At 38.1% G+C, this 57,671-nt stretch carries 55 protein-coding genes and 3 tRNA genes (1 of these 58 running past the window's edge); 39 read left to right on the top strand and 19 right to left on the bottom strand.

Annotation, left to right across the window (positions count from 1 at the left end; genetic code table 11):
* Both MVE01_RS09405 and MVE01_RS09400 read left to right on the top strand, forming a co-directional pair.
* Nucleotides 1–564: the 3' portion of a diacylglycerol kinase family protein gene (locus tag MVE01_RS09405; RefSeq protein WP_472561929.1), read on the top strand. It extends 135 nt beyond the left edge of the window; 564 of the gene's 699 nt are visible here — the last part of the coding sequence; the start codon falls outside the window, past its left edge; it ends in the stop codon at nucleotides 562–564.
* 75 nt (nucleotides 565–639) lie between these two features.
* Nucleotides 640–2,646 carry a response regulator gene (locus MVE01_RS09400; RefSeq protein ID WP_472561928.1) on the top strand — a complete coding sequence of 669 codons (2,007 nt, stop codon included), beginning with the start codon at nucleotides 640–642 and terminating at the stop codon, nucleotides 2,644–2,646.
* Here MVE01_RS09400 and MVE01_RS09395 read toward each other — a convergent pair.
* The 3 genes from MVE01_RS09395 to MVE01_RS09385 all read right to left on the bottom strand — a co-directional run bounded on the left by MVE01_RS09395 (nucleotide 2,643) and on the right by MVE01_RS09385 (nucleotide 5,499).
* Entirely contained in the window at nucleotides 2,643–3,929 is a 1,287-nt protein-coding gene (locus tag MVE01_RS09395; RefSeq protein ID WP_472561927.1) for an ATP-dependent DNA helicase, read from the bottom strand. The genes MVE01_RS09400 and MVE01_RS09395 overlap by 4 nt on opposite strands.
* Entirely contained in the window at nucleotides 3,919–4,983 is a 1,065-nt protein-coding gene (locus MVE01_RS09390) for a ribonuclease T2 family protein (RefSeq protein WP_472561926.1), read from the bottom strand. The genes MVE01_RS09395 and MVE01_RS09390 overlap by 11 nt, the downstream gene beginning before the upstream one ends.
* 72 nt (nucleotides 4,984–5,055) lie before the next feature.
* A complete protein-coding gene (locus MVE01_RS09385; protein ID WP_472561925.1) occupies nucleotides 5,056–5,499 on the bottom strand; it encodes a host attachment protein in 444 nt (147 codons plus the stop codon).
* Nucleotides 5,500–5,597: 98 nt separating this feature from the next.
* On the opposite strand from MVE01_RS09385, the gene MVE01_RS09380 reads away from it, so the two are divergent.
* Nucleotides 5,598–6,500: an HpcH/HpaI aldolase/citrate lyase family protein gene (locus MVE01_RS09380; protein ID WP_472561924.1), complete on the top strand. Its 903-nt coding sequence runs from the start codon at nucleotides 5,598–5,600 to the stop codon at nucleotides 6,498–6,500.
* Nucleotides 6,501–6,503: 3 nt separating this feature from the next.
* Nucleotides 6,504–7,490 (top strand): lytic murein transglycosylase, encoded by a 987-nt coding sequence (locus tag MVE01_RS09375; RefSeq protein ID WP_472561923.1) that lies wholly within the window; start codon nucleotides 6,504–6,506, stop codon nucleotides 7,488–7,490.
* On the opposite strand, the gene pcm is transcribed toward MVE01_RS09375, so the two are convergent.
* From pcm to MVE01_RS09350, 5 genes are all read right to left on the bottom strand, one after another.
* On the bottom strand, nucleotides 7,483–8,109 hold the full coding sequence (gene pcm, locus MVE01_RS09370; RefSeq protein WP_472561922.1) for a protein-L-isoaspartate O-methyltransferase: 627 nt from the start codon (nucleotides 8,107–8,109) through the stop codon (nucleotides 7,483–7,485). The genes MVE01_RS09375 and pcm overlap by 8 nt on opposite strands.
* Before the next feature lie 3 nt (nucleotides 8,110–8,112).
* Nucleotides 8,113–8,916, bottom strand: coding sequence for an AmmeMemoRadiSam system protein B (gene amrB / locus MVE01_RS09365; protein WP_472561921.1), 804 nt, complete (start codon nucleotides 8,914–8,916; stop codon nucleotides 8,113–8,115).
* A complete protein-coding gene (gene amrS / locus MVE01_RS09360) occupies nucleotides 8,913–9,923 on the bottom strand; it encodes an AmmeMemoRadiSam system radical SAM enzyme (RefSeq protein WP_472561920.1) in 1,011 nt (336 codons plus the stop codon). Before amrS ends, amrB begins: the two co-directional genes overlap by 4 nt.
* Before the next feature lie 92 nt (nucleotides 9,924–10,015).
* Complete coding sequence (locus MVE01_RS09355) at nucleotides 10,016–10,600, bottom strand: hypothetical protein (protein ID WP_472561919.1); 585 nt, start codon at nucleotides 10,598–10,600, stop codon at nucleotides 10,016–10,018.
* 198 nt (nucleotides 10,601–10,798) lie between these two features.
* Entirely contained in the window at nucleotides 10,799–12,709 is a 1,911-nt protein-coding gene (locus MVE01_RS09350; RefSeq protein ID WP_472561918.1) for a putative bifunctional diguanylate cyclase/phosphodiesterase, read from the bottom strand.
* Nucleotides 12,710–12,805: 96 nt separating this feature from the next.
* On the opposite strand from MVE01_RS09350, the gene MVE01_RS09345 reads away from it, so the two are divergent.
* Nucleotides 12,806–13,177, top strand: coding sequence for a YbgC/FadM family acyl-CoA thioesterase (locus MVE01_RS09345; RefSeq protein WP_472561917.1), 372 nt, complete (start codon nucleotides 12,806–12,808; stop codon nucleotides 13,175–13,177).
* Nucleotides 13,178–13,221: 44 nt separating this feature from the next.
* Here MVE01_RS09345 and acnB read toward each other — a convergent pair whose 3' ends face one another.
* Nucleotides 13,222–15,792, bottom strand: coding sequence for a bifunctional aconitate hydratase 2/2-methylisocitrate dehydratase (gene acnB, locus MVE01_RS09340; protein ID WP_472561916.1), 2,571 nt, complete (start codon nucleotides 15,790–15,792; stop codon nucleotides 13,222–13,224).
* Between the two features lie 159 nt (nucleotides 15,793–15,951).
* Nucleotides 15,952–18,195 carry an FtsK/SpoIIIE family DNA translocase gene (locus tag MVE01_RS09335; protein WP_472561915.1) on the bottom strand — a complete coding sequence of 748 codons (2,244 nt, stop codon included), beginning with the start codon at nucleotides 18,193–18,195 and terminating at the stop codon, nucleotides 15,952–15,954.
* Between the two features lie 161 nt (nucleotides 18,196–18,356).
* On the opposite strand from MVE01_RS09335, the gene MVE01_RS09330 reads away from it, so the two are divergent.
* From MVE01_RS09330 to hisS, 7 genes are all read left to right on the top strand, one after another.
* Nucleotides 18,357–18,441 (top strand) — tRNA-Leu (locus MVE01_RS09330).
* Nucleotides 18,442–18,447: 6 nt separating this feature from the next.
* Nucleotides 18,448–18,523: transfer RNA gene (locus MVE01_RS09325), tRNA-Gly, on the top strand.
* Between the two features lie 156 nt (nucleotides 18,524–18,679).
* Nucleotides 18,680–19,237 (top strand): hypothetical protein, encoded by a 558-nt coding sequence (locus MVE01_RS09320; RefSeq protein ID WP_472561914.1) that lies wholly within the window; start codon nucleotides 18,680–18,682, stop codon nucleotides 19,235–19,237.
* 2 nt (nucleotides 19,238–19,239) lie between these two features.
* Nucleotides 19,240–19,761: a UbiX family flavin prenyltransferase gene (locus MVE01_RS09315; protein ID WP_472561913.1), complete on the top strand. Its 522-nt coding sequence runs from the start codon at nucleotides 19,240–19,242 to the stop codon at nucleotides 19,759–19,761.
* 175 nt (nucleotides 19,762–19,936) lie between these two features.
* The gene (gene coaD / locus MVE01_RS09310) at nucleotides 19,937–20,413 is read left to right on the top strand and encodes a pantetheine-phosphate adenylyltransferase (protein WP_472561912.1); all 477 of its coding nucleotides are present in this window, start codon (nucleotides 19,937–19,939) and stop codon (nucleotides 20,411–20,413) included.
* The gene (tmk, locus tag MVE01_RS09305) at nucleotides 20,413–20,988 is read left to right on the top strand and encodes a dTMP kinase (protein ID WP_472561911.1); all 576 of its coding nucleotides are present in this window, start codon (nucleotides 20,413–20,415) and stop codon (nucleotides 20,986–20,988) included. The genes coaD and tmk overlap by 1 nt, the downstream gene beginning before the upstream one ends.
* 96 nt (nucleotides 20,989–21,084) lie before the next feature.
* Nucleotides 21,085–22,317: a histidine--tRNA ligase gene (gene hisS / locus MVE01_RS09300; protein WP_472561910.1), complete on the top strand. Its 1,233-nt coding sequence runs from the start codon at nucleotides 21,085–21,087 to the stop codon at nucleotides 22,315–22,317.
* Here the strand turns inward: hisS and MVE01_RS09295 are convergent.
* Genes MVE01_RS09295 through MVE01_RS09280 form a run of 4 tightly spaced genes read right to left on the bottom strand, consistent with a single transcriptional unit; the run spans nucleotide 22,309 to nucleotide 25,721 of the window.
* Nucleotides 22,309–22,890, bottom strand: a complete 582-nt coding sequence (locus MVE01_RS09295) for an ABC-type transport auxiliary lipoprotein family protein (protein ID WP_472561909.1) — start codon at nucleotides 22,888–22,890, stop codon at nucleotides 22,309–22,311. The genes hisS and MVE01_RS09295 overlap by 9 nt on opposite strands.
* A complete protein-coding gene (locus tag MVE01_RS09290; protein WP_472561908.1) occupies nucleotides 22,887–23,840 on the bottom strand; it encodes an MlaD family protein in 954 nt (317 codons plus the stop codon). Before MVE01_RS09290 ends, MVE01_RS09295 begins: the two co-directional genes overlap by 4 nt.
* On the bottom strand, nucleotides 23,833–24,621 hold the full coding sequence (locus MVE01_RS09285) for an ABC transporter ATP-binding protein (protein ID WP_472561907.1): 789 nt from the start codon (nucleotides 24,619–24,621) through the stop codon (nucleotides 23,833–23,835). The genes MVE01_RS09290 and MVE01_RS09285 overlap by 8 nt, the downstream gene beginning before the upstream one ends.
* Nucleotides 24,618–25,721, bottom strand: a complete 1,104-nt coding sequence (locus MVE01_RS09280; protein ID WP_472561906.1) for an MlaE family lipid ABC transporter permease subunit — start codon at nucleotides 25,719–25,721, stop codon at nucleotides 24,618–24,620. The genes MVE01_RS09285 and MVE01_RS09280 overlap by 4 nt, the downstream gene beginning before the upstream one ends.
* 70 nt (nucleotides 25,722–25,791) lie before the next feature.
* Between MVE01_RS09280 and speA the strand changes: the two genes are divergently transcribed.
* From speA to MVE01_RS09260, 4 genes are read left to right on the top strand one after another with little or no spacing between them, the layout of a single operon-like run.
* Nucleotides 25,792–27,657 carry a biosynthetic arginine decarboxylase gene (gene speA / locus MVE01_RS09275; RefSeq protein ID WP_472561905.1) on the top strand — a complete coding sequence of 622 codons (1,866 nt, stop codon included), beginning with the start codon at nucleotides 25,792–25,794 and terminating at the stop codon, nucleotides 27,655–27,657.
* Nucleotides 27,658–27,672: 15 nt separating this feature from the next.
* A complete protein-coding gene (cysE, locus tag MVE01_RS09270) occupies nucleotides 27,673–28,374 on the top strand; it encodes a serine O-acetyltransferase (RefSeq protein WP_472561974.1) in 702 nt (233 codons plus the stop codon).
* Between the two features lie 55 nt (nucleotides 28,375–28,429).
* The gene (locus MVE01_RS09265; protein ID WP_472561904.1) at nucleotides 28,430–29,602 is read left to right on the top strand and encodes a pyridoxal phosphate-dependent aminotransferase; all 1,173 of its coding nucleotides are present in this window, start codon (nucleotides 28,430–28,432) and stop codon (nucleotides 29,600–29,602) included.
* Between the two features lie 55 nt (nucleotides 29,603–29,657).
* Nucleotides 29,658–31,739, top strand: a complete 2,082-nt coding sequence (locus MVE01_RS09260; RefSeq protein WP_472561903.1) for a patatin-like phospholipase family protein — start codon at nucleotides 29,658–29,660, stop codon at nucleotides 31,737–31,739.
* A gap of 2 nt (nucleotides 31,740–31,741) precedes the next feature.
* On the opposite strand, the gene MVE01_RS09255 is transcribed toward MVE01_RS09260, so the two are convergent.
* Complete coding sequence (locus MVE01_RS09255; protein ID WP_472561902.1) at nucleotides 31,742–32,296, bottom strand: DedA family protein; 555 nt, start codon at nucleotides 32,294–32,296, stop codon at nucleotides 31,742–31,744.
* Between the two features lie 368 nt (nucleotides 32,297–32,664).
* Here MVE01_RS09255 and MVE01_RS09250 point away from each other — a divergent pair, with 368 nt between their 5' ends.
* From MVE01_RS09250 to MVE01_RS09205, 10 genes are all read left to right on the top strand, one after another.
* Nucleotides 32,665–32,856 (top strand): hypothetical protein, encoded by a 192-nt coding sequence (locus MVE01_RS09250; protein ID WP_472561901.1) that lies wholly within the window; start codon nucleotides 32,665–32,667, stop codon nucleotides 32,854–32,856.
* A 92-nt stretch (nucleotides 32,857–32,948) separates the two neighbouring features.
* Nucleotides 32,949–33,986, top strand: coding sequence for a DUF2314 domain-containing protein (locus MVE01_RS09245; protein WP_472561900.1), 1,038 nt, complete (start codon nucleotides 32,949–32,951; stop codon nucleotides 33,984–33,986).
* A gap of 104 nt (nucleotides 33,987–34,090) precedes the next feature.
* Nucleotides 34,091–34,375, top strand: a complete 285-nt coding sequence (locus MVE01_RS09240; protein WP_472561899.1) for a BrnT family toxin — start codon at nucleotides 34,091–34,093, stop codon at nucleotides 34,373–34,375.
* Nucleotides 34,362–34,589, top strand: a complete 228-nt coding sequence (locus MVE01_RS09235) for a BrnA antitoxin family protein (RefSeq protein ID WP_472561898.1) — start codon at nucleotides 34,362–34,364, stop codon at nucleotides 34,587–34,589. The genes MVE01_RS09240 and MVE01_RS09235 overlap by 14 nt, the downstream gene beginning before the upstream one ends.
* A gap of 84 nt (nucleotides 34,590–34,673) precedes the next feature.
* Nucleotides 34,674–34,946, top strand: coding sequence for a type II toxin-antitoxin system Phd/YefM family antitoxin (locus MVE01_RS09230; RefSeq protein WP_472561897.1), 273 nt, complete (start codon nucleotides 34,674–34,676; stop codon nucleotides 34,944–34,946).
* A complete protein-coding gene (locus MVE01_RS09225; RefSeq protein ID WP_472561896.1) occupies nucleotides 34,943–35,272 on the top strand; it encodes a type II toxin-antitoxin system RelE/ParE family toxin in 330 nt (109 codons plus the stop codon). Before MVE01_RS09230 ends, MVE01_RS09225 begins: the two co-directional genes overlap by 4 nt.
* A gap of 33 nt (nucleotides 35,273–35,305) precedes the next feature.
* On the top strand, nucleotides 35,306–36,223 hold the full coding sequence (locus MVE01_RS09220; protein WP_472561895.1) for an AEC family transporter: 918 nt from the start codon (nucleotides 35,306–35,308) through the stop codon (nucleotides 36,221–36,223).
* Between the two features lie 28 nt (nucleotides 36,224–36,251).
* Nucleotides 36,252–37,472, top strand: a complete 1,221-nt coding sequence (locus MVE01_RS09215; protein WP_472561894.1) for a saccharopine dehydrogenase family protein — start codon at nucleotides 36,252–36,254, stop codon at nucleotides 37,470–37,472.
* A complete protein-coding gene (locus MVE01_RS09210; RefSeq protein ID WP_472561893.1) occupies nucleotides 37,465–38,169 on the top strand; it encodes a TIGR02453 family protein in 705 nt (234 codons plus the stop codon). Before MVE01_RS09215 ends, MVE01_RS09210 begins: the two co-directional genes overlap by 8 nt.
* 79 nt (nucleotides 38,170–38,248) lie before the next feature.
* Entirely contained in the window at nucleotides 38,249–39,448 is a 1,200-nt protein-coding gene (locus tag MVE01_RS09205) for an NAD(P)/FAD-dependent oxidoreductase (RefSeq protein WP_472561892.1), read from the top strand.
* Here MVE01_RS09205 and pgeF read toward each other — a convergent pair.
* Nucleotides 39,445–40,212 carry a peptidoglycan editing factor PgeF gene (pgeF, locus tag MVE01_RS09200; RefSeq protein WP_472561891.1) on the bottom strand — a complete coding sequence of 256 codons (768 nt, stop codon included), beginning with the start codon at nucleotides 40,210–40,212 and terminating at the stop codon, nucleotides 39,445–39,447. The genes MVE01_RS09205 and pgeF overlap by 4 nt on opposite strands.
* A gap of 51 nt (nucleotides 40,213–40,263) precedes the next feature.
* On the opposite strand from pgeF, the gene MVE01_RS09195 reads away from it, so the two are divergent.
* The 10 genes from MVE01_RS09195 to MVE01_RS09150 all read left to right on the top strand — a co-directional run bounded on the left by MVE01_RS09195 (nucleotide 40,264) and on the right by MVE01_RS09150 (nucleotide 51,782).
* Nucleotides 40,264–41,406 carry an FtsW/RodA/SpoVE family cell cycle protein gene (locus tag MVE01_RS09195; RefSeq protein ID WP_472561890.1) on the top strand — a complete coding sequence of 381 codons (1,143 nt, stop codon included), beginning with the start codon at nucleotides 40,264–40,266 and terminating at the stop codon, nucleotides 41,404–41,406.
* 4 nt (nucleotides 41,407–41,410) lie between these two features.
* Nucleotides 41,411–41,487, top strand: a tRNA-Ile gene (locus MVE01_RS09190).
* A gap of 126 nt (nucleotides 41,488–41,613) precedes the next feature.
* Nucleotides 41,614–43,950 (top strand): EcoAI/FtnUII family type I restriction enzme subunit R, encoded by a 2,337-nt coding sequence (gene hsdR / locus MVE01_RS09185; RefSeq protein WP_472561889.1) that lies wholly within the window; start codon nucleotides 41,614–41,616, stop codon nucleotides 43,948–43,950.
* A 29-nt stretch (nucleotides 43,951–43,979) separates the two neighbouring features.
* Nucleotides 43,980–46,082 (top strand): hypothetical protein, encoded by a 2,103-nt coding sequence (locus MVE01_RS09180; protein WP_472561888.1) that lies wholly within the window; start codon nucleotides 43,980–43,982, stop codon nucleotides 46,080–46,082.
* Complete coding sequence (locus MVE01_RS09175; RefSeq protein ID WP_472561887.1) at nucleotides 46,075–47,127, top strand: Fic family protein; 1,053 nt, start codon at nucleotides 46,075–46,077, stop codon at nucleotides 47,125–47,127. The genes MVE01_RS09180 and MVE01_RS09175 overlap by 8 nt, the downstream gene beginning before the upstream one ends.
* Before the next feature lie 190 nt (nucleotides 47,128–47,317).
* Nucleotides 47,318–48,802, top strand: a complete 1,485-nt coding sequence (locus MVE01_RS09170; RefSeq protein ID WP_472561886.1) for a class I SAM-dependent DNA methyltransferase — start codon at nucleotides 47,318–47,320, stop codon at nucleotides 48,800–48,802.
* Between the two features lie 134 nt (nucleotides 48,803–48,936).
* Nucleotides 48,937–50,148 carry a restriction endonuclease subunit S gene (locus tag MVE01_RS09165; RefSeq protein WP_472561885.1) on the top strand — a complete coding sequence of 404 codons (1,212 nt, stop codon included), beginning with the start codon at nucleotides 48,937–48,939 and terminating at the stop codon, nucleotides 50,146–50,148.
* An 85-nt stretch (nucleotides 50,149–50,233) separates the two neighbouring features.
* A complete protein-coding gene (locus MVE01_RS09160) occupies nucleotides 50,234–50,515 on the top strand; it encodes a hypothetical protein (RefSeq protein ID WP_472561884.1) in 282 nt (93 codons plus the stop codon).
* On the top strand, nucleotides 50,512–51,201 hold the full coding sequence (locus tag MVE01_RS09155; RefSeq protein WP_472561883.1) for a nucleotidyl transferase AbiEii/AbiGii toxin family protein: 690 nt from the start codon (nucleotides 50,512–50,514) through the stop codon (nucleotides 51,199–51,201). The genes MVE01_RS09160 and MVE01_RS09155 overlap by 4 nt, the downstream gene beginning before the upstream one ends.
* 206 nt (nucleotides 51,202–51,407) lie before the next feature.
* A complete protein-coding gene (locus tag MVE01_RS09150) occupies nucleotides 51,408–51,782 on the top strand; it encodes a hypothetical protein (protein ID WP_472561882.1) in 375 nt (124 codons plus the stop codon).
* A gap of 21 nt (nucleotides 51,783–51,803) precedes the next feature.
* Here the strand turns inward: MVE01_RS09150 and MVE01_RS09145 are convergent, their stop codons facing one another.
* The 3 genes from MVE01_RS09145 to MVE01_RS09135 are packed head-to-tail and all read right to left on the bottom strand — an operon-like array spanning nucleotide 51,804 to nucleotide 54,923.
* Complete coding sequence (locus MVE01_RS09145) at nucleotides 51,804–53,612, bottom strand: vWA domain-containing protein (RefSeq protein WP_472561881.1); 1,809 nt, start codon at nucleotides 53,610–53,612, stop codon at nucleotides 51,804–51,806.
* Nucleotides 53,613–53,670: 58 nt separating this feature from the next.
* Nucleotides 53,671–54,042, bottom strand: a complete 372-nt coding sequence (locus MVE01_RS09140) for a heat shock protein transcriptional repressor HspR (protein WP_472561880.1) — start codon at nucleotides 54,040–54,042, stop codon at nucleotides 53,671–53,673.
* An 11-nt stretch (nucleotides 54,043–54,053) separates the two neighbouring features.
* Nucleotides 54,054–54,923, bottom strand: a complete 870-nt coding sequence (locus tag MVE01_RS09135) for a DnaJ C-terminal domain-containing protein (RefSeq protein WP_472561879.1) — start codon at nucleotides 54,921–54,923, stop codon at nucleotides 54,054–54,056.
* Nucleotides 54,924–55,030: 107 nt separating this feature from the next.
* Here MVE01_RS09135 and MVE01_RS09130 point away from each other — a divergent pair, with 107 nt between their 5' ends.
* From MVE01_RS09130 to MVE01_RS09120, 3 genes are all read left to right on the top strand, one after another.
* Nucleotides 55,031–55,816: a TrmH family RNA methyltransferase gene (locus tag MVE01_RS09130; protein WP_472561878.1), complete on the top strand. Its 786-nt coding sequence runs from the start codon at nucleotides 55,031–55,033 to the stop codon at nucleotides 55,814–55,816.
* Nucleotides 55,817–55,912: 96 nt separating this feature from the next.
* Complete coding sequence (locus tag MVE01_RS09125) at nucleotides 55,913–56,668, top strand: polysaccharide biosynthesis/export family protein (protein WP_472561877.1); 756 nt, start codon at nucleotides 55,913–55,915, stop codon at nucleotides 56,666–56,668.
* A gap of 23 nt (nucleotides 56,669–56,691) precedes the next feature.
* On the top strand, nucleotides 56,692–57,671 hold a 980-nt coding region (locus MVE01_RS09120), incomplete at its 3' end, for a Wzz/FepE/Etk N-terminal domain-containing protein (protein WP_472561876.1).

Below are 57,671 nucleotides of genomic sequence, written 5' to 3'. Positions count from 1 at the left end.
ATCAGAAGGGTTTTGATACATTTGCATAAGCTGGATGCACTTCCAATATTCATTCTGAATCCTACAGGTTCTTTCAACGTAGTGGCCAAAGTACATCAGGTACCTGCATTGGAAGAGGTATTGAATCAGCTTGCCAAAGGCGAAGTACCCCCTACACGATCCCAATCTATCTACAGACTGAATGATGATATATTTCTTTTTTCAGCCGGAAACATGGGTGACCTGCATCATATATTTCTCTCTGAGACGCTGCGTTTCGGACTGTTGGAGAAAGGTATAACCAAATATATACTGGCTCTGCTCTTTCTCCTTCCTGTGCATCTTGTTATGACACCTTTCATGCTGATAAGCAAAAGAAAGTTTTTCATTTTCACACCGCTGGGTATGATCAAAAAATTTGGCAGTTTTTACGGAGAAGTCAAGAAGATGCAGATCGATCTCAAAAACGGACATAACCTTATTGAACTTGATGGAGATATTGTCATCATTCAGGAAAATATATTACATATTGAACCGGTCAGTCAGATAAAGATCCTGACAAAAACCACATTGGGTAATACATAGGTAATGCAAAGTGAGTATGATTTATGAAAAAAATGATATATTTTAGATTATATAATTCTGTAATGGAGAGAGCACATGTATAAATCACTCCATTATTTTCTCTTTGGCATACTTTTTTCAAGCCTGCTGCCTGCTCAAAGTTTTGATGATCCTTCAGATCCTGGCAGTATCTCCTTTTTCTTTCTTTTTTTCTTTCTGATCCTCATATTTTTACTTTATAAAGCAGTCTCATTCTACCGATCTCAAAAAGAGAAGCATTCTCATTTGGAAGTAGATCATACTTCTGAAGCAACTCTGCCCGATAGAGATCAAGAAGCAGAGGTTGATGCCAAAGAACTGATCGATTTTCTCAAAACAAATACAGAACACAATGAAATACGTAACAGGATCTTCAGAGTACAGGATCTTTTGGATGAGATCCATAAACTTGTTCTGCCGGCTATTGAAAAAAACCATATTGAGTTTATTTATGATATTGACTACAATGTCCCCATTGAACTGGTCGGTGACTCTTTGGTTCTCCAACAAGTCCTCTATAACCTTCTTTCGCATGCATTGACATGTCCGGATGCATGTAATGTACTTGTAAAATTCCGAAAAAAAGGACAGGAAGAGACAGAAAAGCTTATCATTGAGATACTCAGTACAACAGCTTCTGTAGATCATGATACATTGGATTTCCCTGAAACCCAAAAGCTGGTTGAACAGATGCAGGGAGAACTCTTTGTTGAGAATAGAGAACAGATGGGTACCCTCTATCGTATTACGCTGCCTTTTCTCCATAATGAATTCTATCAGGAAGCATATTATTCTCTTCCTCAGACTGTCACAGGCAAAAAAATCCTACTGATCGAAGATAACCTCTATACAAAAAATATCATCAGTGATATGTTCAAATATTTCGGCTTGGCAATCATTGTAAAACAGTATAAGCAACTCTCAGAAATACAGGATTTTGATACGTATGATATGATCATTTTAGATGTAAGAAGACTTACCCCTGTGCTAATACGGCATTTGGAAGAGATCAAAGCAAACAAAAAAGTAAAGCTGATCTCTCTTGAAACCCTTACCAACCAGCCAAACAGACGTACCAAACCCCATACATTCATAGATAAATGTCTCTATAAACCCTTAACCCAGGGGATGGTTCATGAACTTCTTTATGAAATGTATGTGCTTCAGCCCAATGAACATTTTGTCATAGATGAAGGTGACACTGCTCAGGAGATACAACCTAAGAGAAGCGGTGAGATCGTATTTATTGAAGAGACAGCCAATATTACACGGGAAGATTTTCAGGATTTTGACAACACACATGTTCTCGTGGTAGAAGACAACAAAATAAACCAGAAGATCCTGCAAAGTGTTCTTGAAATATCCAAAATTAAATTAACTGTTGCCAATCACGGACTTGAAGCATTGAACTACCTTGAGAAAGATAACACTATCGATATGGTACTCATGGATATCAATATGCCGATCATGGACGGTTATCAGGCAACAAAGAAGATCCGTGAGAATGATCTGTTTGCTTCTCTGCCTATCGTTGTTATCAGCGCCTTGGATCTTCGGGATGAGATAGAAAAGATGTATCTTGCGGGTGCAGATGCCCACCTGACAAAACCTTTTAAGATAGGACAGCTCTATAGTGCATTTAAAATGTTTTTAAATCATAACAATACAGAAACGGCAGATGATGCCGATATACAGACTGTACATTTCACTGAAGACAAAAATATTCTGGATATTGACAAAGGCATTGCCTCCGCACAGAATGTACTGAGCTACAGAGATGTTCTGAGAGAAACACTGGTCATGCTCAAACATACCGACGAGACGGTAAAAGAGATGATCATTAAAAAAGAATTCAATGCTCTTTATGAGTATTGTGTCAGCACAGCAAAGGATAGTGCACATATCGGTGCAGTCAGTCTGAACAATATACTCAATGAGATGATCATCCTTATCCAAAACAAAGAAGAGGAGTTGTTAAAGACATACATTGTACTTTACCGGGAAGAGTGGCTGAAGACAAAACGCAATATTGAGCTTTATTTAAAGAGTGTTAAGGCGTTTTAACAGCTTTTGGTCTCGTCATAATACCCAACAACCCTCTTATCTACATGTATCACCCTGCGTAGATACTGAGTCAGATCACCTCGGTTAAAGTCTATTTTGAGCCGTTTTGGGTCTATCGCACGGGAAATGGCTACGTAAAACTGGCTGGAGGCAAAAATATTGTCCACATTGCAGACCAGATTATCTATGCTCATGCCCTGGCTTTTGTGTATGGTCACAGCATAGGCTAGTTTTAAAGGGAACTGGGAGAGTGTTGCCAAAGAGATACTCTCAATGGTACCATCTTCTTTTACGTGCATATCAAGCAGGTCAAAATCATGTCTTTCCACACGTACATACTCCTCTTCTTTCTCTACGATAAGATGATCTTCTTCTATCTTGCGAAGTATACCCCTCTCTCCATTGACGAACTTCCCCCATTTGTTCACGGTAAAGAGGATAGGAACCCCCTCTTTAAGTGTAAGCTGCTCCGTAATAGGCAGCATGTTTTTCCAGCCTGAAAGTTTCTTCTCGTGGACATTTCCAAACATTTCTATATTGGCAAAGAGGATGGTCTCTTCAGTCTCCAGCTCATTAAGTTTGGCTCTATTGGTCTGATCCACTTCCAAATTACGCCCAAAAAGGTAGGTAGGGTCTTTTTCCAAAGCTTCATTGTTCCAGAGTCTGCTCATATAGGTGATAACCTCTTCATCACACACCCCTTTGCGTACTTTGGAGAGGATATGGGTAAATTCAGCATCCTGTGTCCGCTTCATTTCGGTCAGTTCTATGACCATAAGATCAAACCGCTCCCAAGCCATACTCTCAAAAGCGTAGAGTTTCTCTCCAAAGACATCCGCTCTGCTGTTTTGTTTCTGCACAGGCGGCAGTTGAAAAAAATCTCCCACAAAAAGCAATTTTCCAAGATAGCCGTAATGATTGAGCCTGTAAGCGATCATATCAAGCAGATCAGAGCTTATCATACTTATCTCATCAATGATAATAAGATCTGTGGCTTTGAGTACTTTTTTTAGGTCAGCCAGTCTTTTCTTCGCACGCTTGTCACCAGCTGCCAACTCCTCGAAACTCGAAGCGATCCCAAAGACAAAAAAGCTGTGTACTGTAAAACCGCCAATGTTCACAGCACTTACTCCGGTTGAGCCAAGCGATACTACCTGTTTGCCCTGCTTACGATACTCCAGGATCACTTCATTGGTGATATAACTTTTCCCTACCCCTGCACCACCTGTCAAAAAGACATTGGAGTGCTTCAGTGCTTCCAGTACATCAACTCTATCTGCCAAAACCACCCTTTTGGTTGGTTTCTTTAGTAAAACCAGCCCTGTCTACAAGCCCTCTTTGACAACGGCTGTGTATCTGTTTTCCGTTTTTAAGCATTTGGGAAAAGATGTTACCGCTTCCAAGATGTATCCAGAGTTCAGTGATAAGTCCATTCCTGCATTGCAGTGCCACTCTTTTCCCGCTGCCTGTACCGAAACTACTGTCAAATTGATCTCTTATCTGTTTGAGAGTAACTCTTTTACCTATATGCTTTACAAAAAAATCATTCACTTTGGAAGCACTTATCTGATCGGTAAAATCTATAGCATTTTTGTAATACTGCTCTGCATCTGTGCCGTAACAGGAACCATGCTTATACCATTCATGTTTATGAAGGTTTGAAGCAAATCCCGGCATCACTCTGGAGAGTCTCTCTTTTGTTTCCCTGCTTAATTTAAGTTCAGGCATTTTATTCCATCGTTTGTACCGATCCATAGTAATATATTTTCTCTCTACATGACAATAGGTTCTGTTCTTAGGTTGCGGCCAGAGTCCGTGCAGTACAAAATGTTTTTCATAATATTCAGATTTCAGTATGGACAGAAGTCTTCTTTTACACTCTTTTTTATAGCGGTGTGTTTCACAAAAAGCATTGTGCCAACTTAGGGCAAGAATATTATTCTGTGAAATTTTATTATTATTATATTTTTTACTATTAATATTTTTATATTTTTTAGTATTACCCGTGATACCAATCCTCTTTAAGGCATTATCTATCTCGTCATCAATACGTACTACACTGCTTGCCACCGGTGAAACATTGGCACCACTGCTTTTATAAAAACAGGTATCATTCACCCATCTTTGTGCAGGCTGTTCTCCACTGATGAGTATAAGATCCTGCCCTTTATGGTGTTTAAGTATCGTATATTTTTTAGTAGTATCCAACACCACATGATGGGTGTTTCTGGTATGCTTCATATTATTGAAGGCTTCACATTCCTGAGTGGGAATGGCAGTCGATCTTGCCGATAGAGACAAAGTAAGCAGTAAAGATAGAAACCAGACTCTTGTCATATATATTCCTTAAATCAAATAAAAGGATATTATACTGTAATAAGATTATCTGTTTCTATCTCTTTTCCTGTTCTATTCAAAATAGGATAATAATTTCTCTTTATTCGTTTTGACAAGATCAGAAGTAATATTTTTTTTCAAGATCGCTTTCGTATCGGAAGAGAGTAACTCCATCAGTTGTGCATTCAATTCCTGAGGGAATGCCAGAAAAAGCTGTTTAGGTTTCTCTTTGGCTATTATGGCATTGATATCATTGGCAACATCTTCAACAGAACGTCTTTTACGCTCATTCTCAAGATTATGCTCTTCTCCTATGGAGTTTCCGAACCTCCCTGCACTGTCACTCACTACCTCCTCTACCTTTTTATGTGCATCTATATAATCCATAGCATGATGCAGTCCAAGTGCATAGGAGATCTTCAAGTCATTCCCTACTATCGCTTCATGTTTTTGAATATGATACTCTTTTAACTCACCTAAATTGGCAACAATAACCATTGTATTATCAAGCTTCATTATAAACTCCTTTTTTTTCATCATAGCACATCTTGGAAAATGGATGATAAACAGAGTATGTTGTATGCTCTTAACGCTTATTTTGCTATGATATACACATGATTTTCAATACCTTGGATACTTTACCTAAAACAGTTGGCAAAAAACATAAAAACCCCTGCACACACAGACGCAGACGTTCAAACATGATGCTCAATCCCCTCAACCTCAAACATCTCAACCACATGGATGAGAATAGTGCTGACATGATTACACTCAATCTCGAAGATGCTATTGCTCCAAGTCGTAAAAAAGAGGCTTTACACAATATTGCACTTTTTCTCTCCCATATGGAATATTCAGACAGTTTTATAGTCGTACGTACCAACCCTCTCAATGACGGTGGCGCTGAGGAGATAACTTTTTTGAATGATTTTAGTTTTGATGCTATCCGTATAGCCAAAGTAAGATCACAAACTGAGATCGCACAAGCCCTTACCCTGCTTTCAGAAGAAAAAGAGCTGCATATCTCACTGGAAACAAAAGAGGCTTTTGAAAACCTGTGTCAGCTTCGTATCGATGAACGACTCACTACTGCCAATTTGGGTATACTCGATCTGCTTACCTCTTTTAATCTGCCTCAGTCCATAGTCACACTTGATAATCCTACCATAGACTATATTCTCTCCAAATTTTTAGTGGATGCAAAAACAGCAGGCATCCATCCTGTTGGCTTTATGTTCCAGGAATACAATGATACTGAGACTTTCAAAGCATGGTGCGAGCATGAAAGAAATATGGGTTTTGAAAGTAAAGCCTGTATGGGTCCAAAGCAGGTAGAAATAGCAAATTCCATTTTTATTATTAATAAATATGAAATAGAGAGAGCCAAGCATATCAAAGCTGTTTTTGAAGCTAATGCAAAACAGAATATCAATGGATTTATGGATAAAAAATATGGTTTTATAGATGAGCCTATCTATAGGGACAGCCTATTGATGCTAAATAATATAGAGGAATAGATATTGAAACTTTTCAAACTGTTTTTACTCACTGCACTGATACCGTTCATTCTCACAGCAAATGAAGACAGACCACCCATCTCCTATAACTACCTTTCCAAAACAAACGTACAACACTTTATAGCTATGATGCACAAACGGTACGGCTTTGACAGAAACTATCTGAAACGTGTATTCAAGCAGGCAAAACTCGATCGTGATACATTGGCACGCTACACCGGAAAATTCAAAAAGAACACCACCGTGGGAAGCTGGGAGCGGTTCAAACTGCATGTGGTCAATGAAACAACGTTCAAAGAAGCACGGGTATTTAAAAAACAGCACTATAAAACACTGAACAAGGCAGCACGTATGTATAAAGTCGATGAGGACTACATTGTTGGTTTCTTGGGTGTAGAGAGTCACTTTGGTACCTACACTGGAGATTATAATATCTTTGATGCACTCGCTACACTTGCTTTTCATCCCAACCGTATGCAGAAGTTCTTTAAGAATGAACTCAAACATCTCTTTCTGTTTGCCAGAGAAAAAGGCTATATTCTTACAAAACTCGAAGGCTCGTTTGCAGGAGCCATGGGCTGTGTTCAGCAAGTACCTTCCATTGCAGAAAAATTCAACTTCGATTTTGATGGAGACGGTGCAAGTGTCTGGGATATTGAGGACTGCATCGGAAGTATTGCCAAATTCATGCATCAAAACGGTTGGCAAAAAGGATTGGCTGCTGCCACGCCTGCTTCTTATAAAGGCAGTAAACGTTTTAAAAAGCTGCGAACCTCCCATAAGCATATGCTTTCTTTACACGCTATTAAAAAAGCCGGTATCAAACCTTTGTACCCATTCAGGCAGCAACATGCCTATCTTGTTAAAACACATAATGCTACCCATGATGATCTCTGGCTTGGAACAAAGAACTTCAGAGTGCTTACACGATATAACAATTCGGCAAATTACGGTGTGGCTATTTATCTCATTGCACAGGCTCTTAAATAGATAAATCTGTGATCAACGGTACAAAAACAAATCCCGGGAACTCTTCTTTTTGTAACTTAGTGTTGGAAAGTTTTGTAAATTTAAAAATGGAATTTTGTACAGGGATCACCAGAATACCTCCTGTTTTCAACTGTTCAAAAAGCGCATAGGGTATTTCCTGAGCACTTGCAGAGACCAGGATCCTGTCAAATGTCTGCCCTGGAACCCCAAGCTTTTCTCTTGCCTTTTGGATATGACAACGCTCTGCAAAGGAGAACTGTTCAAGATTCTTTTTACCCTGCTCTACCAGATCATCTACTCTTTCGAGTCCTGTTACACTGCCCTCTTCTCCTACAATAGCACATAGTAATGAGGTTGTCCAGCCCGATCCCGAACCGATATCAAGTACCTTATCTCCCTCTTTAATGGAAAGTTGTTCCAGCATAAATGCTACCGTTGAAGGTTGGGATATTGTCTGATCCTTCCCTATGGGAAGCGGTCTGTCAATATAGGTAAACTCAGAAAATGCTTCAGGCACAAAATACTTTCTGTCTATTTTGTAGAACGCATCAATAATAGCAGGGGTATGCAGCGTACCTGCTAAGATCATGCTGTCAATAAGTTCTTGCATACTTTTCATGGATCAATTCCCAATAAATGCTGCACTCATGTAGCCAACTACCTGGGACTTGTCTCCACTGGTATCTGCACTCGTACGGTAGTCAAGAAGTATAGACTTCAATCCTCTTTTTTTCGCTGCGATCAGCATCGCTTCTACACCTATTTTACCGCAGGCTTCACACCCCTGATGCAACTCTGAAGCATCAAGATTCTTTACTGCATCCAGACAAATACTGTCCAATCTGTTTGCCTTTTCAATACTGTGGTAATGACTCAAATCGGTACTGATCACCACTACGGTATCAGGATCATACAACAGGTGCTCTATGATATTTGCCAATCTTTGAGGGCTTTCATCTCCATAGACCATCTCTACAATAGAAGCATCTTCCTCATACTTTTTAATAAACGGCATCTGTACTTCGGTACTGTGCTCATGATGTGCCTCAGGTATGAATGTTAGTCCAAATTTTTCTTTAAGCTCTGTTAGCAAAGATCTGTTTATAGGCAAAGTTCCTAAAGGCGTTGCATAGCTGTCATAGTCTGAAACACTTGTACCCTTTAGGTAAACCTTATGGCTGGGTCCTATGACCACTACACATTTTGCATGGCTGTTTTTCAACAGCCTCATCGCAACATTTGCAGTAAAAGCCGAATAAACATACCCTGCATGAGGCACGATGACAGCTCTTGGTCTAAGATGGAGTATAGCTTCATCCTGCAAATGTTCCTCTAATATTTGATTATAATGTTCTAGCATTGCTTTTATTTCATTAGCATCAGACGGATAGAACTGTCCGGCTACCGCCGTTTCTCTTGTACTCATGACCAAATTCCTTCAATCATTCTTTTACATTTTGGACAATGCCCATCTTCCAGTTTATTAACTGTCACAGAATAACCGGTACGGTCGATCAGCAGCTCTCCGCATTCAGGACAAAAGGTATCTCCATGTACAGGAACATTTCCCATATAGACGTAGTAAAGTCCTGCTTTCTTACCGATATCACTGGCTCTTTTAAGGGTATCGATCCCTGTAAATTCATGATCCTGCATTTTATAATCAGGATGAAAAGCACTTAGATGCCAGGGCACATGTCTGCCAAGATCATTGGCAATGAACTCTGCCATTTCTGTCAGGTCTTTATTACTATCATTCTCACCTTCGATGAGAAGTGTCGTTACTTCAACCCAGATCCCTTCAGCTACCATTCTTCTGAGTGTATTTTTGACTGCTTCAAGTCCACCTTTTAGGACTTTTTTATAGTAGTCATCATCCCAGCTTTTAAGGTCAATATTGGCAGCATCCAACCAGCTTGGCATATCTTTGATGATCTCAGGAGTTTCAAAACCATTACTGACAAAAATGTTTTTGAGTCCTTTCTCTCTGGCGATCACCCCGATATCTTTTGCATACGGATAAAAGATGGTCGGCTCATTATAGGTATAGGCAATAGACTGACACCCATGTTCAAATGCCATATTTACCATCTGTTGAGGAGTTACTTCTATCTGCTTATTAACCTTTGTCTCTTGGGAGATATCCCAGTTCTGGCAAAAAGGACATTTAAAATTACACCCCACCGTTCCAAAGGAGAGTGCCTTGCTGCCCGGCAGTAGATGATAAAGCGGTTTCTTCTCTACAGGATCAACATTCAATGCAATAGGATGACCATACACAAGATTTTTAAGTGCACCATTCTCATTTTTATTGACACCGCATATACCTACCTGCCCTTCTTTCATCTGACAATAATGCCGACATAAAAGACAGGTAATCTTCTCTTTATCTTCAACTTTTTTATAGTATTTCATCGTTTCATGATAAGTCATTATGACTCCTTCTTTGAATAACCCTTATGCAAAGTAACTCAACTTTCTTTCATAATATCACATAACAATAAAAAAGTCAAATGGATAAAATACTATCTCTGTTCTCTGTTTTTTCTCAATTCTTTCAGTTTTTTCTGGTATTCGTCTCCATCCCCATATAAAAGATACTCATCATAAAACGCATGTTTATATGCTACTTTTTTTGCATGCTTTATAGGACAGAAATAAAGTTCGGTTCTGCTGGCGATCATAGATGCATAGCACATTAATCCGTTAAAATAGGAGCAATACATACAATTGAGTTTTTCAATGATATTCAGATATCCGAGATACTGACGGTCAAACACAACATAATCACTCCGTTTGGCAAATTCAAATTTGAAAACTCTCGATACAACCTGTTTATAAACAAAAAGCATACCATCTAAAAAAAGTGCAGGGATGATCATTGCATAAACAATAGGTGCACTAAGTAGATGGAGAAGAGGAATCTCACTAAACCAGACCAAAAGATTTTTCATATTTTTTCTTTGTCTGGCCAAAACATCCTTTTCAAATATTACATAACCGTTCTTGATCTCAAAATCAATATGTTTTTCCTGCTTTTCGATCTCCTCTCTTAATTTTTGTTTTTTCTCTTCTATCTCTTCTATCATCTCTTTTATTTTATTATTCATTGATGACTCCTTTATTATTATATACCCCCCTCTAAATAACCTAGACATTCACAATGGGTTTTGCAAATGTAATATTGTGTAAGAAATTTACAAGTCCTAGCCTAGACAAAAGCTGGAGATGTTGTGAACACCTAGGTTGTTCAGAGAGTTCTATAGATATTATACAAATATTTCAAGAGAATAAAAAGATTTTATTTTTTAGGATGCCTGAATATAGTTTGATGATGTTTTCTTTAAAGGTATACGCTTTGCTATAGCATTTTGTCTCTGCATATATATCTCAAAATCCTCTTCTCCCAATGGTTTAGAAAAATAAAATCCTTGGAAAATACCACAGCCTTGTTCCAGGAGGAATCTAAATTGTTCCCCGGTTTCTACACCCTCCGCAACAATACTCAGGTCATATATATTTGCCAGTGAAATAATAGTAGAAACCATCATTTTATCAGAGTCACTTTCACCTAAACGACTTACAAAGGCACGGTCAATTTTTAACTCATCAATAGGTATTTCCCGTAAAAAATTCAAGGATGAATATCCTGTACCGAAATCATCCATGGAAATAGAGATACCCAAACGTTTAAGTTCATTAATGATTGAAACGATCTTATTAATATCTTCTGCCAAAAGTGTTTCAGTGACTTCAAAAAGCAGTTTTTTACGTGCATTCTCATTCAAATATATATTACACAAGTGTTCTACCTGATAGACAAAAGAGCTGTGTAGAAACTGTCTGACACTGATGTTGATCGAAAACTGTTCTAACTCCAAGCAGTTTTTCTCCCATTTTTTAAGTGTTTTAAATGCTTCTGAAAGAATATAATTCCCCAGATCAATGATCAGACCGGTTTTTTCAGCGATCATTATAAATTCCGAAGGGTTAATGAGTCCTAATTCAGAATTATTCCAACGCGCCAGTACTTCACACCCTATGATCTTCTGATCCTGATCTACCTGAGGTTGGTAATGAAGTTCTATCTCATTGCTTTTTAACGCAAAATAGAGTCTTCTTTCTACTTCAAGATCATTATCAACCTTTTTAGCCAATATTTCATTAAAATCTATGATCCCGTCACGACCTTGTGCCTTGACTTCATACATGGCAATATCAGCTTCTTTAATGACCTGATTTGCTTTTAGATATTTATCCCCTATCTGCTTGATCCCTATACTGGCACTTATGTGTAAATGGTGATGATCAACAATGTAGGTATCTTTGATCGCCACCAACAGTTTTTTTGAAAAGACATCTGCCTTTTTCATGCAATCGGCAAGATCATCAAACTCATAACTTGCCATCATGAATTCATCACCGCCTATACGTGCAATAAGATGCGTATCTTCACAAAATTTCTCTATTCGTGTTGCAACTTCTATCAATAATTTATCACCAATTTCATGTCCCAGAGAATCATTGATCGTTTTAAAATAATCAAGGTCTATCAGTAGGATATATGCAAATTTTTTAGAAGAGATGATTGAATCCAGCATTTGCTCCAAATAATCTGAAAAATAACGGCGATTAAACAGACCTGTTAAAGGATCATGCTGTGCCTGATGATAAATTTGCTGCATAAGACGATAACTGTTGTTTGAAGTATGAAGCAATAATCCCAGGAATATTACCGAATATATTGCGAGGAAGTATCCGTAGGCTTCCTGTATCATAGCAAAATACACAACCAGAGGATACATCAGTATCAGTAAAATCGGTACAAATATCTTCTTATCTGAGAAAAGAAATGTTGCGGCAATCACCGATGCGCCTACCTGTATAAAGACGACAACATAATGAAGATTGTTTGTTGTCTCTTCTGCATAGAGAATAAAAAGGATCGTCCATAGTCCAAATATGACATAGATGAACAATCGAACCTGCTGATACCAACTTTCCAATTGATCAATTTCAATACGTGTATATTTGAATCGTCGATAGAGACTCCATCCCCAAATAGAGGTCAAGACAATAAAACCATACCATATAAGTGCAGGCTTTGCAACATTATATATCATACTTAGTACAGTAAATCCAAAGCCTGTCAGCAGGGACCATCCTATCAATAATAGTATTTGTTTTTCTAAAAAATTATAAAATCTTTTTTCATTCATGATAAACAATTGTAGTTAAAAAATGTCAAAAAAATGTCAAAAGCTACCATTATCATAAACTGATATAATATCTGATCACTAAAAAAAGGACGGCAAATGGAAATCCGAGTCTATTATGAAGATACAGATGCAGGTGGTATTGTTTATCATACAAACTACATTAAGTACTGTGAACGTGCACGTTCTGAAATTTTTTTTAAACGAGGTATGATGCCGGGTACCGGCAGTCATCATGGATTTGTAGTACGTGACATAAAAGCCAGTTTTCTAGCTACTTCAACATTGGGTGATATGTTGGAGGTTACAACCAAAATACTCACATTGAAAAACAGTTCTATAGTATTACTACAGGAAATATTTAAAAATGAAAAGAAAATTTTTTCTATGGAAGTTGTCCTTGTCTATATTGAAGAAGGGAAACCTTGTCGTATAACTGAGCGTTTTAAAGAAGTTTTTTCTGAATTTTAAAAATAGTCCGGCAGAAAAAATCTGCCAAACCAAAGTAGAATATTCTATTCTACCATCGCTTCAAGATCTTCTTTGGAAACCTTGTTGAAACTTAAATATCTGTAAACATCATCTGTCATTTCTGGTTTGATCTTATTTGGAACGATCTCCATATACTCAGCTGCTGTCGGCAGTTTACCCTTAAGTGCAACCACTGCTGCAAGTTCAGCAGAACCAAGATAAACTTGAGAGTCTTTACCAAGTCTGTTGTCAAAGTTTCTTGTAGATGTAGAGAATACATACGCCCCTTGATCCACAGAAGCCTGGTTACCCATACAGAGTGAACATCCAGGGATCTCTGTTCTGGCACCTGCCATACCGAATACTGAGTAGTATCCTTCTTCCTGAAGTGTTTTCTCATCCATTTTGGTTGGAGGACATACCCATAGTTTCGTAGGCACTTTACCTTCACCTCTAAGTACTTCACCTAATGCTCTAAAGAGACCGATGTTCGTCATACAAGAACCAACAAATACTTCATCGATTTCAGTTCTAAGTCCTGCTTCATGGATCTCGGTAAGTGTTTTTACATCATCCGGATCATTTGGACAAGCCAAGATAGGCTCTTTGATCTGATCCATATCGATTTCAATTACTGCCGCATACTCAGCATCTTTGTCTGCTTCAAGCAGTTCCGGGTTTGCGATCCATGCTTTCATTTTATCGGCGCGTCTTTGAAGTGTTGCTTTGTCTTCGTACCCCTGGGCGATAAGCTCTTCGATGAGTACAATGTTAGATTTCAAATATTCAATGATAGGCTCTTTGTTAAGCCTCACTGTACACGCGGCTGCACTTCGCTCAGCTGATGCATCAGAAAGTTCAAATGCCTGCTCACACTTAAGATCTTCAAGACCTTCAATTTCAAGTACACGTCCTGCAAAGATGTTTTTCTTACCAGCTTTTTCAACCGTTAAAAGACCTTCTTTGATCGCTTGGTGAGGAATAGCATTGACCATATCTCTAAGTGTAATACCCGGTTGCATTGTACCTTTGAATCTCACAAGGACAGACTCAGGCATAGTCAGAGGCATCATACCTGTGACACCGGCAAATGCAACGAGTCCTGAGCCGGCAGGGAATGAAATACCAATAGGGAACCTTGTGTGTGAATCTCCACCTGTACCAACAGTATCAGGAAGACACATCCTGTTCAACCATGAGTGAATAACTCCATCACCGGGTCTTAATACAAAACCTTTTCTCTCTGTCCAGAATTTGGGAAGTGTATGCTGAAGAACAATATCGGCAGGTTTCGGATAGGCTGCCGTGTGACAGAATGACTGAAGCACAAAATCAGCGCCAAAGTTCAATGCCGCAAGTTCTTTCACTTCATCTCTTGTCATTGCACCTGTGGTATCCTGAGAACCAACTGTTGTACATACAGGCTCACAGTAAACACCCGGTTTTACACCTTCAATACCACAGGCTTTACCTACCATTTTTTGAGCAAGTGTATACCCTTTACCATTATCTGCAGGTTGTGTAGGTGTCAAGAAGGCATCTGAAGCACCAAGCCCTAAGGCTTCTCTTGCTTTGGCTGTTAAACCTTTACCAATAATAAGAGGAATACGTCCCCCTGCTCTCATCTCATCTGTCAGTGTGTTTGGCTCCAATGTAAACTCTGAAACCACTTCTCCGTTCTTTTCAATCACACCATCATAAGGTTTAACAGTGATCACATCACCTGTTTCAAGTTTAGCTACGGGTGCTTGAATAGGAAGACATCCACTGTCTTCTGCTGTATTAAAGAAGATCGGAGCTATAATATCACCGATAACCACACCTCCTGTTCTTTTACCCGGAATACCCGGAATATCTCTACCCATGTGCCACTGTACGGAGTTGATCCCTGATTTTCTTGATGATCCTGTACCTACGACATCACCAACGTATGCCAGAGGGTGTCCTTTTTTCTTAAGTTCGGCCATAGTCTCAAGCGGTTTATCCATTCTTGCAACAAGAAAAGAGTTTGCATGCAATGGAATATCTGCTCTTGTAAATGCTTCAGATGCAGGAGAGAGGTCATCTGTATTGGTTTCACCCGGTACCTTATAGACAGTCAGAGTGATCTCTTTTTCAAGTGCCGGTTTATTGGTAAACCATTCAGCATTTGCCCAAGATTCAATAACCTGTTTTGCAAATTCATTGCCTTCATCCATGAGTGTTTTGACTGTTTCAAAATCAGCATACACCAAAATAGTATTTTTAAGCTGATCTGCCGCTTCCTGAGCTATGGCAACATCTTTGTTTCTCAAAGCATCAATCAGTGGACCAATATTGTAACCACCAAGCATAGCCCCAAGAATCTCAACCGCTTCAAACTTTGTAATAGCATCACTTTTTACATCACCCTGAACAATAGCATTTAAAAAAGCTGCTTTTACATACGCTGCATCATCAACCCCTGCAGGTACTTTATTTTTCAATAGATCCAATAAATATTCTTTTTCTATAATAGGATCAGCTTTAAGAAGCTCAACGAGTTCTGCTGTCTGCTCAGCAGTCAATGCCAGTGGCGGTACACCAAGTTTTGCACGTTCTTCCGTATGTGCTTTATATTCTTCTACTAAGGCCATAATGGTCTCCTGTTCTTTGTAATTTTGTAAATTGATTTTATCGCAAAGGTCGTTAATAGTTATTTGAATGATAAGCAGTTGTAAAGTAGTTAGAATGGTTGTAGCAAATGGTTACAGAGAAAGTACTTTTGAAGCTTTCCCTGTATGCGTTGGAATGCCTTAGAGTATCTCTCTGTTACCTTTTGCATTTGGTGCAGAAAGTACACCCATTTCCTCAAGCTGTTCTATAATATTTGCAGAGCGGTTGTACCCGATCTGCAGTTTACGCTGCAGGTAGGAGATGGAAGTCTTTTTATCTGTCAATACGATATTTTTTGCCTCTTCAAAGAGTGTATCAAGTTCTATATTGCCATTACTTTCACTTCCACCTGATGCTGCACCACCGGAGACAAGATAACTCTCATCATACTCAGGTACTCTTTGTGCCTTGATATATTCTACCACTTCCTCTATCTCTTCTTCTGTATTCCAGGGAGCATGAATACGTACAAGTCCAGTTGAGCCGGGAGGGGTAAAAAGACCATCTCCACGTCCCAAAAGACTGTCTGCACCTAATGCATCCAAGATAACTTTTGAATCTATACGTGAGCCTACTCTATAACTCAGTCTTGACGGTAAATTTGCTTTGATCAATCCAGTGACCACATCAACACTCGGACGTTGTGTTGCAACCACAAGGTGAATACCACAGGCACGTGACTTTTGGGCAAGTCTGGCAATAGAGAGTTCTACCTCTTTCCCTCCGTTCATCATAAGATCTGCCAACTCATCGATGACCACTACAATATACGGAAACGGCTCGGCACCTGTCTTTTTTGCTTTTTCATTATAATTCTCTATATTTTTAGTCCGTGCTTCCGCCATAAGCTTATAGCGTCTTTCCATTTCTCCTACCATGTTGGCAAGTGCTGCAATAGCTTTAGCAGGCTCTGTGATCACCGGTGTTATAAGATGCGGGATATCTTCATATGCAGCAAATTCGAGCATTTTGGGGTCAATAAGCATCAATTTTAACTGATCAGGATCATTTCTGTAAAGTAGAGAAAGAATCATAGCATTCACACCTACCGATTTTCCCGAACCAGTCGTACCTGCGATGAGCAGATGCGGCAGTTTTTTAATATCTGTTACAAAGGGATTACCCACAATATCTTTACCCAGCGCTACTGTCAATGGGGAAGAGGACTCTTTAAAAATATCACTCTCCAGTATCTCACGTAAGTAAATGGTATCAATATTTGCATTGGGTATCTCTATTCCCACCACATCTCGCCCGGGGATCGGTGCCTGTATACGTATCGTCTCTGCCGAGAGTGCCATTGCCAAGTCATCCTGCAGTCCAAGAATTTTTGAAACTTTCACATTGGGTGCAGGTTTAAATTCGAAGGTAGTAACAAGAGGACCACTGTAAGTACGAACAACATCTCCATCTACCCTGAACTGCTGAAGTTTGGCAAGCAAGTCTTCTATTTTCCTATCTATCTCTGCTTCATTAATTTTTTTGGTCACTTTTGGTGCTTTTTGCAAAAAATCAAGTTTTGGCAGTTTAAAGTTCTTGGGTCTGGCAACCTTGCCTTTATCTATTTGGTCAAGGAGTTTGGAATTTTCTTCCAATTCACTGACTATCTCAACATTGGTATTTGCAGTAAGATGATCAGACACCGTATCATCGTATTCTTCTATCTCAGGCATAACAGAATATTCATCTTTTACATTGCTCCGTGCATTCAACTCAACGGCTGCAGCCATTTCGGGTTTAGAAAGATTCTTTATTGCTGTTCTTTTCTTTACTGCCGGTTTTTTAACTGCTTTTGTTCTTTTTGGTTTTATGGATCTCTTTTCAATTACAGGCATCATTTCATCTTCCAGTCTGGGAGAAGAGAAAGGGTTGGTAAATATTTTTTTCATCACAGCTTTGATGCCTGCAACAAATTTTCCTATGCCGGAAATAAACGGGGAAAGATTCACTCCTTTGATCTTCAAGTCTTTAGGAGAGAAGTCATCATCAAGTATGAAAACCAGTGAGAGAGAGATGATCATCAGCCAAAGTAACCAAAGTCCTGCTTTTCCTATAAACGGTTGCAAAAACTCAACGATCTGGGTACCTATGAAACCAACATTTTTCATGTCAAGTACCAAAGATTCAAAGAGCACTGCTGCTATAAAAAAGAGTATCCAGCCCAAATAAAAATCAATATCTTTTCGAACCGATGCTCTGGTATAAAGCTTATATAACGGATAAAAAAGAATAAATATATTAATATAGGCAAAATATCCAAAAAGGTGGATATTCGTATCTCCTACGATCTTTCCAATATTCCCTACCAAAGCGGTATCATGGAACAATGTAGAGAAAGCACCGTAAATAAAAAGTATAGCTGTAATGATGATCGTAATTTTCAAAAACAAGACCTTGATATTAATTAATGAAGATATTATAACAAATAATCTTTAGTAGGCTATTAAAAAGCGTCAAATTGTCATATTTTTCTATTTTGGAAGCCTTCTAAACGTTGTTTAAGCTCTGTAGGAGTAGAATTCCTCCTACGTTTTATGACGTAAATGCCTCGGTGATGGAACTGGTAGACTTGGTAGACTCAAAATCTTCTGCTTTCGGGCGTGTCGGTTCGAATCCGACCCGAGGTACCACATTTTGCGGGCGTAGCTCAGTGGCTAGAGTTCCTGCCTTCCAAGCAGGCTGTCGAGGGTTCGAATCCCTTCGCCCGCTCCACATTTTTAATTCCCAGATTTTCTTAACTCTTAATAATTTTTGATATAATCTTTTTTAATAAAATAAAACCTCGTTCCCATGCTTTGCGTGGGAATGTCTATAAAAATTACAATATGTGTTAGCACGTACAACATGGGAACAAGAAAGAGTTAAAATATGTTAAAAGAAATGTTTCAACAAATAACAAATACATTGATTTCAGAAAATAGTGATGCTTTAGAGTTTGAAAAATTAATTAAAATAAAAGACTATGATAAAGCCTATGCAATGGTAGCTCCATCCATTAAAGAAACTCTTGATATAAATGAATTTAAACAACTTATCAGTATCGATTCTCTTCCTATTGATATACCTGATGATAACGCAGTAAAGAACTTTCAAGAATCTCAAAAAATATACAAAGATGTTGCTTTAAAATTCTCAAATTTATTAGTAAATAATAATTTTAAAGATGCTCATAAAATGCTTTCTAAAACTTTAAAAAAAGATTATACTTCTGAGCAATTAGAAAAAGAATTAAAAAATATGACCAATTATTTTCAAAATAGTATACTTACTGTTGCTACTAAATTTGTTGAAGAAGAAGGTGCTATAGATGACCAATATATATATGTTCCTATTGAAGAGCCTGGCAATTCAGAAGCTATAAGCCTATTTATAAAAGAAGAAAATGGTGTATTATACATTGATGAAATAGAATGGGGTCGTCCATAAAAATGAAACTCGTCGTAGCCATCACAGGAGCAAGCGGTGTTCAGCTGGGTAAGAAATTTGTCGACTACTTGCCCTCTGACATTGAAGTACATGTGGTTGTTTCTGACAATGCTCTCACAGTTGAGAGCTTTGAAAACAAGCAGGTAACCTTGCACGCTTCAAATAATATTGCAGCTTCCATATCTTCCGGTTCTTTTAGCGTAGATGCTACTGCCATCATCCCCTGTAGCATGAATACCCTAGCCAAGATCGCTTGTGGAATAAGTGATAATCTTCCTACAAGGGTGGCAGCTGTGGCACTTAAAGAGCAGAAGAAGTTACTCTTAGCTCCTCGTGAACTGCCTTTTTCTGCCATTGCTTTGGAAAATATGCAAAAGTTAGCCTCTTTTGGTGTTATTATCGCACCACCGGTGATGGGCTACTACTCTGACTCTTCCAGTCTTGAAGATATGGAGAAGTTTATTATCGGAAAATGGTATGATGTACTGGGAATACCCAACGAACTATATGTACGTTGGAAATGAGCAATTAAGAATGAGGAACGAGGAATTATGGTATGCTTTTTAAATTAAAAAGCTTTCATTAAAAAAAAGAGAAAAGAATGATTACTTTCAACAAAAGTATTGCAAAGCAATGCAAACATCCACTCCCCATTCCTTATTCCTCACTCTTCACTAAATGCTCCAGAGGGGTATTTCAATGAGAAGAGCCATCTACCCGGGGACTTTTGACCCCATCACCAACGGACATTTGGACATCATCAAAAGAGCCTGTCATATGTTTGATGAGATCATTGTTGCTGTTGCAGACTCTGAGTCCAAAAAACCTATGTTCACACTTGAACAACGCATACAGATGACACAGGCTGCAACTAAATCTTTTCCAAAAGTAAAGGTTGTCGGCTTTGACAAGCTGCTTGTAGACCTTGCGGAGGATCTTGAAGCCAATATCATCATTAGAGGACTTAGAGCAGTCAGTGACTTTGAGTATGAGTTGCAAATGGGGTATGCCAATGCTTCACTCAATCCTGACCTTGAAACCATCTACCTCATGCCAAGTCTGCAACATGCCTTTGTCAGTTCATCTGTCGTACGTACTATTTTAGCCTATGAGGGAAAGATCGATCATCTCATAGCCCCTGAAGTACACCATATTATCAAAGAGATAAAAAAATAATGTACATTTTATTTGAAGGCATAGACACTTGCGGCAAAAGTACACAGATAGAACTGTTGGCAGAAAAACACCCTGAGATCATTGTAACCAAAGAGCCGGGAGGCACAAAGTTTGGTCTCAAGGCCAGAGAGATACTCCTCGCAGATTCTCTTGCATCCAAAAGAGCCGAACTGCTTCTCTTTCTTGCTGACAGAGCAGAACATTATGAAGAGATCATAGAGCCCAACAGGAACAGAGTGGTCATCTCTGACAGAGGGTTTATCTCCGGTATAGGATACGCTCTGGCAAACGGGGATTTTGAGTTTGATGCATTGGTCAAACTCAACAGATTTGCACTCAAAGAGCATTTCCCGGACAAGATCATCCTCTTTTTAACAGATATGGAAACATTGGAAAAGAGAACCTCTGCCAAGACACTTGACGGCATAGAACTTCGAGGGCTGGAGTATCTTCTGACTGTACAGGAGCAGATGAAGCAGAGCATCATCAAACTGGGTATCCCTCACCTCTTTATAGATGCGACGGACAGCATTGAGAATATACATCAATCCATTCTTACCTACTTGAAGGTATAATTGCACCATTAATGAGGTTCGGTAGCAACCGCACCCTACAACAATCACACCGTAGAGTGCGTCTACCACGTACCTTTGGAACATGAGGATATACACATGATAAACCCACTAAGAGGTATGAAAGACCTCACATTTGAAGAGTCTCAACGTTTTAATTTTATTGTTAATACTGCAACAACCGTAGCAAAACGTTACGGATATAACTACATCGAAACTCCTATTTTGGAAGAGACTGCTCTTTTTAAGCGCTCTGTAGGTGAGAGTTCTGACATTGTAGGCAAAGAGATGTACCAGTTTGAAGACAAGGGTGGTAATGATGTCTGTATGCGTCCTGAGGGAACTGCAGGGATCGTACGTGCTTTTGTAAGTGCAAAACTTGACCGTCAGCCGATGAAACAGAAGTTCTACTATTACGGTCCGATGTTCCGTTATGAAAGGCCGCAAAAAGGTCGCCTGAGAGAATTTCACCAGTTTGGCTGTGAGAGCTTTGGAGAGGCTTCGGTCTATGAGGACTTTACTATCATTACGATGATCAAACAGATCTTTGATGCACTTGGAATCGGGTTTGAACTTCTTGTAAACTCTTTGGGGTGCCCCACATGTATGCCTACTTATAGAGAGAATCTTGTAGCATATCTTACAAATATAAAAGAAGAGCTCTGCTCTGACTGTAACAGACGTATAGAAACCAATCCTATTCGTGTACTTGACTGCAAAAACGAGACATGCCAGTCACTGCTTACAGCATCACCAAAACTCATAGAGAATCTTTGTGAAGAGTGTGACAGTGACTTCAAAAAGCTTACTGCCTTACTTGACAAAGCAGATATCAGCTACACCGTAGATACCAACCTTGTCAGAGGACTGGACTACTACAGTAAAACTGCCTTTGAGTTCGTCAGCAGTGAGATAGGTTCACAGTCTGCCATTGCAGGTGGCGGACGATATGACAGACTTGTAGAGTTCCTTGACGGCAAACCTACACCTGCTGTGGGTTTTGCCATTGGAATCGAACGCATCATGGAGCTTGTCAAAATGCCTGAAACTAAAAGAGAAGGCATCTACATGGGTGCGATGACACAGGAAGCAGTAGAAGCTCTCTTCCCTCTGGCAGAACAGAAACGCAAAGAGAGCAAAGTCACAGTAGAGTACAATTCAAAAGGCTTTAAAAGCCACATGAAAGGTGCTGACAAGGCGAATGCACGTTACGCCGTACTCATCGGAGAAGATGAGTTAAAAGAAGGAACAGTCTGGTTTAAAGACCTGGAGAGTAAAGAGGAAAAAAGTGTACTTCTCGGAGAGTTCACTTTTAAAATGCATTTACCGTAACCACCTAACCAGATCTTTACTTAACCTGTTCATGGCTCTTCGTGTAGCTTCTGCATACCCTTTTGCATCTGTCGTTTGGGTATCTTCTTTATAGCTGAATCTCTTTGTTTTTATGAGTTTTCCTGTATCCGTATCGATAAGACTGAACTGAATAGAAACAACCGCATAGGAAGCATCACCCCTTACATGATGAGAAAAATCAAAGATATTACTCTCAAGTCTAAGGTCCTCTCCTGCAGTAGACTCATAAGGAAGCACTGCTTTGAAAAGTCTGCTTTTTACCAGTGCTTCAATGATAGTTCCCTGTATTAATTTACCACTGTTGTTTGACCATTGTGAATTAAGATAGACACCTTGATCATCGGGACTGTAAGAATAATTCATTTTATTGCTGATCTTCTCTTTGAGTGTTTGGGGGAAAGAGACCTTTATCGTTTTTTGATGATCTCTTCCGGAACTCTCAGGTACTATATGAACTGTTCCCAATGAATAAATATGTATTGGGGCTGCTATTTTTGAACTGCATGCCGTCATAAAAAGCAGTACTGTTATCAGTATAAGATATCGTATCATTCTCCGGGTCCTCGTCTTTGTTTTCTTGATTTAAAGAGTAAGTCATTCGGACTCTCTTTCAACTCTTTTGCCAGATCATTGATCTGCTCTGAAACAATACCGATATCTACAAGGAACGGTTCAAATATTTTTTTAATATTATAATCTCCTCTATCCAGACTTTTTTCAATTTTTAATGTCATACGATTAAAATTCTTTGCTGTTTTCATGATCTGAGTCACTGTCGGCACCGTTACTTTTTTAATGCTTCCAAAATCTTTTTGCATCACTTTAAAATCTTTTGTCGCGTTTGTAAGTTTCTCATTCATACTTTTTACAGAAAGACGAAATTCCTGAAGTGTTTTATCTACTGATTCGAGTGAAGTGATCGCTTTTTGCTCTACATCTTCTGCTTTTGCAGTTACTTTTTCCGTATTATCAAACACTTTTCCCAAAGTCTCAATATTCTTCTCACTCAACAGTTTTTGTATTTTATCTACCATCATGGTGATCCTCTCAGAAAGCGTACCCAGACCTTGTGTTGTTTTTGTAAACCAGGAAGGTGCTGTAGGTATCACAGGAATATGATCCTCTGTTGGCTTTAATGTCTTTGCTTCGTTGGTCCCCCCGTCGATCTCTATGGAAAGCAGACCTGTCACACCTAACATCTGTGTATGAGCTACCATATCTTCTTTAATGGGAACCCCTTTTTTGATCTTCAGAAATATTTCAATACGCTCGATATTGTTGGGATCTATGCGTATTTCACTGACACGTCCTATATCAACTCCTCTAAGCTTCACTACCGAATCTTTAGAGAGTCCTGCAACAGATTCCTTCATAAAAAGTTCGTAGGTATCAAATTCACGGTGTATCCCGTACTTTGCAAGCCAAAAAGCAAACCACACTAAGCCCGCACTGAAAAGAATCACAAAAATGCCTACAATGGTATAATTTGCTTTACTATACATTTATCATTACCTTATCCCCATACTTTTCTTTAGTATACTCATTTTTAAAGAATTCTTCAACAAAAGGATGTTGTGATTGTAACACATTTTCAAGTGTACCCTCTGCTACCACATGTTTATCTGCCAAAACTGCCATCCTGTCCACAATGCTGAAAATAGAATCCAGATCATGCGTGATCATCACCACCGTAATACCCAGCATATCACGAAGATCCACAATAAGCTTGTCAAAATTGCGTGCACCTACGGGATCAAGTCCTGATGTCGGTTCATCTAAAAAAAGAAGTTTTGGTTCCATAGCAAGCGCACGTGCAAGCGCTGCTCTTTTGATCATACCTCCACTCAGTTCCGAAGGGTACAGTGCCCCAACATGGGCATCAAGCCCTACCAGTGCTATTTTAGAACGTACCAGCATGTCACGCATCTCTTTGGAAATATCAGTATACTCTTTGAGTTGTACCTCTATATTTTCTGCAATAGTCATAGAAGAGTAAAGTGCACCGAACTGAAAAAGCACACCCCACTCTCTGCGCAGTTCCTGTGCCTCTTTATAGCCAATACCGTTAAGTCTATGCCCTAAGACCATCATTTCTCCGGCATTGGGCTCTAATAGCATGATCATCTCTTTCATTAATACGGATTTACCCGCTCCACTCTCTCCAAGAATACCGAAGATCTCATTTTTTTTCACAGTCAGTGAAACACCATCATGAATAGTACGTTCTCCAAACTTTGTTACAATGTTTTTTGCTTCGATCACAACAGTAGTCTCTTTAGTCATAGATTCAACTCCGTATAGATCACTGAAAAAAGTGCATCAAAAGCAATGACCAGAAAAATAGAGTTAACAACACTTGCTGTAGTATGCAGCCCGATACTCTCTGTATTATCGGATACCTGAAACCCTCTAAAGCATCCTACTGCCGCAATAAGAAAAGCAAAAACCGGTCCTTTGATCATACCCAAAATATAATGTTTGACCTCAAGCACCTCATAGAGTCTGTCAATAAATTGACCAAAAGAAATATTAAGTTGCATTTGTGATGCTACCATACCGCCCAATATCCCTATAAGGTCAGCAAAGAAGATCAAAAGCGGTAAAGCGATCATCAAGGCAAAAATACGAGGCAGTACCAAAAAATTATAGGGATCAAAACCCATCGTTCTCATAGCTGAAATTTCTTCAGTGATCTTCATAGCCCCTATCTCTGCAGTATAGGCTGAACCACTGCGTCCGGCAATCACAATGGCGGTGATCATCGGTCCCAGTTCTCTTACCATAGAGATACCTACAGTATCTACTATGAAAATATCGGCACCGAATTTTGCCAACTGAACAGATCCCTGGTAGGCGATCACCATTCCCACCAGAAATGCTGTAAGTCCCACGATCAACAGTGCATTAAATCCGGAATGGTAAATATGATAGACCATCTCTTTAAAACGGATATTTTTAGGATTTAAAAAGGTGTTGAACATGGTAACAAAAAGCTGTCCTATAAAACTAATAAAATCTTTCATATCATGATAGACTTCAACAGTCGTTTTCCCAATATTCTCTAAAAAACCGTCTTTTCTGGGAGGAATACGCTCTACGATATGAGATCTTAACAGATCATACATCTCTTTTTGTGCACTGTTGCAGCCAATTACTTTTACTGTTGTTTTTTTCTCAAATTTTTCCAAATACTCTATAAAAAGCAATACTCCCGCACTGTCAAAATCACTGACACCCGAGACATCCCAAATGATCTTTCTATCATAAGGAACCTGCGTTAACGCTTTTTCTATTTGCCGAACACTCTGGAGTGTCCATTCTCCTATAGAAATAATATAAAGATGATCCTGATCTTTGTTTAGCTTTACAAATTGCCCATTCATCTTTCTATTATAGGTAAGATTAGATTAAGTTTTGCTATAATAATCATTATTAATTCGCAAGGTAGCAGCAATGAAGCAGTTTGGTTTGAATATTTGGGGTGATGATAACTTTATACGCAAAGAAGATACGATCAATATCAATTATGCAAATCAACCTTCACTTCTGGAGATCACCAAAGCCATAAGAGAGAAAGGCTATAAAGGTCCTCTTCTTCTGCGTTTTCCTCATCTTATTAAAAAACAGATATCTACCCTTTTTAACACTTTTGAAAAAGCAAAAAAAGAGTTTAACTACCAAGGGGATTTTCACGCTGTATTTCCTCTTAAAGTAAACCAGTTCCCCAATTTTATCCATGCACTCATTGATGTCTCACAGGCATATAACTATGGTCTTGAAGCAGGCAGTAAAGCAGAACTGATCATTGCGATGAGTCAAACCCCTCTTGGAGCACCTATTACCGTCAACGGATTCAAAGACAAAGAGATGATCGCACTTTGCTTCATTGCTGCAAAAATGGGACACAATATTACCGTTACCATAGAAGGATTGGGTGAACTTCAAACCATTATTCAGGTCAATCAAGAGTTTAACATTGATGTCAAAAACCCTATAGCACCCAAGATAGGTGTACGTATCAGACTGCACAGTTCAGGCATCGGTACCTGGGCGAAAAGCGGTGGATACAGCTCCAAATTCGGTCTGACTTCAACTGAACTGCTCGAAGCCTATGAGATGCTTAACAAACACAAACTCTTAGATCATCTCTGGATGATCCATTTTCACATCGGTTCACAAATGGGTGATATCGCTCCACTAAAAAAGGCACTCAGAGAGGCAGGAAACATTTATGCCGAACTTAAAAAACGAGGTGCTGATGCTTTAGGGGCCATTAACATCGGTGGAGGATTGGCCGTAGAGTATTCCCAGCATTTTAATAATCAGGAAAAGAACTACTCAATGGATGAATTTGCCAATGATGTGGTCTACCTGATGCAGGAGATCGCCAAAAACAAAAAAGTGACAGAGCCCGATATCTTTACAGAGTCAGGTCGCTACATTGCTGCTTCACACTCTGTACTGGTTGCCCCTGTACTTGAACTCTTTTCACAGGAGTACCATGAAAAAGGTCTCAGACTTAAAAAAGTAAACCCTCCGCTGATTCAGGAGCTTTATGACCTGTTTACTACTATTAAACGTAAAAATGCAAGAGAGTACCTGCATGATGCACTTGACCACATGGAGAGTCTGCTTACACTTTTTGATCTGGGTTACATAGACCTTGAAGACCGGTCAAATACAGAGATACTCGTCAATCTCATCATAAAAAAAGCAATTGCATTACTTAAAAATGAAGGTACTGACGAGCTTAAAAGACTTCAGGATCGCATCCAGGAAAAATATTTAGTGAACTTCTCTTCTTTTCAGTCACTGCCGGATTTCTGGGGGTTGGCACAGCAATTTCCTGTCATGCCTCTGGACAGACTGAACGAAAAACCTGCCAATCCTGCAAGCATCTGGGATATTACCTGCGACAGTGATGGGGAGATAGGGTTCAACCGTGACCTTCCACTCTATCTGCATGATATAGATATAGGTAAAGAGGAGTACTTTTTAGCCTTTTTCCTCACAGGAGCCTATCAGGAAGTACTGGGAATGAAACATAATCTTTTTACGCATCCTACGGAAGCTGTAATCCGTTTTGACGAAAAAGGTCACTATCATATAGAAGATCTTATAGAAGCCCAAAATCTGACTGATATACTCGATGATCTTGACTATGATACCAACCTTATAGATAAAGCTCTAAAATATAGGATTGAAGAGTCACAGCATATTAGTAAAGAGGAAAAAAGAGAAATTTTAGGAAAACTTTACCTCTATTTAAGCGAAAATAGTTATCTTAAGACCATTCAGGCTATTAGCGAAAATCAGTAAAGGAATACAACAGTGATCAATCTAGTCAAACTTATCAAAGAAGATTTTGCAACGGTAAAACGTAATGACCCTGCCCTACATTCTCCTTTTGAACTTTTATTTAATTATCCGGGATTATGGGCACTCTTTTTTCATCGTATCGCCCACTGGTTTTATATGATGGGACTGCGTTTTATACCAAGATTTGTTTCAGCTGTGGGAATGTTTCTGACTATGATAGACATACACCCCGGAGCCAAGATAGGACGCAGGGTATTTATTGACCATGGCGTAGGTGTAGTGATTGGAGAAACAACTGTCATAGCTGATAATGTACTGATCTACCAGCAGGTAACCCTCGGTGGGGTCAGTACCAGTAAAGGGAAACGCCACCCGACCATTGAAGAGAATGTTGTCATCGGAGCAGGGGCAAAAGTGCTGGGAAACATTACAATCGGTATGAACTCTAAAGTAGGCGCAAACTCTGTCGTGGTAAAAGATGTGCCTGCTGACTCCACTGCCATAGGTATTCCTGCACGTGTACTGAAACGTGGCTATGACAAGACTCCACTCAGTCACAATAAAATACCTGATGTCAATAAAGAGATATTTGAATACCTTCTCAAGCGTATTGAAGTACTTGAAGATGCACTGCCTAAAGGAAAACAGGAAAGTGTCAAGAAGAAAGATCATGACCTCGAAGAGATCTATGATAACTTCATTCACTCCATGGATTAGCCGTTTTTTACCCAAGATTAGGTATAATCATCTAATTTTATTTTAGGGGATTTTTATGCTTCTTTCCGACCGCATTCAAACACTGTCACCGTCACTTACCATCGCTATCTCTTCTCTTGCAAGAGACCTTAAGGCGCAAGGTAAAGATATTCTCTCATTCTCAGCAGGTGAACCTGACTTTGGAACACCACAACGCATTAAAGATGAAGCGATCAAAGCGATCAATGACGGGTTTACCCGTTATACTGCCGTTCCCGGTATCCCCGAACTACTTGAAGCTGTGGCAACAAAACTCAACAGGGACAATAACCTAAAGTATTCTCCTGCTGACATCATCGTAAGTAACGGTGCGAAACAGTCACTCTTTAACCTTTTTCAAGCTACTCTCAATCCGGGAGATGAAGTGATCATCCCTGCACCCTACTGGGTAACATATCCTGAGCTGGTCAAGTATGCAGGTGCTGTACCTGTGATCATAGAGACCGATGAGATCGGTGGATTTAAGATCAATGCAGAGCAACTTAAAGCTGCCATTACCCCTAAGACTAAAATGATCATTCTTACCACACCATCTAACCCTACTGGATCCGTTTATTCGAAAGAGGAACTTCAGTCATTGGCAGAAGTATTTGAAGGTACAGATATTATTGTAGCAAGTGATGAAATGTATGAAAAGCTTGTCTATAACATTGATTTTGTTGCGGTTGCAAGCATTAATGAAGATATGTATCAAAGAACAGTGACTATTAACGGTCTGAGTAAATCCGTAGCTATGACAGGTTGGCGTTTTGGGTACCTGGCTACACCGAATAAAGAACTCATTGCAGCCATGAACAAACTGCAAAGCCAAAGTACTTCAAACATCAACTCAATCACGCAAAAAGCAGCGATCCCGGCACTTCTTGGTGAAGTTGATGATGAGATAGAGAACATGAGAAGAGCCTTTGAATCAAGAGCAGATGAAGCAGTGGAACTCTTTAATGAAATCGATGGTCTTTCTGTACTTAAACCTCAGGGAGCCTTCTATCTGTTTGTGAATATTAAAGATATTTCAAATAACTCCATTGAGTTCTGTAAAGAGCTTCTCCAGGCGACAGGTGTTGCTGTTGTTCCTGGCATAGGTTTTGGCTCTGAGGGTTATTTCAGATTCTCCTTTGCTACTGACATGACCACTATCCGTGAAGGTGTTAGACGTATTGAAAAATTTGTACAGAGTAAACGCAGCTAACATATGAGGGTGTGCACTGCCCCTCTTTCTTCTTCTCAATATTAAGGGTTCACATATGAAATCTCTTTTTAAAATATCTTTACTCCTCTTCTTATTTCACACTACACTTTATGCAAAAGCAAAAGAGGTTAATTTCTCTATGGTCATCAGCGGGGGTGTCAGCCTTGGTGCCTATGAAGCCGGTTACAACTGGGCAATGATCAAAATGCTGAGTGAGCTCAGAGCTTCAGGCAAAACGGTACGTCCTGAACTGCGTTCTGTAGCCGGTGCATCTGCCGGTTCCATTAATGCGTTGCTCTCGGGTATGTACTGGTGTCAAAAAGAGACTATTCCCTACAGGAACAACATTCATGATAACCTTTTTTATGAAACATGGGTCAATCTCGGTATGGAAGATCTTCTTATTAAAGGAAAAAGCAAAAGTAACAGAAGTACCCTTTTTAGCAGGAAAGTCTTGGCACAAAAAGGCAAAATGATCATCAAGCATCTCAAAGAGCCTATTTACAGAAAGAACTGCAGTGTCCCACTTGGTTTTTCTGTAACAAAAGCAAAACCTATGATAGAAGAGTTTCAGGGGATCAAAATAAAAAATCAGCATTTTTCTGTTCCTCTTACGCTAAAGGAAAAGCAAGGCAGACTTATTCTTCAAAATAAAAAAATGCCTCCCAGCAGTGATTTTTACATCTCTATTCCCGGTATTCACAAAAATATTTCCAAAGTAGCCAATGTTCTCTTTGCCTCTTCTGCTTTTCCCGGTGCTTTCCAGCAGGTCAAACTGCGTTATACCTATCAGGGTAAAAACTACTCAAGCTATTTCATAGATGGTGGTGCCTATGACAATATACCGCTGCAACTGGCGATCGAACTGAACAAAAAAGCAAAGAAATTTGTTTTCATTGATCCGAGCAATGTGAGAAAAGAACGTAACAAAGGAAAAAGAGAAGAGAAGGAACAGAGACCGCTAGGGTTCTTTACTGCAAACAGTATGCCGCTTTTTAACAGTTTAGAGATCTTCCAATCCATGAAACTCTATCAGGCTATTAACAAATATTTCAAAAACAACCCTTCTTATAGTTTAATGCTCTCCTCCAGATATCATCCTATTACAGGAAATTTTTTAGAACACTTCGGCGCATTTCTAGATCATAATTTTCGGGTATATGACTATTATGTAGGAATTTATGATGCCATCTATCATCTCTCAAAAGAGTTCAAAAAGAAAGGGCATTTCCCCCGTTTATCACAAGTGCAGTTAATGAACCGGCTCACTAAAAAACTGCATATCGATCAAACCCCTGAAGCCCTTGCTGCCTACAGACTTTTCCTCAATGCTGAGTTTTTTCATAAAAAACCCAAAGTGACCGATACCGTCTCAGCGATCTACAATGCTTTTGATATGAAAAAGAGTGACAGTGAGCGTTATGAAGTAGCAGAATTCAAGACATTCCTTTCAAAACTGGATCTTCATTATTTGCAACTTGGTAAAAGATCTTTTCTAACCAGAGCCAAGAGAGATATTGAGCATTGGTATAAAAAACCTTTAAGAGCCATTATCAACCGTATCACCACTTTGGAAAATGAACGTGCAAAGGTCTACCCTGAACATGAAACAGTAGCTAGAGCTACCAGTATAGCCGCGTGGGCAGGCAGTACTTTTGTTAAAAAGAAAGACGGATTTGATATTTTACCGATGAATGCACCAAGAGATAAAGGCAAAGCCGGATTACGGACAGCACTTAGGCTATTGCCCAATGCACTTGCTACCGATATGAAGAACGGCGGATTTACATTAGGCTACAGTAGCTACTGGTACAAAGACATGGACATCATCAATGGTTTTGAGGGGAAATTTTCCTATAACCACAGTGAGAATTTTACAGACTTTGCACGTATGGATATCAATGCCTTCAATGAGTACAATGATTTTGTCAAATTTGGTATAGGCGCCAGTCTGTTTGGAGATATGAAAGGCTCATTCTATAAGCGCGAAAGTGCCTTCGGCTTCAATGCCTATGTAGATCTTATCGATATATTCAGATTCACCTATGTACGAAGGTACGGCGAAAAAGAGAATCGTAACTATATCTATTTCGGTGTAGAGAACATACCCAGTCTTATCTATTGGCTCAACAGATAAGGCTATTTTTTCTTTGTCATCTTCTCCATTACCCACCAGACTAAAGCAACGATACTCAGAAGTACCACCGGTGCGATCCATGGATCTTCTTTGATCACTGTAAAAAATGCGATGATAGACTCACTCATATAGTAGGCACTCAGCCCTATGACAGAGACAAAAAGAATAGATGCAAAGATATTGAAAAAGACAAACTTTTTGAAGTCATACTTTGCCAATGCCATGGAAAGCGGCACAATGGTCTTCACACCATAGATAAATTTCTGAATGAATATAGCCAATACCCCATACTTACGCATGATAAGTGTCGCAAGGGCTAGTTTACGTTTATGTTTGGCAAAATAAGGCTGTATCTCTTTTTTCTGATATTTCCCAAGGTAAAAAAGGAAGTTATCTCCCATGAAATTGGCTATGGCTGCAATGATGAGTGCTGTAGTCAAGTCCATTTGTCCCATATACGAAAATACCCCGGCTGCGGCTACGATGAAAAACGAACCGCCAAATGAAAAAAAGGCTACTGCCAGGTAACCCCATGTCTCTAACGACGAAAAATCCATAAAATATCCTAAGTTTTAAAGTGGGGAATGATAGCTAAATATTGTTAATGGTTGAATTTCTCTCGTGATGACGTTCAACATCGTCACAAGTTAATATATTTCATATTGTGCCCTGACCATAGAGGGAGGAAATACCCTTGGGGTACATATTTTTGAAAATAAACAGACATTTTTTGTGTTTGTTATTTTTAGTTTTATAAGATGAATGATATATAATGTTCCTTGAATAAATAGTTGTACTTACAAGCAAGAGGAAGTAATTAAAAATAAGTTTTAAAGATAGTTCAAATTGGAATGAAAAAAATGAATTAAAAGCTTTTTTAATTTTCAAAAAATTAGAATCACTTAATTTTCCACGAGGTAAACAAATGGAATTTTGTAGAGAAATAGAAAAAGAAATAAATTTAGATGCAGGAAATATAAGTGCCAAAGTAAGTAACTATAAATCAGTTGCAGGAATTAATAATAGTTCAAATGCATCAAGAGATACAAAAGAAAATTATTCCAAATATAAAGACTATTCCATGAAAGAAATTGAAGAACTTATAAGAAAAGTATAACAAATCATTGGAGAGAAATATTTAATCCTACAACTCAAATATTTCTCAATTCAACCGTTATCCTTTTAATTAGTACAAAAAAGGAAGTATTATTGGAATATACATTAATTATTGCATCATTTATAATAACAGTCATAGCTCTATTAGGTGATACATGGAATCCAAATAATACAGGTTTAAATAAACTAAATTTGAAAGGTAAAATAGCATTAATATCATCTTTAACTGTAGTATCTATTTCAATATATACAACATATATTAAAGAACTTGAGAATGATACTCTTAAATTTGACGTACATCAATCAGTAGCAGTTCATGCTTGGGAACTTGAAATGCAGATTGAAAAAATTGAACAGATGAACTTAGACAAAAATAAATTGATATATATTAAATATAAGTTCAATTTGCTATCTAAACAATTAGAAAGAATAATTCAAATGCATGCAGGTTCTTTTCAATCAAATGAACTTAAGCGAATTGAGAATTTAATTTTATTTATTGAAAATGAAATGTTAAAACTTAATACACAAACATCAAATACAGAAATTCTCACTTCTTTAACAGATTTAACTTTCAATGCAAGAGAATTGAGAAAAGATTTTTGTAAAAACATATTGGAGAAAAGTTATTTTTGCTATGAAAGACAAGGAGTTCCCGATATGCAATTCTGGGATAGAGAGAATGATATAAATATGAAGTTAGCTATACAAAAAGCTCAAAGCTCATTTCAAGAAATATTAGATAATTTTGAAAAGATAAACTCTAATGAACTATATATTAAAGTACCTTTAATATTAAATGATGGTGCATTTGAGCATATATGGTTAAAAAATATATCTTATGATGGTACATATATTACTGGTAGAATAGATAATTTTGTTACAGGTGATACATTAGCTAAAAAAGGTGATATTCTTTCTATAAAACCAGAATTTATCTCAGATTGGAGATTAAGCAAGGAAGGTAGTGAATTTGGAAACTTTACTTTATATGTTGCTTTGAATAGATTAAGTTTTAAAGAAAAAAATGATTTTATTAGTAAGTTAAGCTATAAACTATCAACTAAACCAAAAATATATAATTTTAAAAAAGATGATAACAAAACTTTAAAGAGAAATAGTTTACCCTAGTGGGAAAACTATTTCTCAAGTCAACCATTATACCCAGCATATAAACATTGACATTGTAAATACAATTTTGCTATAATCAAGTCATATCAATAAAAAGGCTTACTTTGAAATTTGAATGGAGTGATGAAAAAAACAACTTAAATATACAAAATCATCAAGTGTCTTTTGAAGAAGCAAAAGAAGTTTTTTTAGACCCAATGCATATTTCAAAACTTGATCATCGTTTCGATTATTTTGAAGAACGCTGGATAACATTAGGTAAAACAACAAAAGATAAAATCTTAGTTGTTGCAAATATGTTTTTTGATGAAAACGGAGAAGAAATTATCCGTATTATTAGTGCAAGAAAAGCCAATCAAAAAGAAAGGATATTTTATGAGCAACATTAAAAAAAGAGAAAAATTTGATGATTATGAAATCTTAGAAGAGTATGATTTTAGTGACGGCGTTCGTGGTAGATTTTATGAACCCAAAAAGATACCTGTTTCGTTAAGGTTAGATAATGACATTGTTTTATATTTCAAAAAACTTGCGAGTGAGCAAAAAGTACCATATCAGACACTTATCAATGCACTTCTAAGAAAAAAGTTACAAGAAGTATAAATAAGTACAAGAAGACCAATAATATTACATACACTTGTATAATCAGTCTAAATATAGTATCATATTAAGACCGAAGGAGTTTCTATGCAAATTGTCAATGATATAAAACCGGTTACCTATTTAAAAAATAAAGCAGCAGATGTGTTAAAACATATTAATGAAACACATAGACCGATGATTATTACACAAAATGGTGAAGCAAAAGCTGTTATTCAAGATCCTAAAAGTTATGAAGATATGAAAAATACCATTACGATTTTAAAACTTCTCTCTTTTGCAGAAGAAGATATTAAAAATGGAAATCTTCACAATGAGGACGATGTATTTAGTTCAATAGAAGCACTCCTTGAAAAATGAGTAAAACCTATAAACTTCAATGGACTACAAATGCGAAAAATGACCTTTTAGATATCGTTGCTTACATTAAAAAAGATAGCCCTAGCATTGCAAATGAAATTTATCAGAAGATAAGAAAAAAAGCACATTCAAGTAACTTCTTTCCCCTAAAAGGTCGTGTTATCCCTGAACTTCAAAAAGAAGGCATTACGCTATATAGAGAACTTATCAGTTCACCTTGGCGAATTATATATAAAGTTGGAAATGACATTGTGTACATAATGGCTATATTAGATTCAAGACAAAATGTTGAAGAGGTATTATTACAAAAACTGTTAAAAGGCTAAAAGGCACCTCTCAAAATACGCTATAATTCCACCATGATAACCACACTCCTCTCCATCATTTTTGTTTATGTCTTCATAGTACTTGGCTACATGGCTAAGCGCATCTTTAAAGAAGATATGAGTACCAAGACACTCACACTGATGTCTGTCTATTTTTTACAGCCTTTTGTGACCATTTGGGGTTTCTCTACAGCAAAGTTGCACAGTGAGCATGTGTATGTCCCACTGCTCTACCTTGGCATCATCCTAGTTTTACTCATCCCTACAATACTCTTGGGAAAACTCATCTTTACAGACAGTAAAAACAGAGCCATCTTCTCTATTGCAGGATTTGTAGGGAATACAGGGAACATCGGTATACCACTGGGCATTGCTCTCTTTGGGGAGCAGTCGGTCATCTACACCACACTCATCAACATCGCCAATGTCTTTGTGGTCTACATCATCGGTGTGTACATTTATTCACGTGGCTCATTCAGCATTAAAGACTCACTCTTTAACATCGTTAAAATCCCCATCATCCCTGCTTCAGTGGTAGCCATACTCATAAACATCTATGACGTACCACTAAGCTCTCAGATACAGGAGTTTTTCAAGATGGGTGCTTACGCAGGGATAGTCTTGCAACTCTTCTTGCTTGGAACCTTCCTGCAAGGCATACGCATCAAAGAGCTACACCCCAAACTCTTTGCGGGTACCATCAGTCAAAAGTTCATTATCATTCCTCTAGCCACTGCATTTATACTCTCGTTTACAGACCTGCCTCTGTTTGTGCAAGGTGTCATCTTTATGGAGATGATGACACCTCTGGCCGTTGCCAACATCAATCTGGCTTCTCTTTATGACTGCAAGCCCAAAGATGTTACCTCACTTATCTTACTAAGTACACTACTCTTTATTCCTCTGCTTTTTGGGTTGAGTTACATTGTAAATCATTACTATTTAGGGTAGAATAACTTAATTAATATAGGAGTATTTTATGTCTAAGAAAACCCTTATCATCGGTGCAGGAGGCGTGGGTAACGTCGTAGCTTTCAAGTGTGCGATGAACGCTGATACCTTTGGGGACATTACCCTTGCCTCTCGTACAGTGAGTAAATGTGATGCCATCGCAGCCAATGTCAAAGACAAAACCGGAGTAGAGATACACACTGCACAAGTCGATGCAGACTCCATCCCCCAACTTAAAGAGCTCATTGCTAAAACCGGTGCAAGTATTGTCATCAATGTGGCACTGCCTTACCAGGATCTTACCATTATGGATGCCTGTGAAGAGATGCAGGTAGATTACCTTGACACTGCAAACTACGAGCACCCCGATACAGCAAAATTTGAGTACAAAGAGCAGTGGGCCAGAGACGGGGAGTTCAGAAAAGCGAACATCATGGGACTGCTTGGAAGCGGTTTTGACCCAGGGGTGACCAATGTTTTTTGTGCCTATGCCCAAAAACACTACTTTGATGAGATACACACCATCGACATCCTCGACTGTAACGCAGGAGATCACGGCTATCCGTTTGCAACCAACTTTAACCCGGAGATAAATTTGCGTGAAGTATCTGCAAAAGGGCGCTATTGGGAAGACGGTAAATGGATAGAAACAGAACCTATGGCTATCAAACAGGTATGGGACTACCCAGAAGTAGGAGTTAAAGACAGCTATCTGCTCTATCATGAAGAAATGGAGTCACTGGTCAAGCACATTAAAGGGCTTAAACGCATACGCTTCTTCATGACTTTTGGAGAAAGTTACCTTACACATATGAAGTGCCTTGAAAATGTGGGGATGCTTGGCATAGAACCAGTGGAACACAAAGGCATGAAAATCATCCCTATGGAGTTCCTCTCCACCCTGCTCCCTGATCCTGCAAGTTTAGGAGAGAGAACCAAAGGCAAGACCAATATCGGTATTTTTGCAAAAGGACTCAAAGACGGCAAAGAGAGAACGATCTATATTTACCAGGTCAGTGATCATGAAAAATGTTATGAAGAAGTTCTAAGTCAAGCTGTAAGCTACACCACAGGTGTACCAGCCATGATAGGTGCCAAGCTTATGTTAGAAGGCACATGGCAGGGCAAAGGTGTTTTTAACATGGAACAGTTTGATCCAGACCCGTTCATGGAGGAGCTCAACAAACAAGGACTTCCATGGAAAGTCATGGAAATGGATGCAGATGAAAGTAGACGTGTAGATGTTTAACGGTTTCCCAAAAGAGGGATTGGAATTTCTCAATAAAATCATCATCAACAACTCAAAAGAGTGGCTGGATGCCAACAGAGAAGAGTATGAGAGGGTCATTGTAGCTCCCAACAAGGCTTATGTAGAAGAGATGGGAGACCACCTGCAGATACTGGTACCTACCATCAATGCCATACCCAATACCAACAAGTCCCTCTTTCGCATCTACCGTGATGCAAGGTTTCATCTGGCGGATCCCATTAAGACACGTATCGGTATCATCTTTTGGCAGGGAAGCGGGCATCGTATGCAAAGCAGCAGTTTTTATATGCATTATGATCCGCAAGAAGTATTTGTTGCCACAGGCATACGCAACTTCAAGCCAACGCTACTGAAAACCTACAGAGAATACATCCAAAACAAAGAGCGACGTACAGAGCTGCACAGCATACTTAAGAAGCTGAAAACAAAAGGCTATATGCTGCCAGAACCCAAATATAAACGTATGCCAAGAGAGTGCAAAGCCGAAGACTCCAACAGCTACCTTTACCTTATGGGAGCCATCTATGCCTACACGACATTCACACCTGATGAGACCTTCCACTCAGAAGAGATCATAGAAAGAAACTTTAAGATCTATGAGGATATGTTCGCTCTGCAACAATGGCTTTATGAACTCACCCTACACTGTGACACAGAGGCGGATATTTACAGATAAATACTACACACCTTTTCCACACCTCTTGTGTTAATCTATCTATAGTGACATTTGATCCTAAAGATATTAGGAGGTAGGAATGCGTCATCATGTGGTGATACTTGGTGGAAGTTACGGAGGTATCGCAGCGATGCGGCACTTAGGTAAATACCCTGAGTTAAAAATAACATTGATCGACCAGCATCCCTACCATTTTTTGCAGACAGAAGGTTACGAACTTATTTCCAGTAACACTTCCTTTGATGAGACCATTGTGAGTCTCCCTGCTCTGTGTGCAAATTATGGAAATGTCACCTTTAAACATCGTACAGTAGAGTCCATCAACCCCCAAAAAAGAGTCATTCTTCTTCCTGATGGTACCTGCACGTACGATACTCTCATTATTGCTTTAGGCAGTGTTACCAAACGTTTTGACTGTGATACAACCGTCTATCATTACTCAAGTGGTGCCAAGAGCCTCAGAGGAGCACTCCGACTCAACCAATTTTTCCAGGATGAACTCTACAAACGCCTCGAATCTGCCAAACAGGCTAAAGAGAATTTCAACATCGTTATAGGCGGTGCCGGTCTCTCAGGGGTGGAGATAGCTGCAGGTATGCAGTACTTTTTCAACCGCTACTATAAGAGCAATACCCTCTCCTGTGCCACTTTGCATATACATCTCATAGCCAGCAGAGAAACCATACTCAACGGTATGCATTCCCGTATTATAAAAATAGCTTCAAACAGACTCAAAAAACTTCGGGTCAAAGTACATATCCAAAGCCGTATAGCCTCCATAGATGACCATAAGATTATCTTGACGAACGGAAGTACTATACCGTTTGATTTTATGATATTTGCAGGAGGAACAACAACCGCACCATGCCTGGAAACATTCAATGCCAAAAAAAACAAAAAAGGTCAGATCATTGTAGATGACTTTTTAAAGAGCTATACGTATGAGGATATCTATGTCATAGGTGATGCCGCTGCACTTACGAGTAAAAAAGGGAAGCCTCTGCCACCTACTGCACAAACAGCCATACAAAGCGGAGAGATTGCTGCAAAAAATATCATACGTTCCCTGCATAATAAACCACTTAAAAAAGCAAATATTCACATGAAAGGTATTGCCATCGCTTTAGGAGGAAAATATGCAGCGATTGATCTTGAATTCATCCACTTTCACGGTTATTTCGCATATTTGGTAAAAAAACTTATAGAACGGCTTTATAAATGGCCTCTTTGGTGGTCTGCTTCTAAAGGTTTTACAAAAATAGACTCCTGTGAGATCTAAATCACTCCTATCATACTCATAAATCTACCACTGCAGCCCTGCTCTTTTCTGTAAGAAAAAAATCTATCTACTTCGCAAGAGGTACAGATACCGCTCATTTCAATATTCTCTTTTTTAATGCCTGCATCCAAAAGCTGTTTTTTATTGATCAGAGGCAGATCAAGCATGAATTTTTTGCCCACTGGAGTAAAACTTTCCGGCATATCAAAAAAGTGTTCTGCCACATTTTCATCTACTTCATAGCAGCATCCTCCTATAGAAGGAGCTATACCCACAATAATATTTGCAGGATCACACCCGTACATCTCTTTCATCTTCTCTACAGTTTTGACAACGATTTTGGCTTTTGTCCCTTTCCATCCTGCATGTACTGCAGCAACCACTTTTTGCTTTTCATCATACAAAAGTATAGGTACACAGTCTGCTGTAAGTATCGTAAGCACTACACCTTCAAGATTTGTAATCAGTGCATCACAATCTTCTACTGCATCTTCCAAACTCTGCCAACCTTTTGTTTCATTCTCTCTAATCACTTTTATATGATCACTATGGGTTTGGTTGGCAACCACAAAGTGAAGTGAAATACCTCCCTCTTGGCATAACACTGAAGCGATCCGTTCTCTATTTTCTACGATAAATCCCTGATCCTCTCCGGTATGCAATGCCAAAGAGAAAGCATACGGAAGATCTGCTGATTTCATGGTGACTGCATGCAGCAGCTCTTTATACTTTTGGAAATGTCCGAATCTATAAAAATCAACCATCATAACCCTTAACTCTTTTCGATATAATACCCTAAAAAAGTAGGATGACAGATGGAATCATGGTTTGACTTTGATAAACGTATCTTCAAACATTTTTCTTATCTTCTCATGATACAACTTTTACCTATTTTTGCCATATCATCCTATCTTGTCAATGAAATAAATCATCATCTTTATACCAAACAAATGGTTTATTATTTTATTGCCTTTGTTGTATTTTTTATTTCAGTTTTTATCCCTTGGAGACGGATATTATGGTGGTTTGCTCCTCTTTTTTATCTCATGAACCTCGGTCTGCTTATTGCAGTTGAGTTTGTCGGTAAAAGTATTCTCGGTGCCCAACGCTGGATCGAGATACCCGGTATTCATATTACTATCCAGCCCTCAGAGTTCATCAAAGTCAATGTCATTATGATGCTTGCCTATCTTATAAGCAGAAAACCACCCCCGGAAAAAGGGTACGGCATTTTTGATTTTATCAAACTCTCCATCGTTATTGTCATTCCTTTTATTGTTATTGCCAAAGAGCCTGATCTGGGTACCGCTTTGGTATTGTTGATCACAGGCTACGGTATTTTATTTATTATCGGGATCAACTGGAAAATTTGGGTTACCCTTGCCATACTTGCAGGAGCAGGTGCACCGATTGTCTACCAGTACGGACTTAAAGATTATCAGAAAAAACGTATCCACGATGCCATAAACAAGCCAAGTTACCAAGTCAGACAGGCTCTCATCGCCATTGGTTCAGGTGGACTGGAAGGAAAGAAAAAAGAAGATGCAACCCAAACGCAACTCAAATTCCTACCTGTCTCCTCTACAGATTTTATCTTCGCCTATCTGGGTGAAAGATTCGGATTTAAAGGTATGATCACTGTCATAGGACTCTACATACTCCTCATTTTTAATTTGCTCTATATTTCAGCCAGACATGCCAACGATTACCTCATCAGGACCTTTGCATCAGGGCTTGCTTTTTTATTCTTTGTCTACATGGGGGTTAATATATTCATGATCATAGGACTGGCACCGGTTGTTGGACTTCCACTGCCTATGTTCAGTCACGGAGGAACCTCATTTATCATTTTTGCAGTAATTTTTGGTATTTTGCAAAATTTAATTGCTTTTAAAGACTACAGTCGATATACTTCTGACGCAAAAATAACAATGCAAACAAAAGGCACACTCGCCTAAATACGGGTCTTTAGCTCAGCTGGTTAGAGCACTCGGCTCATAACCGAGTGGTCCGGGGTTCGAGTCCCCGAGGACCCACCACTTAACTATCCAATACAATCCATTAAAATCCAACTAACCCCCTTACTACCAGATAGATAAACATACCTAATCAATCCTATAACTTTTTACGCTAAAATATATTACTTCAAATTGGGGAGAGGTAAGATGGCATATACAGAAGCAGATACTAGAGCTAAACTTATCGACCCTCAAATTAAATCCAGTCATTGGCTAGAATCTCACATTGTCCGTGAATACTACTTTACAGATGGGCGTAAGCTCATTGGTGGGAAGCGTGGGAAGCGGTATTATGTGGACTACCTTCTTGTATATGAAAACAGCAATCTTGCCATCATCGAAGCCAAAGCTGAGAATAAAGATCCTCTCGATGGACTACAGCAGTCTATCAATTATGCTCAAAAACTTAAGATAGATTTTGTCTATGCGACCAACGGACATAAGATTTATGAACATAATCTTATTACAGGTAAAGGTGACTGGGTAGAATCTTTCCCTACGCCACAGACACTTTTTGAGAGAAAGTTTCCTACGCTTACCCCTACCAAAGAGAGCATCATCAAACAACCGTTCCATTTTGAAGGCAGTATGAAACCACGCTACTATCAGCAGATAGCCGTGGACAAAACCCTTGAAGCCATTGCCAATGGTAAAGACAAGGTACTGCTTACCCTTGCTACAGGTACAGGTAAGACTTACATCGCTTTTCAGATAGTCTATAGACTTTTTGAAGCCAAATGGAGTAAGTCTGGCACGCAGAGACGACCTAAGGTACTTTTCTTAGCAGATAGAAATGTATTGGCAGACCAAGCCTTTAACACTTTTAATCCACTAGAAAAAGACATCGTCCGTGTTAATGGCAAGGAGATACGAAAGCGAGGTGGCAGAGTACCAACCAATGCCAATGTATTCTTTGCTATCTATCAGTCCATCGCTGAGCGTAAGTCAGATGAGTTTGATGAAGAGAACGATGTAACAGCCTACTACAAGCAGTACCCAGAAGAGTTTTTCGACCTGATTGTTATAGACGAATGTCACAGAGGCTCTGCGAACGATGAGAGTTCCTGGAGGGAGATACTGGACTACTTCGGTTCTGCGGTGCATTTGGGATTGACTGCCACACCCAAAAGAGATGACAATGGTGATACATACAAGTATTTCGGTGAACCTGTCTACGAGTACTCTCTCAAAGAGGGGATAAATGATGGTTTCCTTACGCCTTACAAGGTAAAGCGTATCAAGACAAATATTGATGAGTACAAGTTTAACCCTAATGACATCGTGCAAGGCGAACTAGAAGAGCAGATAGTCACACTCGACAAGTTTGAAAAGCAAGTCATCATTCCCAAGCGTACAGAGCTTGTTGCCAAAACTATACTAGAGCAGATAAACCCTATGGATAAAACCATCGTCTTTTGTGTAAACCAAAAACACGCAATCGACATGAAAATAGCCATAGACAAGTACAAAACAGTCAAAGACAACGACTACTGTGTTCGTGTTACTTCTGATGAAGGAGAGATAGGGCGTGACTTCCTTGAAGCTTTTCAGAACAATGACAGAGACATTCCGACTATCTTGACTTCTTCCAAGATGCTTACCACAGGAGTAGATGCAAAGAATGTACGAAATGTCGTCCTCACGGCTCCCATTCGTTCTATGACAGAGTTCAAACAGATCATCGGGCGTGGTACGAGAGTATATGAGGGTAAGGACTTTTTTACCATCATCGACTTTGTGGGTGCGACAAACCTTTTTTATGATGATGCGTGGGATGGTTTACCTGAAGAGCAGATAGATGAAACTACGGTAGAGCCTGATACGGGAACAGACAAGGTCAAAGAGCCCAAGCTTCCTTATGGCGACCGTGATCCAAGTGATCCGGTGCCTGAGCCTGTCAAAGGCAAAGAGAAAGTAACTATTGACATTCGAGGGAGAAAGCTCAAAGTCATAGACATAGAGACGACCTATGTAGGAGAAGATGGCATCCCTCTTAAAACCCATGAATTTTTAGAGTTTTTGGTAGGTATACTCGACAAGTTTTTTCATGATGAAATACAACTCAGAGAGTTATGGTCAGACCCTGTGAAGCGTGAAGAGCTTCTGGGTAAGTTGCGAAGTATGCAGATAGACGAAGTACAACTAGAAGAACTCAAAGCCATCTTTGATGCTGAAGAGAGTGACATCTACGATGTACTGGCTCACTTGGCGTTCAACCTAGAGATCAAGACACGCAGTGAGAGGGCTTTTGCTGTGCATTACCGAAAGTATATAGAGAAGTATCATAACGGTAAGGTCAAAGAGTTTTTGAACTTTATCTTAGAACGGTATGAGAAAGATGGAGTTAAAGAGATGGGGAGTGATAAGCTCTCTTCCCTTATTAAACTTTCTGGGATAGACAGAAACGAACTCAAAGAGGCATTTGATGGAGCTGTGAATATACGTGAGGGGTATTTTGGGTTGCAGAGGGAGATTTATAAGTGATACAATATAACTATTATGAAGCAAAGGGAATGAATTATCCTGGTTTGCTTAAAAGAATAAAAAAATCTAAAAATTATTTACAACCAATTTATGAAGCATTTACTAATTCACTTGAAGCTATTAAGATGTGTAATGGTTGCAAGAGAGAAATAACTATAAGTTTAAATTTCAAAGGTACTTTATTTTCAAATGATAATGATGTTAAAAATTTACAATCTATATCAATCATAGATACAGGTATTGGTTTTACAGATAAAGGATTTGATAGATTAAAAAATATTTATGATGAAAGCAAAGGTTTTGCAAATAAAGGTTCTGGTAGATTACAATTTATACATTATTTTGATGTAGCAATATATGAAAGTGTTTATAAGAATAATCAAGAAAAAAAAGATTTTTTAAAAAGGTATTTTAAATTATCTAAATCTAAAAGATATTTAGAACAACATTCTATACTAGTTTATAAAAATCCCTCAATTGAAAAAGATAAAAAGAATAGTTATACAAAGTTAGAATTAAAAACTTTATTGGATGATGATGATAAAAGACTGTATAGTGAGCTTACTCCTACTATTTTAAAGCAAGAAATATTACACCGATATTTAGAATATTTTGCTGCTAATAGGGAGACACTTCCAACAATAACTATAAAAACAGACTCATCTTCAGAGATAGAAACAATTACTGCTAATGATATTGTAGAAGTCAACAAAGAAGAAATAATTGAAATCAACTATAAAATGTTTAATGGTACTGATTTTATTAAAGTAGAAAATAGTGAAAAATTTATTATAAAATCGTTTGTTATTAATCAAAGTATGTTGTCAGAAAATTCTTTAAAATTAACTAGCAAACAAGAGATTATTATAAATAAAAATATTGTAGAAAATGTTTCACTTGATGTATTGAAACCAAAGGAGTCCATTGATTCAAATAGATATCTTTTTCTTGTTTCTGGAGAATATATAGATAAAAAAGATAGTGATAATAGAGGTGAGTTAGAACTATATACTGAAGAAGAAGCTAAAAAAACATTAAATAAAGATCAAGAATTAATTTTGCTGGATGATATTAATAATCATGTAAATAGTAAAATTTTATCTATGTATGAAGAAATTAGAGATAAAAAGAAAAAACATGAAGAAAATCTTGATAAATTAAGAAAAATGTTTCTTTTAAATGAAAAAACAATACAAAATGCAAAAATCAATATTAATGATACAGATGAAAGCATATTAAAAAAAGTATATAAGGCTGATGTCGCAATTATTGCAGAAAAAGATGCAGAGATTAAAGAAAAAATTGATCAACTTGATACCTTAGATTTGACTAATTCGGAACAAAATAACTATCAAAATAAGTTAAATCAACATATTGAAGAATTAGTTCAAGTAATTCCTCTTCAAAATAGAACAGCATTAACTCATGCAGTAGCAAGAAGAAAGCTAGTTCTTGATTTATTTGACAAAGTTTTAAATCGTACATTAACTATACAAAATAATGGAGGTAGAAATATTGATGAAGAGTTATTACATAACTTGATTTTTCCTAAACATTCTGTAGATTCTAATACAAGTGATATGTGGATTCTCAATGAAGATTATATATACTTTAAGGGAGCTTCTGAAGGTTCTCTTGGAACAATAATGTTAAATAATGAAACAATATTTAAAGAGAAATTAACTCTAGAAGAAGAGCAATATAAATTAAAACAAGAAGGTGATGCAGGATTAAATAGAACAGATATTTTATTATTTCCAAAAGAAAGTAAATGTATTATTATAGAATTCAAAACACCTAATGTAAATATATCCAATCATCTAACACAAATAAATAGATATGCTTCACTAATAAATAATTTATCAAAAGATAAATATAAATTTAATACTTTTTATGGATATTTGATTGGAGAAAATATTGATGTAGATGATATTGTAGATAATGATTCTGACTTTAAAGATGCAGAAGGTTTGAATTTTATATTTAGACCATATAAACGAATAGTAGGTAAATTTAATAGAAAAGATGGTGCATTATATACGGAAATTATTAAATACTCTACATTGCTAGAAAGAGCAAAATTAAGGAATAAACACTATATCGATAAATTACTTGGGAAGAATGATGATTAACCTCCCTCTACAAACAAATATGGAAACCCAAAAAGTCCTAAAAAAAGCCATCTCCGCCAACCGTGCCTTAGCCAAACTCAACGGAGTGGCAAAAATCATCCCAAACTCTCAGATACTTATAAACTCTTTGGTGCTTCGTGAGGCTAAGGATAGTTCGGAGATTGAGAATATCATCACCACGCATGATGAGCTTTTTCGTGCGGAATTGGACATAAGTTCTGTGACCCATAAGACTAAAGAGGTGGAGCATTACCGACAGGCTTTGCTCAAAGGGTTTGCTTTGGTGCAGGAGAATAAGCTTTTGATCAAAAGAGACATCATCACCATTCAAAAAGAGTTGGAGCAGAATGATGCAGGGGTGAGGCGGCAGAGTGGTACGGTGCTTCGTAACATGGCTACAGGGGAAGTAGTGTTTGAACCACCGCAGGAGTATGAGGTTATAGAAGAACTGCTTGCAAATCTTGAAGCATACATCAATGAACCAAATGAGCTTGACCCGTTGGTCAATATGGCGATTATTCATTATCAGTTTGAGAGTATACATCCGTTTTATGACGGTAACGGCAGGACAGGGAGGATCATCAATATCTTGTACCTCATACTCAAAGAGCTGTTAGATATTCCTATCTTGTACCTGAGTTCGTACATCATTCAGCATAAGGCAGACTACTACCGACTGCTGCAAGAGGTACGCACTAAAGAGAACTGGGAGAAGTGGATACTCTATATGCTCGATGGTGTGGAGCAGACATCATTGGAGACTATAGAACTCATTAACGGTATTTATGCACTCATGCACAAAACCAAAATAGAGATAAAAGAGAAGCTGCCAAAGATTTATAGTAAGGATTTGGTAGAGATACTTTTTATGCACCCTTATACGAAGATTGATTTTTTGGTGGAGGGTTTAGGTATTGCTCGACAAACAGCTTCAATCTATTTGAATGAGTTGGAAAAACACAGCATGATGGAGGGTATAAAAATAGGTAGAAGTAAATATTTTATCAATAAAGAGCTCTTTGATATGTTAAAAAAAGGCATATAATCTAACATATGCTCTCTAATATGTTAGAAAAAGGCTAAAATTCTAACATATCAAACGGTTTATGTTAAAAAAACGCAAAAAAGTTAACATAGGTTCAAACCTATGGGTAAAAAAGTCAATAATTTACCCATAGCTTATGACCTATGTATAAAAAACGGTAAAAATTACCCATAGATATAAAAAGGCAACCATGGAAAGTAAAATAAACAGAATAACCGACATCCTCCGTCGAGACGACGGCATCTCTGGTGCGATGATGTACACAGAGCAGATATCTTGGATACTCTTTCTAAAGTTCATCAATGACCTTGAGATAAACAAGGCAGAAGAAGCGGAGCTGGATGGTAAGGAATATACCTACATCATAGACGAGAAGTATCGTTGGGATGTTTGGGCTTGTCCTAAAGATGATAAGGGAAAGCTTAACCTTATGAATGCTCAGAGTGGGGATGATTTGCTTGACTTTGTGAATGATGAACTGTTCTCGTACCTCAAAGGGTTTAAGTCCATCACTGCTGATGTGAAGTCGGTGAAGTATAAGATAGGGGCTATTTTTGAATTTATCGATAATCGCATAGCCAATGGGCATACGCTTCGTGAGGTGCTGGACATCATCGATGCGATGGACTTTCACTCTCAGGCTGATTTGTTTCAGCTCTCGCTCATCTATGAAAAACTGCTCAAGGACATGGGGAGTGATGGGGGTAACTCTGGGGAGTTTTATACACCTCGACCACTCATTAAGACCATCGTTGATGTGGTTGACCCTCAGATAGGTGAGAGCATCTATGACCCTGCAGTTGGGTCATGTGGGTTTCTGATAGAGGCATATAACCATATACGTTATGACGATGTGGAGGCGAACAAACAGAGGGAGCTTTCTACTACAGAGCTGAAGTTTCTAAACCAAGAGACTTTTTTCGGTAACGAAAAGACACCATTAAGCTACGTGATGGGTGTGATGAATATGATACTCCATGGCATCGAGTCGCCCAACATTGCCAAGACTAACACCCTTACCAAAGACATACGAGGACTCGAAGAGAAAGACCACTATGACTGCATACTGGCAAACCCACCTTTTGGAGGGAAAGAGAAAGAGCAGATACAGCAGAACTTCCCCATTAAATCTAACGCAACAGAGCTTCTCTTTCTGCAACACATGATGAACCACCTCAAACTAGAGGGTAGATGTGGTGTGGTCATTCCTGAGGGTGTGTTGTTTCAGACAAACAAGGCGTTTCAAGCAGTTAAAAAGGAGCTTTTAGAGCGTTTTAATGTGCATACCATACTCAGCCTGCCTAGTGGCGTGTTTTTGCCTTACAGTGGGGTAAAGACCAATGTAGTATTTTTCGACCGTAATGGGAGTACTTCGGATATCTTCTACTATGAAGTCACCCCTGAAAAGAAGCTCACAAAAAACAGACCCATCCAGTATGAGCACTTCAAAGAATTTTTGAGTGTATGGAAAGAACGAAAGCTTACCGATAACTCGTGGATAGTTAATGTCAATGACATTAAAGAGTACGACATCTCTGCGAAGAACCCGAATAACATCGAGGTGATAGAGCATAAGTCACCGTTGGAATTGGTGGAGAACATCAAAGTGAACAATGCCGAGATCAATGATCTGATGGATGAGATAGAAAAGATTTTGGTGAACAAAGATGTATAGCCCGTACCAACTCGTTCCCACCGTCCCCAGTGGGAATGCATCTATAAGTTTAGCTGATGTATTGAGTCTGCATCGTATGCAAGAGTGTAGTATGTATTCCCACCGGGGACGGATGGGAACAAGAGGATTTCGATATGAGTGAATTGTATAAGCTTCCTGAAGGGTGGGAGTGGAAGAGCTTAAATGAAGTATGTACAAAAATTACTGATGGTGCTCACAAATCTCCAAAAACTATTGAAAATGGATATCCCTACATTACAGTAAAAGATGTAGATAGTAATGGAAGAATTGATTTTGATAATTGTAAATTAATATCTGAAAAAGATTTTGAATTATTAACTAAAGGTAATTGTATGCCATTTAATGGTGATGTCCTATTTTCTAAAGATGGTACAGTAGGAAAAGTTGCATTGGTAAATTATGAAACTCCATTTGTAATTCTTTCTTCCTTGGCAATTTTGCGACCATCTGAATGCATATTATCAGAATATTTACAAAACTTTTTACAAAGTCCTCTTTTCATGGAAAAAGCAATTAAGAGTAAAACAGGTGCAGCAATAAAAAGAGTTGTTTTACGGACAATAAAAGAATTTAAAATTCCCCTCCCACCCCTCCAAGAACAAAAACGCATCGTAGCCAAGCTTGACAGCCTCTTTGCCAAGATAGACCATGCCATTGCTCTGCATCAGCAGAACATCGACGAAGCAGATGCTTTTATGGGATCGGTGTTGAATGAGGTGTTTGGAGAGTTGGAGGAGAGGTATGAGAAGAAATTATTAAAAGATATAGTTACTAAGCTTGGTGATGGTTTACATGGTACACCTAAGTATGATGAGACCGGTGATTATCATTTTATTAATGGTGCAAATTTATTGAATAATAAAATTTTCATTAAAGACAATACAAAAAAAATAAATAAATCAGAATATGAAAAATACAAAAAGGACTTAACCAATAAAACAATTTTAGTTTCCATAAACGGGACAATTGGAAATGTTGCTTTGTATAATAATGAAAAGTGTGTTTTAGGGAAAAGTGCATGTTATTTTAATCTGAAAGAAAATATAGATAAGTTTTACATCGTATATGTTATCAAAAATGGCGATTTCCAAAGATATATTAGAGCGAATGCAACGGGCTCAACTATAAATAATGTATCATTAAAAACAATGAGAGAATACCCTGTCATCTTACCACCCCTAAAAATCCAACAAAAAATCGTCCAATACCTCGACCAACTCTCGCACAAAACCCAAGCCCTCAAAAAAGAGCAACAAGAGAAGATGCAGAGCCTGAAAGATTTGAAAGCTTCCATTTTAGATAGGGCATTTAGAGGGGAGATTTGAGGTTGTACGCTTAGCTGGTCACTTAGCCTATTTGATATTAACTCCAAACTATGTTATACTAAATAAAAAAGGCAGAAGGAGGTAGATGATAAATACAAATCAAACATGTACTCCTAATGATTTATTATCTATAGGTTTGGATCCAGCAGTAGTTTGGAATGTAGACCGTAATAAAACGATAAAAAGTAATATCTTCATAGTCTCTGCTCTTAAAAATGGTTACAGCAAGAAAGTGATCTCGACACTTGCAGAATATTTTGGTGAAGAGATGATTTTAAAGTCGCTTGAGACCTATAGAGATAGAGTATCAGAACAACTTTTTGCCACTGTCTCAAACTATCTTCGCCATACTAAACACGTAGCATGATTTACCCTCCAGCCGAAAAACTTTTAGAGGCATTTTCTAAAGAGCTAATATTTTCTGAACATAAAGCTGTACTCATAGGGGGTACAGCTATAGCATATCATACACAACATCGCGTAAGTTTTGACCTTGATATTGCTTTTCCTCATCATAGAACTTTACCTTCATTAGACTTTTTATCAAACTATAATGCTGAATCATTACCATTTGATAGAGCTATCATTGATACGATGACCAATGAAGGTGGAGTAATGGAAGAGTATCATCAACGCTTTTCTATAGATGGTGTAAAAGTTGATTTTGTTGTTAATCCCTCTAGTAATATCTATGAAAGAGAGATTTTGCAGAACGATAAAGGATTGGAGCTTGGCACACTGAATATTACAAGTTTAGATGCACTCTTTAAACTCAAATCACTTTTAATTTTAGACAGAAATAAAATTAGAGATTTATATGACCTTGTGTATCTACTAAAATATCATAACTTCACAGCTAAAAACTTATTAGATACTATCAAAGAGTATCGCTTTACTTACACTGAGAAGCAAATTATACAGCTTTTAGAGAGTAAGGAAGGTGATGAGTTGGATATAGAGTTTGAAGGTATTACGGAACCTAAAATGGATATCACCTCTTATACTGAACTCAAAGCCATACTTTTAGATATTTTAAATTTAGAACTAGGTTAGTGTTACAATTTGTAAAATCTTTAAAAAAGTACTCTCGAACCACGTACATTTTTAGTTTTAGGGATAACTTTTAAAATAGGTCTCCTACAGACTCGTAAATAAGGGCTTTCGAGTCCCCGAGGCCCCACCACTTTCATCTATTCTCCACATTTTCTACACTAAAACTGTATATTGTAATAAAATGGATACTATATAAGGATGAAATTATGCATACATTATTGAAAACGTCACTTTTGAGCGTTAGCCTCCTTCTCATGCAAGGTTGTGCTACGCATGCAAACTTTGTACAGAAGTACAACTCATGGATGGGGCACAACATCAGTTATCTTATTTCTCAAATAGGTTATCCGGACAGTACTTATGTTCTTCCAAACAAAAATAAAGTCTATGTATATGAGAGATCACGGATCTATTCAATTCCATCCATGCCGATGTTCGGGTACGGGTACTATGATGGCTATAGTATGTTCGGATACGACAATGAAGTCATACAGGAGACATGCAAACTCTTTATTGAAACCAATAAAAAAGGTACGATCGTACGGTGGGGCTCCAGAGGAAACCACTGCGTGAGTCAATAGCAATAGAATGGTTTCACCATTCTATCTGCCAAAGTAATTCTGCCAATCATCTATTTTCTCTTCTTTATTGCTGCTACTCTTATGTTTCAATAGGCGATTTAAAACGTTTAACTCTTTATTTAAACTCTTATCCCGCAACTGCTTCATCTCATGAGTATAGTGTCTTCTAAAAAGTGAGAAAATCTTTTGGTACCCCTGGCTTACCTGCAGTTTACAAGATCTTCTTTCCCAGGTTTTTAATTTAGGATAGATCGGTCTGACAGGCGTGTAGATCATACATCTTCTCATGATCTGTACAGGAGGCTGATACAGATATTCCATCTTATCATTGCATCCTGCCCTTGCATCGATCATCCAGTTTTTCATCAAAGTTACATACTGTGCAAGCAAAATTGCTTTTCTTATGCCTCTGTTGTCATAATAGCCATTTTCCTCACGAAGTGTCTGATGCATGAAATGCACTTTTTGTACATTTCGGTACTTTTTGCCTTTAGTATTTTTATAACTTACACTCAGTCTGATATCTTCAGCATTTCCTGTTTTTTTCAGACGCAAAAGGATCACCCCTCCTTTGTTGCGTTTAGCGTCATTGGCACTTGGGAACAACGTATTCACTTTCATAATGCGACCTGTAGAGAGCTTCGCTTGAGGAGAACCGTATACTGCATCTATTTTATACCCTCTGCTTGCAAGTTTTAACTCCAGATCATACACCAACGGTGTCACCATGTAGTCAAACTCCTTATCCATACGTTTTTTAAACTCTTTGCTGGAGTGTACGGAGTAGTAGTTCGCACCCTTGGTTTTACTTACATATTCAACCAAATTGGCATTAAAATCCACACCAACACCTATGAATGTTGTATGTATCCCTCGGTTAGAGGCTTTTTTTGCCAATCCGAAAAGCCTGTTTTTATTCAACTCACCGGAATTTGGCATAGCATCAGTAATAAATATGATCCTGTTCTCATACCCTTTTTTCTTTACTCTATCAAAATACTTCAACCCTGCTTTATACCCGGCACTCCAATTCGTACCGCCCCTTTCCCTGAGTGCCAGTATATGCTTTCTGATCGCTTTCATATTGGTATAGGCTATTTTACGTAAAGGTTTTACAGGGTAGGCACCATCATCAAAAAGTACCACACCCAGACTATCGTTAGGCTTCAAATGCTCAAGCATAGCCACAATGGATTCAGTGGCTATTTGCATCTTACTTTTATTCTCTGCACTTCTTTTTTTACCATCGTAATAATATCTGTCAAACTGTGAGCCCATAGAACCGGATATATCCAATACTACTACAAGATTAAGATTTTTACGTTTAAAATCACTCTCATTAATACCGGAGTTAAGTCCCACACTCAGATAATAGTGCTTGTCTCCGGTATAGATATCTCTTATAACTGCTTTGCTGTATGAGGGACAAAAAAGTGACTTACACTCTCCTTTTAATCCCGTATCAAAATAATGTTGATAATAGGTTCCTTCATAAGTGATAGCATCAATTTTGGGAATATACCCCTGCTTGATATTCTCTATAAAATTATCTGTATCTTTAGCCCCACCTACGGCTAAACCTATTTTTTTAGCCGTAGGCGCTGCCATCGCCACCATTGGTGCGACAGGAGCTATGTCTCCACCTACACCTCCCGGCATAGCACTGGATATACGGTGCTTAAGCTGTTTTGAATAGCGATGTTTTTTGATGATGTTTTTTTGCTTTACTGTAGCATTGACATCCCAGTCATCGATTTTTTTAGGTTTCTTTGCAAATCCGGTTACTGTAAAAAGTGAGAATATAAGAGAAAATAGTAGAAGTTTTTTCATGCCAAATCCTTTAAAAGTCTTTGGCATTATTATAATGCAAAAAAGTGTATAAGTTGTGTCACTCCTCAAAAATTATGATATCGTAAGCGTTTTTTGTCACCAGTGCTTTACTCACATGTACAGAGCCGTTACGATTGACACGGCTGAGTTCATCCCGTAACTGATCGATCTCATTTTGCATTTGGTCAATCTGCTCTTTCAGCTGGAGGACTATGTCCACACCTGCAAGATTCACTCCCATCTGGCGTGTCAAACGTAAAATAAGCTTCATTCTGTCAATATCACGCTGGGAATAAAGGCGCATACGTCCCTGTGTACGCGAAGGCTCAACCAACCCTTCTCTTTCATACTGTCTCAGTGTCTGCGGATGTATATCCAACATAGTAGCCACTACAGAAATAAGATAAACTGGTTCATCATAACTATGCATCATTTACTCCTTTAAAGTTTCTCTTCAAGTACTTTTTTCAAATCAGGATCAAGCGTATTTACATCAGGAAGTACCACATTGGCTATGAGATACAGATCTCCCTTCATTGCTGTTTTTCTATCTGGTACACCTTTCCCTTTCAACCTGAACTTCTGACCATTTTTTGTATTTTGGGGTACTTTTAAAGAGACTTCTTTCTCCGGTGTCTGTACCTGTACTTTCCCGCCAAAAAGTGCTTCTTTCAAAGGAACATCAAATGTTTTGTAAAGGTCATCACCCTTTCTTTCATACTCATTGGAAGGAGCAACTTCCACTTTTATAAGCAGATCACCTGCGTGCCCCTGATACTGTTTTCCTTTACCGCGGACACGCATGGTCTCACCGCTTTTAATACCCGCAGGTATCTTAATATCAAAGTTCTGACCATTAACTGAAACATTATGTTTTCCACCATTGACTGCAACCATGAACGGTACAACAATTCGGGCATGCAGATCCAAGTCCGGTCCGCCGAAACCTCCAAAGCCACCCTGTGCACCGCCAAATCCACCAGAGAAACCTCCCGAGAAGCCTCCACCGCCACCACCAAACATTTGACGCAAGATCTCATCCAGATCAACGCCTTGCCCTTGTCCACTTGCAAAATCATGGAAATTCTGCCCACCGAACATTTGATCACCGAACTGATCATACTGTGCTTTTTTCTCCGAATCAGAGAGGACTTCATAAGCAGCATTGATCTCTTTGAATTTATCTACTGCACTCTCATCTTTGTTAATATCAGGGTGGTATTTTCTTGCAAGCTTTCTATAGGCTTTTTTAATTTCATCTGCACTTGCATTTTCACTGACACCAAGTGTTTCATATAAACTTTTTGACATGACTCTTCCTAAATAGTTTTTCTTAATATTGGTTGAATTATATCAAAAAAGTTTAGTCAATGTCAATCAAGTTTGAATAAATTATTGGGAATATTGTATAATATGTTATGAATTTTATAAAAATAGAAAATATTGACCTCCCTGAACTGGAGATCTATCATAGTTTTAGAGAAAATGCATTTAGAAGTGACGGCAGTTTTGTTGCAGACAGTCCAAAAGTGGTCAACCTGCTTCTTAATGAGAGTATTGAAGTCAAGAGTATTCTTGCAACACAAAGCTATTATGATAAATATACTTTATTTCTGGAAGAGAAAAATATTCCTCTGTGTTATGTAGCCACAAAAGAGGAGATGCAGCGTATTGTCGGGCACAATCTTCACCATAATGTTATGATGCACGGCATACGACCGATGCAGATACCACTTAATGCGTTAAGTGAACATATTATTATGCTCGACGAGATCAGCAACAGTGACAATATCGGAGCCATTGCCCGCTCGGCAGCAGCCCTGGGTATCCACTCCTATCTTCTTCCCGAACAAGGTCCCCATCCCTATGCCAGACGTGCACTGAGAGTCTCTATGGGACATATAGGCAAACTGGAGTTTCATCTTTATCATGATATCAAAGAGACAATCCACACACTTAAAACCATGGGGTACCGTATCTTTGCTGCAGAAGTTACTGCCAATTCAACTCCTCTCACACAAGTAAGTATCCCGGAAAAATGGGTGCTGCTCATGGGACATGAACAGCTGGGAATAGCAAATGACATATTAGAGTTATGTGATGAAGTCGTTACCATTGAAATGGAAAAAGGAATCAAAAGTTTCAATGTGGCTGTTGCAGCCTCTATCATGATGTATCAGTTCAAACATCAAAAGAATAAATAGTTCTATTTTTGTTGTTTTTTAATATAAAAAAATTTAAGCTATGGTTTCATTATATTTTTGCTATAATAAAATCATTAAATTCTAGGGAGAAAGATAATGAAGCATATACTTTTATATATATTAGTGGCACTTACTATGGTAGGGTGTAGTTCAAAAGAGAATTATATTCTGTTCAATAAAACAAAAATAAGCAATCCGGATGCAAATAAAACAATAACCAGACTGCATAATGTCAGATATGAATACAGGATCCAACCGCATGACAGGATATCTATTACAATGTACAACCACCCTGAACTCGGTACATCAAGTGTTCAAAGTCAGAAGCAGGATACCCGTGGTGTACTTGTCGATTCAAGAGGGTTCATAAGACTGCCGCTTGTAAAAAAAGTGCATATCGCCGGACTTACCCAAACATCCGCGCAGGAAAAAATAGAAAGAGCCTATAAAAAATATCTTGAAGATGCAGAAGTCTATTTGGAAGTTTTAAACAAAAGGGCTTACATACTCGGTGAAATAAATAAACCCGGAGAAATTACACTTTTCAACGAAAAACTTACTTTGTTACAAGTGCTTGCAAAAGCAGGAGGCATGACAGATTATGCAAATAGAAAAGCTATTGTTGTGCTAAAGAACAGAAACAATAAAGTCATTACACAAACTGTTGATCTCACCGGTGCAAACTCACTTAAAGTAGCAAATCTAATGATCTATCCGAACGATATTATCTATGTCGCACCAAACAATATGAAACCATTTAATGCAAAAGTAAATCAGTACAGCCCTATCTTTGGTCTAGCCAGCAGTATACTTAATCCATTAGTGAATATTAAATATCTATCAAATAATTAAAACAAAAAAGGCAGCCCAATAAAATGGAGAAAAGTCAACATAAACTTAATGAAGATGAAATTAATTTAAAAGAACTATTACAAACTTTATATCATTATAGATGGTCTATCTTGACCATCATAATATCTGCACTTTTGTTTGCTTATGTTTTTCTCTATTTTAAGACACCTGTTTACTCATCAAGTGCCATTATTGAGGTAAAGTCCAGTGGTCAACAAACTATGCAAAAAGAGGGAGATTTTTTAGGCAGTGCTTTCTCCAGTTTTGGTAAGGAAAAAGTAGATAAAGAGATAGAGATACTAAAAACTTTCAATATCAACAATCATGCACTCAATAAACTGGACTTTCAAACACAATACTATATTGATGACGGATTTAAAAAAAAGGAGATCTATCATAACCCATCTCTTATCATCAAAGAGATCACTGTCCATGATCCGAGAATATTATGGAAAATGATAAAAATAACCCCTGTAAAAGGAGGATATACCCTTCAAGTTCAAAACTCATTGAAAAAAAAGATCAAACATGCGGTATTGGGTGACAGCTTAGTCCAATTGGATGTAAAAAAGGTCTACCCCTTTAATAAAAAAATTAAAACAAAATATTTCGAATTCAGTGTAGAGAATAAAAATGAACTTACACAACCTATCTATATCAATATGAAAGGGAACAACAGGCTATTATATGAAGCTGTCATACGTCAAAACCTTGAAGTTGTTCAAATCAACCCTGCTGCCCCTTTAATACAGGTAACATATAAGGACAATATCCCTGAAAGAGCCGATACATACATCAATACTCTACTTGAAAGTTTCATAGAACAGAGTATCGCAGAAAAAAGTAAAAAGATCAACAGGATCATTGATTTTATTGATCATCAACTCAAAGAGACAAAGAAAAAGCTTGATGCTTCAGAGCAAGAACTTGAAGAATACAGAATCAAACATAAAGCAATCAACTCTGATATACAAGCACAAACCTATATGAAGGATTTAAGTGA

It is taken from the genome of Sulfurovum sp., from assembly GCA_026990595.1.
Classification (GTDB): Bacteria; Campylobacterota; Campylobacteria; order Campylobacterales; family Sulfurovaceae; genus Sulfurovum.
The sequence above is the reverse complement of the archived record's forward strand: the minus strand, read 5'-3'. Positions and strand labels throughout refer to the sequence as shown.

Bases quoted from the DNA above. Each gene is read 5' to 3' on its own strand.
- MVE01_RS09180 (WP_472561888.1), top strand. From the start codon at position 43,980: ATGAATTATCCTGGTTTGCTTAAAAGAATAAAAAAATCTAAAAATTAT.
- MVE01_RS09145 (WP_472561881.1), bottom strand. From the start codon at position 53,612: ATGAAAAAACTTCTACTATTTTCTCTTATATTCTCACTTTTTACAGTA.
- pgeF (WP_472561891.1), bottom strand. From the start codon at position 40,212: ATGGTTGATTTTTATAGATTCGGACATTTCCAAAAGTATAAAGAGCTG.
- speA (WP_472561905.1), top strand. From the start codon at position 25,792: ATGAAGCAGTTTGGTTTGAATATTTGGGGTGATGATAACTTTATACGC.
- MVE01_RS09205 (WP_472561892.1), top strand. From the start codon at position 38,249: ATGCGTCATCATGTGGTGATACTTGGTGGAAGTTACGGAGGTATCGCA.
- coaD (WP_472561912.1), top strand. From the start codon at position 19,937: ATGAGAAGAGCCATCTACCCGGGGACTTTTGACCCCATCACCAACGGA.
- MVE01_RS09140 (WP_472561880.1), bottom strand. From the start codon at position 54,042: ATGCATAGTTATGATGAACCAGTTTATCTTATTTCTGTAGTGGCTACT.
- MVE01_RS09225 (WP_472561896.1), top strand. From the start codon at position 34,943: ATGAGTAAAACCTATAAACTTCAATGGACTACAAATGCGAAAAATGAC.
- MVE01_RS09255 (WP_472561902.1), bottom strand. From the start codon at position 32,296: ATGGATTTTTCGTCGTTAGAGACATGGGGTTACCTGGCAGTAGCCTTT.
- MVE01_RS09290 (WP_472561908.1), bottom strand. From the start codon at position 23,840: ATGTATAGTAAAGCAAATTATACCATTGTAGGCATTTTTGTGATTCTT.
- MVE01_RS09170 (WP_472561886.1), top strand. From the start codon at position 47,318: ATGGAAAGTAAAATAAACAGAATAACCGACATCCTCCGTCGAGACGAC.
- MVE01_RS09230 (WP_472561897.1), top strand. From the start codon at position 34,674: ATGCAAATTGTCAATGATATAAAACCGGTTACCTATTTAAAAAATAAA.
- MVE01_RS09150 (WP_472561882.1), top strand. From the start codon at position 51,408: ATGCATACATTATTGAAAACGTCACTTTTGAGCGTTAGCCTCCTTCTC.
- amrB (WP_472561921.1), bottom strand. From the start codon at position 8,916: ATGAGTACAAGAGAAACGGCGGTAGCCGGACAGTTCTATCCGTCTGAT.
- hisS (WP_472561910.1), top strand. From the start codon at position 21,085: ATGATAAACCCACTAAGAGGTATGAAAGACCTCACATTTGAAGAGTCT.
- MVE01_RS09390 (WP_472561926.1), bottom strand. From the start codon at position 4,983: ATGACAAGAGTCTGGTTTCTATCTTTACTGCTTACTTTGTCTCTATCG.
- tmk (WP_472561911.1), top strand. From the start codon at position 20,413: ATGTACATTTTATTTGAAGGCATAGACACTTGCGGCAAAAGTACACAG.
- MVE01_RS09265 (WP_472561904.1), top strand. From the start codon at position 28,430: ATGCTTCTTTCCGACCGCATTCAAACACTGTCACCGTCACTTACCATC.
- MVE01_RS09220 (WP_472561895.1), top strand. From the start codon at position 35,306: ATGATAACCACACTCCTCTCCATCATTTTTGTTTATGTCTTCATAGTA.
- MVE01_RS09125 (WP_472561877.1), top strand. From the start codon at position 55,913: ATGAAGCATATACTTTTATATATATTAGTGGCACTTACTATGGTAGGG.
- MVE01_RS09260 (WP_472561903.1), top strand. From the start codon at position 29,658: ATGAAATCTCTTTTTAAAATATCTTTACTCCTCTTCTTATTTCACACT.
- MVE01_RS09175 (WP_472561887.1), top strand. From the start codon at position 46,075: ATGATTAACCTCCCTCTACAAACAAATATGGAAACCCAAAAAGTCCTA.
- hsdR (WP_472561889.1), top strand. From the start codon at position 41,614: ATGGCATATACAGAAGCAGATACTAGAGCTAAACTTATCGACCCTCAA.
- MVE01_RS09315 (WP_472561913.1), top strand. From the start codon at position 19,240: ATGAAACTCGTCGTAGCCATCACAGGAGCAAGCGGTGTTCAGCTGGGT.
- MVE01_RS09295 (WP_472561909.1), bottom strand. From the start codon at position 22,890: ATGATACGATATCTTATACTGATAACAGTACTGCTTTTTATGACGGCA.
- amrS (WP_472561920.1), bottom strand. From the start codon at position 9,923: ATGACTTATCATGAAACGATGAAATACTATAAAAAAGTTGAAGATAAA.
- MVE01_RS09195 (WP_472561890.1), top strand. From the start codon at position 40,264: ATGGAATCATGGTTTGACTTTGATAAACGTATCTTCAAACATTTTTCT.
- MVE01_RS09215 (WP_472561894.1), top strand. From the start codon at position 36,252: ATGTCTAAGAAAACCCTTATCATCGGTGCAGGAGGCGTGGGTAACGTC.
- MVE01_RS09135 (WP_472561879.1), bottom strand. From the start codon at position 54,923: ATGTCAAAAAGTTTATATGAAACACTTGGTGTCAGTGAAAATGCAAGT.
- MVE01_RS09385 (WP_472561925.1), bottom strand. From the start codon at position 5,499: ATGAAGCTTGATAATACAATGGTTATTGTTGCCAATTTAGGTGAGTTA.
- MVE01_RS09160 (WP_472561884.1), top strand. From the start codon at position 50,234: ATGATAAATACAAATCAAACATGTACTCCTAATGATTTATTATCTATA.
- MVE01_RS09280 (WP_472561906.1), bottom strand. From the start codon at position 25,721: ATGAATGGGCAATTTGTAAAGCTAAACAAAGATCAGGATCATCTTTAT.
- MVE01_RS09210 (WP_472561893.1), top strand. From the start codon at position 37,465: ATGTTTAACGGTTTCCCAAAAGAGGGATTGGAATTTCTCAATAAAATC.
- acnB (WP_472561916.1), bottom strand. From the start codon at position 15,792: ATGGCCTTAGTAGAAGAATATAAAGCACATACGGAAGAACGTGCAAAA.
- pcm (WP_472561922.1), bottom strand. From the start codon at position 8,109: ATGAAAAGTATGCAAGAACTTATTGACAGCATGATCTTAGCAGGTACG.
- MVE01_RS09400 (WP_472561928.1), top strand. From the start codon at position 640: ATGTATAAATCACTCCATTATTTTCTCTTTGGCATACTTTTTTCAAGC.
- MVE01_RS09380 (WP_472561924.1), top strand. From the start codon at position 5,598: ATGATTTTCAATACCTTGGATACTTTACCTAAAACAGTTGGCAAAAAA.
- MVE01_RS09355 (WP_472561919.1), bottom strand. From the start codon at position 10,600: ATGAATAATAAAATAAAAGAGATGATAGAAGAGATAGAAGAGAAAAAA.
- MVE01_RS09250 (WP_472561901.1), top strand. From the start codon at position 32,665: ATGGAATTTTGTAGAGAAATAGAAAAAGAAATAAATTTAGATGCAGGA.
- MVE01_RS09165 (WP_472561885.1), top strand. From the start codon at position 48,937: ATGAGTGAATTGTATAAGCTTCCTGAAGGGTGGGAGTGGAAGAGCTTA.
- MVE01_RS09350 (WP_472561918.1), bottom strand. From the start codon at position 12,709: ATGAATGAAAAAAGATTTTATAATTTTTTAGAAAAACAAATACTATTA.
- MVE01_RS09320 (WP_472561914.1), top strand. From the start codon at position 18,680: ATGTTAAAAGAAATGTTTCAACAAATAACAAATACATTGATTTCAGAA.
- MVE01_RS09130 (WP_472561878.1), top strand. From the start codon at position 55,031: ATGAATTTTATAAAAATAGAAAATATTGACCTCCCTGAACTGGAGATC.
- MVE01_RS09155 (WP_472561883.1), top strand. From the start codon at position 50,512: ATGATTTACCCTCCAGCCGAAAAACTTTTAGAGGCATTTTCTAAAGAG.
- MVE01_RS09345 (WP_472561917.1), top strand. From the start codon at position 12,806: ATGGAAATCCGAGTCTATTATGAAGATACAGATGCAGGTGGTATTGTT.
- MVE01_RS09285 (WP_472561907.1), bottom strand. From the start codon at position 24,621: ATGACTAAAGAGACTACTGTTGTGATCGAAGCAAAAAACATTGTAACA.
- MVE01_RS09235 (WP_472561898.1), top strand. From the start codon at position 34,362: ATGAGCAACATTAAAAAAAGAGAAAAATTTGATGATTATGAAATCTTA.